General features: G+C 54.9%; 55 protein-coding genes (1 of these 55 running past the window's edge). 21 read left to right on the forward strand and 34 right to left on the reverse strand.

What is annotated here, in order from left to right; genetic code table 11:
• The 3 genes from hycC to hycA form a co-directional block, all read right to left on the reverse strand.
• On the reverse strand, positions 1-857 hold the 5' portion of the coding sequence (hycC, locus tag WFK85_RS09855) for a formate hydrogenlyase subunit 3 (protein ID WP_166994904.1). The gene continues 952 nt to the left of window position 1, outside the view; the window shows 857 of its 1,809 coding nt (coding positions 1-857); the start codon lies at positions 855-857; the stop codon falls past the left edge of the window.
• A complete protein-coding gene (locus WFK85_RS09860) occupies positions 854-1,459 on the reverse strand; it encodes a 4Fe-4S binding protein (RefSeq protein WP_166994905.1) in 606 nt (201 codons plus the stop codon). The genes hycC and WFK85_RS09860 overlap by 4 nt, the downstream gene beginning before the upstream one ends.
• 88 nt (positions 1,460-1,547) lie before the next feature.
• Positions 1,548-2,003 (reverse strand): formate hydrogenlyase regulator HycA, encoded by a 456-nt coding sequence (hycA, locus tag WFK85_RS09865; protein WP_336706682.1) that lies wholly within the window; start codon positions 2,001-2,003, stop codon positions 1,548-1,550.
• A gap of 310 nt (positions 2,004-2,313) precedes the next feature.
• Between hycA and hypA the strand changes: the two genes are divergently transcribed.
• From hypA to WFK85_RS09905, 8 genes are all read left to right on the forward strand, one after another.
• Positions 2,314-2,676: a hydrogenase maturation nickel metallochaperone HypA gene (hypA, locus tag WFK85_RS09870; RefSeq protein WP_336706683.1), complete on the forward strand. Its 363-nt coding sequence runs from the start codon at positions 2,314-2,316 to the stop codon at positions 2,674-2,676.
• A complete protein-coding gene (gene hypB, locus WFK85_RS09875; RefSeq protein WP_008457688.1) occupies positions 2,669-3,532 on the forward strand; it encodes a hydrogenase nickel incorporation protein HypB in 864 nt (287 codons plus the stop codon). The genes hypA and hypB overlap by 8 nt, the downstream gene beginning before the upstream one ends.
• Positions 3,523-3,783, forward strand: a complete 261-nt coding sequence (locus WFK85_RS09880; RefSeq protein ID WP_008457689.1) for a HypC/HybG/HupF family hydrogenase formation chaperone — start codon at positions 3,523-3,525, stop codon at positions 3,781-3,783. The genes hypB and WFK85_RS09880 overlap by 10 nt, the downstream gene beginning before the upstream one ends.
• A complete protein-coding gene (hypD, locus tag WFK85_RS09885) occupies positions 3,783-4,904 on the forward strand; it encodes a hydrogenase formation protein HypD (RefSeq protein ID WP_336706684.1) in 1,122 nt (373 codons plus the stop codon). The genes WFK85_RS09880 and hypD overlap by 1 nt, the downstream gene beginning before the upstream one ends.
• Complete coding sequence (hypE, locus tag WFK85_RS09890; protein ID WP_336706686.1) at positions 4,901-5,911, forward strand: hydrogenase expression/formation protein HypE; 1,011 nt, start codon at positions 4,901-4,903, stop codon at positions 5,909-5,911. Before hypD ends, hypE begins: the two co-directional genes overlap by 4 nt.
• 109 nt (positions 5,912-6,020) lie before the next feature.
• Entirely contained in the window at positions 6,021-8,105 is a 2,085-nt protein-coding gene (gene flhA, locus WFK85_RS09895) for a formate hydrogenlyase transcriptional activator FlhA (protein WP_166994919.1), read from the forward strand.
• 46 nt (positions 8,106-8,151) lie between these two features.
• The gene (yajD, locus tag WFK85_RS09900; RefSeq protein WP_008457693.1) at positions 8,152-8,499 is read left to right on the forward strand and encodes an HNH nuclease YajD; all 348 of its coding nucleotides are present in this window, start codon (positions 8,152-8,154) and stop codon (positions 8,497-8,499) included.
• A 148-nt stretch (positions 8,500-8,647) separates the two neighbouring features.
• Positions 8,648-9,616, forward strand: coding sequence for a chemotaxis protein (locus WFK85_RS09905; RefSeq protein ID WP_039298985.1), 969 nt, complete (start codon positions 8,648-8,650; stop codon positions 9,614-9,616).
• A gap of 35 nt (positions 9,617-9,651) precedes the next feature.
• Here the strand turns inward: WFK85_RS09905 and rhaM are convergent, their stop codons facing one another.
• The 5 genes from rhaM to rhaB all read right to left on the reverse strand — a co-directional run bounded on the left by rhaM (position 9,652) and on the right by rhaB (position 14,786).
• Complete coding sequence (rhaM, locus tag WFK85_RS09910) at positions 9,652-9,966, reverse strand: L-rhamnose mutarotase (RefSeq protein ID WP_166994921.1); 315 nt, start codon at positions 9,964-9,966, stop codon at positions 9,652-9,654.
• A complete protein-coding gene (fucO, locus tag WFK85_RS09915; protein ID WP_008457699.1) occupies positions 9,963-11,111 on the reverse strand; it encodes a lactaldehyde reductase in 1,149 nt (382 codons plus the stop codon). Before fucO ends, rhaM begins: the two co-directional genes overlap by 4 nt.
• 10 nt (positions 11,112-11,121) lie before the next feature.
• On the reverse strand, positions 11,122-11,946 hold the full coding sequence (gene rhaD / locus WFK85_RS09920) for a rhamnulose-1-phosphate aldolase (protein ID WP_336706689.1): 825 nt from the start codon (positions 11,944-11,946) through the stop codon (positions 11,122-11,124).
• Between the two features lie 108 nt (positions 11,947-12,054).
• Positions 12,055-13,317 carry an L-rhamnose isomerase gene (locus tag WFK85_RS09925; protein WP_336706691.1) on the reverse strand — a complete coding sequence of 421 codons (1,263 nt, stop codon included), beginning with the start codon at positions 13,315-13,317 and terminating at the stop codon, positions 12,055-12,057.
• Positions 13,314-14,786 (reverse strand): rhamnulokinase, encoded by a 1,473-nt coding sequence (gene rhaB / locus WFK85_RS09930; RefSeq protein ID WP_336706692.1) that lies wholly within the window; start codon positions 14,784-14,786, stop codon positions 13,314-13,316. The genes WFK85_RS09925 and rhaB overlap by 4 nt, the downstream gene beginning before the upstream one ends.
• A 310-nt stretch (positions 14,787-15,096) precedes the next feature.
• Between rhaB and rhaS the strand changes: the two genes are divergently transcribed.
• Positions 15,097-15,933 (forward strand): HTH-type transcriptional activator RhaS, encoded by an 837-nt coding sequence (gene rhaS, locus WFK85_RS09935; protein WP_336706693.1) that lies wholly within the window; start codon positions 15,097-15,099, stop codon positions 15,931-15,933.
• Positions 15,934-16,006: 73 nt separating this feature from the next.
• Positions 16,007-16,849 carry an HTH-type transcriptional activator RhaR gene (gene rhaR, locus WFK85_RS09940; RefSeq protein ID WP_166994931.1) on the forward strand — a complete coding sequence of 281 codons (843 nt, stop codon included), beginning with the start codon at positions 16,007-16,009 and terminating at the stop codon, positions 16,847-16,849.
• 2 nt (positions 16,850-16,851) lie between these two features.
• On the opposite strand, the gene rhaT is transcribed toward rhaR, so the two are convergent.
• Entirely contained in the window at positions 16,852-17,889 is a 1,038-nt protein-coding gene (gene rhaT, locus WFK85_RS09945; RefSeq protein WP_336706695.1) for an L-rhamnose/proton symporter RhaT, read from the reverse strand.
• Between the two features lie 406 nt (positions 17,890-18,295).
• Here rhaT and sodA point away from each other — a divergent pair, with 406 nt between their 5' ends.
• Complete coding sequence (gene sodA / locus WFK85_RS09950; RefSeq protein ID WP_008457716.1) at positions 18,296-18,916, forward strand: superoxide dismutase [Mn]; 621 nt, start codon at positions 18,296-18,298, stop codon at positions 18,914-18,916.
• A 73-nt stretch (positions 18,917-18,989) separates the two neighbouring features.
• On the forward strand, positions 18,990-19,667 hold the full coding sequence (gene yiiM, locus WFK85_RS09955; RefSeq protein WP_336706696.1) for a 6-hydroxyaminopurine reductase: 678 nt from the start codon (positions 18,990-18,992) through the stop codon (positions 19,665-19,667).
• 86 nt (positions 19,668-19,753) lie between these two features.
• On the opposite strand, the gene phoU is transcribed toward yiiM, so the two are convergent.
• The 5 genes from phoU to pstS all read right to left on the reverse strand — a co-directional run bounded on the left by phoU (position 19,754) and on the right by pstS (position 24,268).
• The gene (gene phoU / locus WFK85_RS09960; RefSeq protein WP_008457720.1) at positions 19,754-20,479 is read right to left on the reverse strand and encodes a phosphate signaling complex protein PhoU; all 726 of its coding nucleotides are present in this window, start codon (positions 20,477-20,479) and stop codon (positions 19,754-19,756) included.
• A gap of 13 nt (positions 20,480-20,492) precedes the next feature.
• Positions 20,493-21,266, reverse strand: coding sequence for a phosphate ABC transporter ATP-binding protein PstB (pstB, locus tag WFK85_RS09965; protein ID WP_008457722.1), 774 nt, complete (start codon positions 21,264-21,266; stop codon positions 20,493-20,495).
• 47 nt (positions 21,267-21,313) lie between these two features.
• A complete protein-coding gene (pstA, locus tag WFK85_RS09970) occupies positions 21,314-22,204 on the reverse strand; it encodes a phosphate ABC transporter permease PstA (RefSeq protein WP_008457724.1) in 891 nt (296 codons plus the stop codon).
• Positions 22,201-23,163, reverse strand: a complete 963-nt coding sequence (pstC, locus tag WFK85_RS09975) for a phosphate ABC transporter permease PstC (RefSeq protein WP_008457726.1) — start codon at positions 23,161-23,163, stop codon at positions 22,201-22,203. Before pstC ends, pstA begins: the two co-directional genes overlap by 4 nt.
• A 64-nt stretch (positions 23,164-23,227) precedes the next feature.
• Complete coding sequence (gene pstS / locus WFK85_RS09980; RefSeq protein ID WP_008457728.1) at positions 23,228-24,268, reverse strand: phosphate ABC transporter substrate-binding protein PstS; 1,041 nt, start codon at positions 24,266-24,268, stop codon at positions 23,228-23,230.
• 192 nt (positions 24,269-24,460) lie between these two features.
• On the opposite strand from pstS, the gene WFK85_RS09985 reads away from it, so the two are divergent.
• The gene (locus tag WFK85_RS09985) at positions 24,461-24,844 is read left to right on the forward strand and encodes a hypothetical protein (protein WP_157141406.1); all 384 of its coding nucleotides are present in this window, start codon (positions 24,461-24,463) and stop codon (positions 24,842-24,844) included.
• A gap of 63 nt (positions 24,845-24,907) precedes the next feature.
• Here WFK85_RS09985 and WFK85_RS09990 read toward each other — a convergent pair whose 3' ends face one another.
• The 16 genes from WFK85_RS09990 to asnC all read right to left on the reverse strand — a co-directional run bounded on the left by WFK85_RS09990 (position 24,908) and on the right by asnC (position 40,839).
• Positions 24,908-25,315: a cupin domain-containing protein gene (locus tag WFK85_RS09990; protein WP_166994937.1), complete on the reverse strand. Its 408-nt coding sequence runs from the start codon at positions 25,313-25,315 to the stop codon at positions 24,908-24,910.
• 169 nt (positions 25,316-25,484) lie between these two features.
• On the reverse strand, positions 25,485-27,314 hold the full coding sequence (gene glmS, locus WFK85_RS09995; protein WP_166994939.1) for a glutamine--fructose-6-phosphate transaminase (isomerizing): 1,830 nt from the start codon (positions 27,312-27,314) through the stop codon (positions 25,485-25,487).
• A gap of 279 nt (positions 27,315-27,593) precedes the next feature.
• A complete protein-coding gene (glmU, locus tag WFK85_RS10000; protein WP_166994941.1) occupies positions 27,594-28,964 on the reverse strand; it encodes a bifunctional UDP-N-acetylglucosamine diphosphorylase/glucosamine-1-phosphate N-acetyltransferase GlmU in 1,371 nt (456 codons plus the stop codon).
• A 295-nt stretch (positions 28,965-29,259) separates the two neighbouring features.
• Complete coding sequence (locus WFK85_RS10005) at positions 29,260-29,679, reverse strand: F0F1 ATP synthase subunit epsilon (RefSeq protein ID WP_008457739.1); 420 nt, start codon at positions 29,677-29,679, stop codon at positions 29,260-29,262.
• 19 nt (positions 29,680-29,698) lie between these two features.
• Positions 29,699-31,081: a F0F1 ATP synthase subunit beta gene (gene atpD / locus WFK85_RS10010; RefSeq protein ID WP_008457741.1), complete on the reverse strand. Its 1,383-nt coding sequence runs from the start codon at positions 31,079-31,081 to the stop codon at positions 29,699-29,701.
• A gap of 158 nt (positions 31,082-31,239) precedes the next feature.
• The gene (gene atpG, locus WFK85_RS10015; protein ID WP_008457744.1) at positions 31,240-32,103 is read right to left on the reverse strand and encodes a F0F1 ATP synthase subunit gamma; all 864 of its coding nucleotides are present in this window, start codon (positions 32,101-32,103) and stop codon (positions 31,240-31,242) included.
• 50 nt (positions 32,104-32,153) lie between these two features.
• Complete coding sequence (gene atpA / locus WFK85_RS10020; RefSeq protein ID WP_008457747.1) at positions 32,154-33,695, reverse strand: F0F1 ATP synthase subunit alpha; 1,542 nt, start codon at positions 33,693-33,695, stop codon at positions 32,154-32,156.
• Between the two features lie 12 nt (positions 33,696-33,707).
• A complete protein-coding gene (atpH, locus tag WFK85_RS10025; RefSeq protein WP_039299001.1) occupies positions 33,708-34,241 on the reverse strand; it encodes a F0F1 ATP synthase subunit delta in 534 nt (177 codons plus the stop codon).
• Between the two features lie 14 nt (positions 34,242-34,255).
• Positions 34,256-34,726: a F0F1 ATP synthase subunit B gene (gene atpF / locus WFK85_RS10030; RefSeq protein ID WP_008457751.1), complete on the reverse strand. Its 471-nt coding sequence runs from the start codon at positions 34,724-34,726 to the stop codon at positions 34,256-34,258.
• A 61-nt stretch (positions 34,727-34,787) separates the two neighbouring features.
• Positions 34,788-35,027 (reverse strand): F0F1 ATP synthase subunit C, encoded by a 240-nt coding sequence (atpE, locus tag WFK85_RS10035; RefSeq protein WP_000429386.1) that lies wholly within the window; start codon positions 35,025-35,027, stop codon positions 34,788-34,790.
• Positions 35,028-35,074: 47 nt separating this feature from the next.
• Positions 35,075-35,893 carry a F0F1 ATP synthase subunit A gene (gene atpB, locus WFK85_RS10040; RefSeq protein WP_008457754.1) on the reverse strand — a complete coding sequence of 273 codons (819 nt, stop codon included), beginning with the start codon at positions 35,891-35,893 and terminating at the stop codon, positions 35,075-35,077.
• 8 nt (positions 35,894-35,901) lie between these two features.
• Positions 35,902-36,282, reverse strand: a complete 381-nt coding sequence (gene atpI, locus WFK85_RS10045) for a F0F1 ATP synthase subunit I (RefSeq protein WP_008457755.1) — start codon at positions 36,280-36,282, stop codon at positions 35,902-35,904.
• A 619-nt stretch (positions 36,283-36,901) separates the two neighbouring features.
• Complete coding sequence (gene rsmG, locus WFK85_RS10050; RefSeq protein ID WP_008457757.1) at positions 36,902-37,525, reverse strand: 16S rRNA (guanine(527)-N(7))-methyltransferase RsmG; 624 nt, start codon at positions 37,523-37,525, stop codon at positions 36,902-36,904.
• Between the two features lie 56 nt (positions 37,526-37,581).
• Positions 37,582-39,471, reverse strand: coding sequence for a tRNA uridine-5-carboxymethylaminomethyl(34) synthesis enzyme MnmG (gene mnmG, locus WFK85_RS10055; RefSeq protein WP_008457760.1), 1,890 nt, complete (start codon positions 39,469-39,471; stop codon positions 37,582-37,584).
• Between the two features lie 370 nt (positions 39,472-39,841).
• On the reverse strand, positions 39,842-40,291 hold the full coding sequence (gene mioC, locus WFK85_RS10060; protein WP_008457762.1) for an FMN-binding protein MioC: 450 nt from the start codon (positions 40,289-40,291) through the stop codon (positions 39,842-39,844).
• 89 nt (positions 40,292-40,380) lie between these two features.
• Positions 40,381-40,839, reverse strand: a complete 459-nt coding sequence (asnC, locus tag WFK85_RS10065) for a transcriptional regulator AsnC (protein ID WP_008457765.1) — start codon at positions 40,837-40,839, stop codon at positions 40,381-40,383.
• A 155-nt stretch (positions 40,840-40,994) separates the two neighbouring features.
• On the opposite strand from asnC, the gene asnA reads away from it, so the two are divergent.
• Positions 40,995-41,987 (forward strand): aspartate--ammonia ligase, encoded by a 993-nt coding sequence (asnA, locus tag WFK85_RS10070; protein WP_336706702.1) that lies wholly within the window; start codon positions 40,995-40,997, stop codon positions 41,985-41,987.
• Positions 41,988-41,990: 3 nt separating this feature from the next.
• On the opposite strand, the gene viaA is transcribed toward asnA, so the two are convergent.
• Together viaA and ravA are read right to left on the reverse strand one after the other, a co-directional pair.
• On the reverse strand, positions 41,991-43,442 hold the full coding sequence (viaA, locus tag WFK85_RS10075; RefSeq protein ID WP_166994947.1) for an ATPase RavA stimulator ViaA: 1,452 nt from the start codon (positions 43,440-43,442) through the stop codon (positions 41,991-41,993).
• A complete protein-coding gene (gene ravA / locus WFK85_RS10080; RefSeq protein WP_166994949.1) occupies positions 43,439-44,932 on the reverse strand; it encodes an ATPase RavA in 1,494 nt (497 codons plus the stop codon). The genes viaA and ravA overlap by 4 nt, the downstream gene beginning before the upstream one ends.
• A gap of 224 nt (positions 44,933-45,156) precedes the next feature.
• Between ravA and kup the strand changes: the two genes are divergently transcribed.
• The 7 genes from kup (at position 45,157) to rbsR (ending at position 53,055) form a co-directional block, all read left to right on the forward strand.
• A complete protein-coding gene (gene kup, locus WFK85_RS10085; protein WP_008457772.1) occupies positions 45,157-47,025 on the forward strand; it encodes a low affinity potassium transporter Kup in 1,869 nt (622 codons plus the stop codon).
• 214 nt (positions 47,026-47,239) lie between these two features.
• Positions 47,240-47,659, forward strand: a complete 420-nt coding sequence (gene rbsD / locus WFK85_RS10090) for a D-ribose pyranase (RefSeq protein WP_336706704.1) — start codon at positions 47,240-47,242, stop codon at positions 47,657-47,659.
• A 10-nt stretch (positions 47,660-47,669) separates the two neighbouring features.
• Positions 47,670-49,184 (forward strand): ribose ABC transporter ATP-binding protein RbsA, encoded by a 1,515-nt coding sequence (rbsA, locus tag WFK85_RS10095; protein ID WP_336706706.1) that lies wholly within the window; start codon positions 47,670-47,672, stop codon positions 49,182-49,184.
• Positions 49,181-50,146, forward strand: coding sequence for a ribose ABC transporter permease (rbsC, locus tag WFK85_RS10100; protein ID WP_008457775.1), 966 nt, complete (start codon positions 49,181-49,183; stop codon positions 50,144-50,146). The genes rbsA and rbsC overlap by 4 nt, the downstream gene beginning before the upstream one ends.
• 27 nt (positions 50,147-50,173) lie before the next feature.
• Positions 50,174-51,061: a ribose ABC transporter substrate-binding protein RbsB gene (rbsB, locus tag WFK85_RS10105; RefSeq protein WP_008457776.1), complete on the forward strand. Its 888-nt coding sequence runs from the start codon at positions 50,174-50,176 to the stop codon at positions 51,059-51,061.
• 68 nt (positions 51,062-51,129) lie between these two features.
• Complete coding sequence (rbsK, locus tag WFK85_RS10110; RefSeq protein WP_336706709.1) at positions 51,130-52,059, forward strand: ribokinase; 930 nt, start codon at positions 51,130-51,132, stop codon at positions 52,057-52,059.
• Between the two features lie 3 nt (positions 52,060-52,062).
• Positions 52,063-53,055, forward strand: a complete 993-nt coding sequence (rbsR, locus tag WFK85_RS10115) for a ribose operon transcriptional repressor RbsR (RefSeq protein ID WP_039299040.1) — start codon at positions 52,063-52,065, stop codon at positions 53,053-53,055.
• Here rbsR and mdtD read toward each other — a convergent pair.
• Positions 53,052-54,446 carry a multidrug transporter subunit MdtD gene (gene mdtD, locus WFK85_RS10120; RefSeq protein WP_008457779.1) on the reverse strand — a complete coding sequence of 465 codons (1,395 nt, stop codon included), beginning with the start codon at positions 54,444-54,446 and terminating at the stop codon, positions 53,052-53,054. The genes rbsR and mdtD overlap by 4 nt on opposite strands.
• A 30-nt stretch (positions 54,447-54,476) precedes the next feature.
• Positions 54,477-55,175 (reverse strand): FadR/GntR family transcriptional regulator, encoded by a 699-nt coding sequence (locus WFK85_RS10125; RefSeq protein ID WP_008457780.1) that lies wholly within the window; start codon positions 55,173-55,175, stop codon positions 54,477-54,479.
• Positions 55,176-55,694 lie beyond the last annotated feature (519 nt).

Below are 55,694 nucleotides of genomic sequence, written 5' to 3' on the forward strand. Positions count from 1 at the left end.
GCCAGCAGGCGGTTGATGTTGTGCTCCATCAGCGCGTAAAGCCCGCCGATAAACGCGGTGATCATGCCGACCACCACGACCAGCACACCCCACCACAGCGGCAGCGTATTACCGATCAGCGAGAAGCTCATAATGCCGTAGAGGCCAATCTTCAACACCACGGCGGAGAACAGCGCGGCGGCAGGCGCGGAGGCATTCGCATGCACCTGCGGCACCCAGCCGTGCAGCGGAATAATCCCGGCAAGCAGCCCAAAGCCGAGTAGCGCGAGGATCAGTACCGGGGCCGGCAGCGGCGCGCCGTCAAGGAGATGACGCAGATCGCCATAACCCAGCGTGCCGTAGCGCTGCCACAGCAGCCAGCAGGCCATTGCCAGCAGCACGGTACCCAGACGACCAAGGGCAAACCACAGCTGCCCGGACTGCTGGCAGCCGGTGAGGAAATAACCCGCCAGGGAGATGATTTCCGCCATCGCTACCAGCGTGACAAAGTTGTCGGCTACCAGCGCCGCAACGCTTGCCGCCAGGATTAAGTTAATCAGCAGGCCGTCGGCTTTTATCGCCGGATGGCGATGCCAGGCGCAGTTATAGACGGAAATAAACAGGCCGCTTAAGGCCACCGTTACCAGCCAGACGCCGTTGAAAGCGTTGAGCTGCAGGTGCCAGTGCCAGATTTGCGCATCGCCGCTGAAGCCCAGCAGCGCCTGAACGCCCGCGATCAGCAAAAGCACGGCGCTGATTGCGCCGCCAACGCCGCCGATAAAGCCGCTAACGGGCTTTGAAAATGCCAGAGCGCCGGCTAACACAGCGCTGGTGACAAATCCCAAAAGCGCCCAGTGAATCAGTAAAAAAGCATTCATTTTCTCGCCTCTGGCTGGGTAAACAGGGTCAGGTCGCCAAGCGTCGCGCCAAGCGTCAGTTCACGTTTGCGCTTGCTGGCCTGGGCGATGTCTTGGTTGTCGATCAGCCGCAGCGCCTTGGTCGGACAGGTGCGAACGCAGGCCGGGCCGCTTTCGTCGAAGCTGCACAGGTCGCATTTGACCGCGATAGCGCGAACGCCGGGAACCCAGTCCAGCAGCGGGCTAACGCGAGCCGGGGCCGGAGGCGCAGGTGGCGCTTTCGGGCTGTTCACGTTGGCGGGAATATGCAGCGGGCGGCTGCCGGAAAATTCAATGGCGCCGAACGGGCAGGCGATGCCGCAAAGTTTGCAGCTTACGCACAGGCTTTCATTCAGCTGCACGGCGCCGTCCACGCGGGTTATCGCGTTGACCGGGCAAATCCCGGCGCAGGGGGCGTCTTCACAGTGGTGGCACATCTGCGGCGCAGATTCATTCAGGTTGCGCATGACTTTCAGGCGCGGCATGGACTGCAGGCCGTGCAGGCGGTGCGTCTCGGCGCAGGCCGCTTCACAGGTATGGCAGCCCATACACAATTTTGAGTCAGCGATTACAAAACGGTTCACCAGTTCTTCCTCAGGTGACAATCGTCATTTTTGACGAAAACATGCCGAAAAGCTGCCGGTTCGACAGTTCTCGACACCCCAGATATCTTCATGCCACGGCGGACTTTTGCAGCAGCGCCATGGATAACGGGGTGTTTTGCTGCACGGCCAGATAAAGGCTGTCGTACACCGGGCGGATCAGCTCGAGGTAGTGTTCCAGCACTTTCTCGCGATCGCGGTTGCTGACGGCGTTATCAATCAGTCCGTCATCGTCGATAGTCGCCTTGGCAATCAGCACGTTATCGCTGCCGTCGCGCAGTTCGATGCTGTACTCGATGGTGTGGCTGTTAAAGCCTTCGGCGAGATTGATTTGAATGACGAAGTGGTCAAATAAGAAGAAGCGCAGGCTTTCGTCAGGGTTGCAGCCCACGGCGTGATGCAGCTTCGCTTTGGATAAGGTGATCCCATGAATCAGGGTGTTGCCGTACAGATGCCACTGCGAAAGCAGCCGCTGGTGCTTGTCGGCGATGTACTCGGCTTTTTCGCTCAGTTCCCAAATGTTCATGTTTTGTTCGCTCTGTTAGTGCTTGTCCCTCCGTAAGGCACGTTTCGTGCCATGTTTTTAATTTATTGTTTTTAAATGGATTTAACCGATAAAAGTGTCTTTAGCGAGCAGAATGACATGTCATTTCGTCATCTTTGACTTTGGCTGACGGCACTTTTTTACCCTCTCCCTTCCAGGGAGAGGGGATAAACGTTCCCTTTTCTTAAAAGAATTCTCCCTCGCCCCTTCGGGGAAAGGGCCGGGGTGAGGGGCAAAGAAAAAGCCTGGCACCGTCCTTGCATTACCTGCCCCAGTTACCCCCGGAGGCCCCATGCACGAAATCACCCTTTGCCAGCGCGCAGTCGAACTTATCGAAAACCACGCCCGCCAGAACAATGCCCGTCGCGTGACCGGCGTCTGGCTGGAGGTCGGCGCCTTCTCATGCGTGGAAACCAGCGCCCTGGAGTTTTGCTTTGATCTGGTCTGCCGCGGCACCCTGGCAGAAGGCTGCAAGCTGCATATCCACCAGCAGGAAGCCGAATGCTGGTGCCATGACTGCCAGCAGTTCGTCACCTTACTGACCCAGCGCGTGAAGTGCTGCCCCAACTGTAACGGCAGCAACCTGCGCATCGTGGCGGATGACGGCATGCAGATTAAGCGTCTGGAAATCGATCAGGAGATAGCTCATGTGTAGCACTTGCGGTTGCGGTGAAGGCAACCTGTACATTGAAGGGGACGAACGTAATCCCCACTCTGGCTTTCGCAGTGCCCCGTTTGCCCCGGCGGCACGCCCGCTGCAGCAGATCACCGGCGTCAAGTTTGCCCCTACGGCTGACGAACAGGGCGACCTGCATTACGGTCACGGCGCGGCAGGCACCCACGCGCCGGGGATGACTCAGCGTAAGATGCTGGAGATCGAGCTGGACGTGCTCGACAAAAATAACCAGCTCGCCGCCCATAACCGCGACCGCTTTGCCAGCCACAATCAGCTGGTGCTGAACCTGGTCTCAAGCCCCGGCTCCGGTAAAACCACCCTGCTCACCGAGACGCTGAAGCGCCTGAATGCCAAAGTGCCGTGCGCGGTTATCGAAGGCGATCAGCAAACGGTGAACGACGCCGCGCGCATCCGCGAGACCGGCACGCCAGCCATTCAGGTGAATACCGGGAAAGGCTGCCATCTTGATGCCCAGATGATCCGAGATGCCATGCTGCGCCTGCCGCTTGAACGCGACGGCGTGCTGTTTATCGAAAACGTCGGCAACCTGGTTTGCCCGGCGAGCTTTGATTTAGGCGAGCGCCATAAGGTCGCGGTGCTGTCGGTGACGGAAGGCGAAGATAAGCCGCTGAAATACCCGCATATGTTCGCCGCGGCGTCACTGATGCTGCTGAACAAGATCGACCTGCTGCCCTACCTGCAGTTCGACGTCAGCAAGTGCCTGGCTTTTGCCCGCGAGGTCAACCCGGACATCAAAATTATTCTGGTTTCCGCGACCAGCGGCGAAGGGATGGACGAGTGGCTTAGCTGGCTGGAGGCGGAGCGATGTGCATAGGCATCCCGGGGCAAATTGTTGCGCGCCTGGCCGACGGCAGCGCGAAAGTGGACGTCTGCGGCGTGCAGCGCGACGTGAATTTAACGCTGGTGGGCGACGCCGCCGTGGGGCAATGGGTTTTGGTTCACGTCGGTTTCGCCATGAGCATGATTGATGAAGCCGAGGCGCGGGACACGCTGGATGCCCTGCAAAACATGTTCGAGGTTGAGCCGGACGTTGGCGCGCTGCTTTATGGCGAGGAGCGTCGCTGATGCGCTATGTCGATGAATACCGCGATCCAGATCGCGTGATGCAGCTGATTGAAACGCTGAAATCCCGCGCCACGCTGCTGAACTACACGGCGAGCCACCCGCTGCGCATCATGGAAGTTTGCGGCGGCCATACCCACGCTATTTTTAAATTCGGCCTCGATCAGCTGCTGCCGGAAAATATCGAGTTTATTCACGGCCCCGGCTGCCCGGTTTGCGTGCTGCCGATGGGGCGAATCGACACCTGCATTGAGATAGCCAGCCACCCGGAAGTGATTTTCTGTACCTTTGGGGATGCGATACGCGTGCCGGGTAAAAACGGCTCGCTCATGCAGGCGAAGGCGCGAGGCGCGGACGTCAGGGTGATTTACTCGCCCATGGACGCGCTGACGCAGGCTCGCCAGAACCCGGAGCGCAAAGTGGTGTTCTTTGGCCTCGGCTTTGAAACCACCATGCCCGCCACGGCAATCACGCTTCAACAGGCAAAGTCGCAGGGCATCGATAATTTCTATTTCTTCTGTCAGCACATCACGCTGATCCCGACGCTGCGCAGCCTGCTTTCCCAGCCCGACAACGGCATCGGCGCTTTCCTGGCGCCGGGGCATGTCAGCATGGTGATTGGCACCGAAGCCTATGACTTTATTGCCTCTGAGCACCAGCGCCCGCTGGTGGTGGCCGGCTTTGAGCCGCTCGATCTGCTGCAGGGCGTGCTGATGCTGGTCGAGCAAAAAATCAGGCAGCGCAGCCTGGTAGAAAACCAGTACCGCCGGGTCGTGCCGGAAGAAGGCAATTTGCTTGCGCAGAAGGCGATAAGCGACGTATTTACGATGCGCGGCGAAGCGGAATGGCGCGGCCTGGGCGTAATCGGTGATTCCGGCGTGCAGCTCACCGAAGCCTACCGTCAGTTTGATGCCGAAGACCATTTCCAGCCCAAACCGCAGCGGGTTTACGACGACCCGAAAGCCCGCTGCGGCGACGTGCTTATCGGGCGCTGCAAGCCGCAGCAATGCCCGCTGTTTGGCCGCGACTGTAATCCTCAAAACGCCTTCGGCGCCCTGATGGTCTCCTCCGAAGGAGCCTGCGCGGCGTGGTATCAGTACCGTTCTCAGGAGTGTGAAGTATGAAAACCGTTGAGCTGGCCCACGGCAGCGGCGGCCAGGCGATGCAGCAGTTGATCGCCGGCCTGTTTATGCGGGCTTTTGATAATCCGTGGCTGGCCGAGCAGGAAGATCAGGCGAGGCTTTCGCTGGCAGAGCTGACAGCTTGCGGCGACCGGCTGGCGTTTTCTACCGACAGCTACGTTATCGATCCGCTGTTTTTTCCCGGCGGGGATATCGGCAAGCTGGCCGTGTGCGGCACGGCCAACGACGTCGCGGTGAGCGGGGCTACACCGCGCTGGCTGTCGTGCGGTTTTATCCTTGAAGAAGGCCTGCCGTTTGAAACGCTGGAGCGCGTGGTCACCAGTATGGCGAATGCCGCGCACTCGGCAAATATCGCCATTGTCACCGGCGACACCAAAGTCGTACCGCGCGGCGCGGCGGACAAGCTGTTTATCAATACCGCCGGGATAGGCGCTATTCCTGCGGGCGTTAACTGGGGCGCGGCTCAGATCAAAGCAGGGGATCGGCTGATTGTGAGCGGCACGCTCGGCGACCACGGCGCAACCATCCTCAACCTGCGCGAGAAGCTGGGGCTGGACGGCGACCTACAAAGCGATTGCGCGGTGCTGGCGCCGATGATCGCCCCGCTGCTGCAGATTCCCGGCGTAAAAGCGCTGCGGGACGCCACGCGCGGCGGGGTAAATGCCGTTCTGCACGAGTTTGCCGACACCAGCGGCTGCGGAATGGAAATCAGCGAAAACAAGCTGCCGCTGAACCCGGCGGTGCGCGGCGTCTGTGAACTGCTGGGGCTGGATGCGTTAAATTTTGCTAATGAAGGCAAGCTGGTTATCGCCGCGTCTCCCGAGTCTGCCCCGGCCGTTATTCAGGCGTTACAGCAGCACTCCTGCGGCAAACAGGCGGCTGTCGTGGGTGAGGTTGTAGAGCGAAAAGGCGTGCGCGTCGCGGGGCTTTATGGCGTAAAACGCACGCTCGATCTGCCGCATTTTGAACCCTTACCGCGCATTTGTTGACCTGCACCAGTATGCATTCACGCAACGCTGACTAAACTTAAACAATATTTATATTAATTATATTTTTTAGCCCTGCACCCGCCGCAGGGCATTTCAATGGAAAGCAAAAATGTCATACACGCCGATGAGCGATCTCGGGCAGCAGGGGTTGTTTGATATCACCCGCATGCTGCTCCAGCAGCCCGATCTCAACGAACTCGCCAGCAGCCTGACGCAGCTGGTGAAACAGGGCGCGCTGGCCGATCGCGTTAACATTCTGCTTTACCATCCCCAGCATCAGCGGGTGAGTTTTTATGGCAAGGATAAACACGGCAAGGAACTGCACTACGAAGATGAAATGGCTCTGGCCAGCGGCCCGGTGCGCCGCATATTGTCGCGCCCGGAGGCGCTGATTTGCAGCCAGCAAGAGTTCGATGAAACCTGGCCGCAAATGGCAAGCCTGGATCTGTATGCTCCTTTTGGCCGCTACTGCCTTTTACCGCTGGCCTCCGAAGGCAAAATTTTCGGCGGCTGCGAATTTATCCGCAACCGGGCGGATGGCTGGACGGAAAAAGAGCTGAACCGGCTTTATACCCTGGCGCAAATTGTCGGCCTGGTGACCGAGCAAATTCAGACCCGGCTCAATTCGAGCCACGATCACCAGTTATTGTGCCGGGAGCGCGACGATTTTCGCATTCTGGTGGCCGTCACCAACGCGGTATTGTCGAAGCTGGACCTGGACGAACTGATCAGCGAGATTGCCCGGGAAATTCACTATCACTTCGCCATTGATTCCATCAGCATCGTGCTGAAAAGCAGCCGCAAGTCGCGGCTCACGCTCTACTCCACTCACTTTGTGGATGAAGCTTCGCCGATTCACGATCAAAGCGACGTGCTTGAGGAAGGCACGCTGTCAGAACGCGTCTTTAAAAGTGGCGAAATGCTGCTGCTCAATCTTTGCCCTGGCGACAAACTGGCGCCGTATGAGCGGATGCTGCTGGAGATGTGGGACAACAAACCTCAGACGCTTTGCCTGCTGCCGCTGAAGTTCGGTCCCAATATGCTGGGCGTCCTGAAGCTCGCCAAATGCAGCGAGCAGGGCTTTACGCCAGCCAACCTCAAGCTGCTGCGCCAGATTGCCGAACGTATTGCCATCGCGGTGGATAACGCACTCGCCTACCAGGAAATCAACCGCCTGAAAGAGAATCTGGTGGATGAAAACCTCTACCTCACCGAGCAGATTAATAACGTCGACAGCGATTTTGGCGAAATTATCGGGCGCGGCGAGGCGATGTCTATCGTGCTTAAGCAGGTGGAGATGGTGGCCAGCAGCGACAGCACCGTGCTGATCCTCGGCGAGACCGGTACCGGTAAAGAGCTGATTGCCCGGGCGATCCATAACCTGAGCGAGCGCAACAGCCGCCGGATGGTGAAGATCAACTGCGCTGCGATGCCCGCCGGGCTGCTGGAGAGCGACCTGTTCGGCCACGAGCGCGGGGCGTTTACCGGGGCGAACAATCAGCGCATTGGCCGCTTTGAGCTGGCGGATAAAAGCTCGCTGTTCCTCGACGAAGTGGGCGATATGCCGCTTGAGCTGCAGCCCAAGCTGCTGCGCGTGCTGCAGGAACAGGAGTTTGAGCGCCTCGGCAGCAATAAGGTTCAGGAAGTGGACGTGCGCCTGATCGCCGCCACTAACCGCAACCTGAAAGAGATGGTTGCCGACCGGGAGTTCCGCAGCGATCTTTATTACCGGCTGAATGTGTTTCCTATCACGCTGCCGCCGCTGCGCGAACGCCCGGAGGATATCCCGCTGCTGGTAAAATCCTTCACTTTCAAAATCGCCCGCCGCCTGAACCGCAACATCGACAGTATTCCGGCAGAAACGCTGCGCGCCCTGAGCCGCATGGAGTGGCCAGGCAACGTGCGGGAGCTGGAAAACGTGATTGAGCGGGCGGTGCTGTTAACCCGGGGCAGCGTGCTGCACCTTTCCCTGCCCGAAATGGATCACCGCCCTCCTCTGGAACGCCATCTTTCTCCGTGTGTGGAAGAAGAGAGGCGTGAAGATGAGGACGAGTGCGAGCGCATCCTGCGCGTGCTGAAAGAAGCTAACGGCGTGGTGGCCGGGCCTCGCGGCGCTGCCCAGCGATTAGGGCTGAAGCGCACCACGTTACTTTCCCGGATGAAGCGCCTGGGGATTGATAAAGACGTGCTTTAGCCGGAAACTGGGCATAACCCTACATTTTTTGTCTGGAACCTGAATCATGGCAATTATCCCCAAGAACTATACGCGGCTGGAAAGCGGCTACCGCGAAAAGGCGCTGAAGCTTTTCCCGTGGGTGTGCGGGCGCTGCTCCCGCGAGTTTGTCTATTCTAATCTGCGTGAACTGACCGTTCACCATATGGATCACGATCACACCAATAACCCAGAAGATGGCAGCAATTGGGAGCTTTTATGCCTGTATTGCCACGATCATGAACATTCTAAATACACCGAGGCCGACCAGTACGGCTCCACGGTGATTGCCGGAGAGGACGCGCAAAAGGATGTAGGCGAAGCAACCTATAATCCGTTTGCCGACCTCAAAGCGATGCTGAACAAGAAAAAGTAAGCGCCCCCCGCTTAGAGGGGTATCACGCCCCTCTAAGCGAAATCATTTCGCCTTTTCCCTTCATTTTTTCCAGACGCTGCCGATAACTTAGACAAGCATTCACTCCGTACGGTTGGGTTCTGAGGCCGGGTTATCACTTGAGGTTAAAATGGATAGTTTTCAGAAAGATATTGATGAAAGGGCCAACCTGGCGTTATCCAACAAGTTCGAGCTGCTGCTGTTCCGCTTAGGCACCAGCCAGCACGACAGCAAGTCCGAGCTGTACGGCATCAACGTTTTTAAGCTGCGTGAAATTGTGCCGATGCCGAAGATTAACCGTGCCGCAGGCATGGAATCACCGCTGCTGGGCATGGCTAATATTCGCGACCAGATTATCCCGGTTATCGATCTGCCTGCGGTCACCGGCTGCACGCCGACCACCGGCCTGAATTTATTACTGATCACCGAATATGCCCGCAGCACCCAGGCGTTTGCCGTGGAGTCCGTGGAGAACATTATTCGCCTCGACTGGAGCCAGGTGCACGCCGCCGAGGCCGGGGTCAGCAGCCGCAATATCACCAGCATCGCCAATATTGACGACCCGCTAACCGGCAAAGACCTGGCGCTGGTGCTGGACGTGGAGCAGATCCTCTATGACATTATCCCATCCGGGAGAGATGTGAATATTGCCGCGATAGAAGAGAAAACTTATACCCTGAAGCCCGGTGCGGTGGCTATTGTTGCCGAAGATTCCAAAGTCGCGCGTTCGATGCTGGAGCAGGGCCTGAAGGGGATGGGCATTCCGGCCATCATGCACGCGACCGGCCTGGAAGCCTGGGAAAAAATCAAACTTATTGCTGCCGATGCCAAAGCATCCGGCACGCCTATCACCGACAAAATCGGCCTGGTGCTGACCGATATCGAGATGCCGGAGATGGACGGTTTTACCCTGACCCGCAACATTAAGACCGAACCTTCTCTGAAGCACATTCCGGTGGTGATCCACTCCTCACTTTCCGGCAGCGCCAACGAAGATCACGTCCGTAAAGTCGGTGCCAACGGCTATGTCGCCAAGTTTGACGTCGCCGAGCTGTCTTCCGTCATCCACAAAGCGCTGGAAGACGCCGCCACTCGCTAAGAGAGAAGAAAAGGCCCGGAAACCGGGCCTTGTTTTTATTCGAGCCAGAACACTTCTTTTAGCGCCTGGCTGACCGGGCTGCCGTCCGGGTTGCTGGGCATGATGTCGCGCATATGCTGCCACCAGCGCTGACAAACGTCGGTGTCGGCCACCGCATTCCAGCGCGCCTCGGACTCAATTTCTACCGTGGCAAACAGCAGATGGCGCTGTTCATCCAGATAGATCGCATAGCGATGAGCGCCGTGCTGTTTAAGCACCTCTTCCAGCTCGGGCCAAATCGGCGAATGGCGGCGCTGATACTCTTCGTGGGCGTCAGGATTAACCTGCATCACAAAAGCTTTCCTGATCACAGCGCCTCCAGATAAAGCTGGCGGATCTCTTCGCGCGAGGCGGGTCTTGGGTTACACGGCGCGCACGGATCGGCCAGCGCTTTGTCCAGCCAGCCTTCAATATCGGCAGGCTGAACGCCAAGCTCACGAAAGCCGGACGGGATGCCAACCCTGGCGGATAACGCGCGAATCGCTTCGATGGCTTTATGGCTTGCCTGCTCGTCGGTCAGCCCCTGAGTATCGCTCCCCATCGCCTGCGCCAGACGAGCAAAGCGAGGCACCGCGTTTGGCCGGTTAAAGGCTTCAACCACCGGCAGCAAAATCGCATTACATACGCCGTGCGGCAGGTTGTGCGTCGCGCCCGGCTGGTGCGCCATCGCATGTACCAGCCCCAACCCGGCGCTGTTAAACGCCATCCCCGCGAGATATTGGCCGTAGGCCATCATTTCACGCGCTTCCAGGTTCTGCCCGTCGTCTACGGCTTTCGGCAACCAAGTGTTTATCAGGCGAATGGCCTCCAGCGCGTTGGCATCCGTTAACGGATGTGCGCTGACGGAAACATAGGCTTCAACGGCGTGGGTAAGCGCATCCATCCCAGTTGCAGCGGTAACGGAGGACGGAATATTCACCATGACTCTGGCATCATCCACGGCAATATCCGGGATGAGATTGGTGTCGATGATCACCTCTTTCACCTGACGTTCGCTGTCGGTGATCACCGCATTACTGGTCATCTCTGCCGCCGTGCCCGCCGTGGTGTTAATCGCCACCAGAGGAACTCCGCCATTTTTTACTTTCCCGACACCGGAATAATGCACGGAAAGCCCCGGGTTTGCGGTCAGGATTTTCACCGCTTTCGCCGTATCAATCGGGCTGCCGCCGCCGAAAGCAATGAGGTAGTCGCAGTCGGCCAGGTTAAATCTTGTGATACCTTTTTGCACCAGCGCTTCGGTCGGGTTGGGGAACACTTCATCGAACAGTTCGTAAGGCAGGTTATGCTCGTCCAGCGCCGCAAACAGGCTATCTAATAGCCCCATTTTCACCAGTTGTCCGTCGGTTACCACTAACGCTTTGCCCCAGCGTTTTTCGGCGATGAGCTCCACCATATCGCCAATGGCGCCCGCTCCGTGCAGGCTGATTTTGGGTAGTGCCAGCATAAAACTCATCTTTTGCTCCTCAATCCTTAAGTGCTTCTGCAAGTGGCGTGACGCCGAAACGCTCGCCAAGCGCCACCAGTTCCGTGCGAGTGATAGTCTGCTTCATGCCGCCCATCGAATAGATTTTCACCAGGATTTCAGCCGACTTCTCAGCGGTGTCTATCAGGCCAAAGGCTTCGTCGAGCGTAGGCCCGGTGCCAAAAATGCCATGATGTGGCCACAGCACCAGGCTGTGAGCGCGCATTTGCTCTGCGGTGGCGGTGCCAATGTCGTCAGTGCCCGGCACCTTCCACGGCACAATGCCGATACCCTCCGGGAAGACTACCAGGCATTCGGTACTGCCTTCCCAAAGCTGGCGCGTGAAGGCCGCGTTTTCCAACGGCAGGACGTAGCTTAGCGCAATCAGGTTGGTGGCGTGGCAATGCATGATCACCCGATCTTTCCCCCCGGATATGAGCTTGCGTACCCCGTGGGACTGGAAATGTGCTGCGAGTTCTGAAGTTGGCATCCCGCCGTTGGTCAGCCCCCAGTGGATGCTGTAGGACTGGCCATCGTTGCTGACCTGCAGCAGCGCCAGATTGTCCGCCGGATCGAGCTGAACGTTACGGAAAAACTTGCCTGAACCGGTCACCAAAAACCAGCATCCCGCAAGCATTTCTGCAGGCTGGCTTAGCGCGACGCTGTGCGGTGCATGGCTGAATTGGTCGCGGTAATATTCGACGTCTTCGGCATCCAGCCGCAGGCTAATATTGCCGCCGTTGCGCTCGTCCCAGCCCTTTAGCCACATATCGCCGGTGGCCTTCACCATGTCCTGAATAAACCATGAGTTGAGGATGTTCTGCATTGTTTCGTGTTCCTTAAGACGCTCCCTCTCCCCAAAGGGGAAAGGGAATTGTTCAGTAAGAATGTCGGTTTCACCCTCTCCCTTTTAGGGAGAAGGCCGGGGTGAGGGTCAATTCACGCGCTGCGCTAAAATTTGCTGTTCATACTGGCGAACAGTGCTCAGCCAGGAGGCATCCGCTGGAGTGTCGTGGCGCAGGCAGTACATCTCCCAGACGGCCTGCCACGGCAGACATTTCTGTTCTTCAAGCAGCGCCAGGCGGGCGGTGTAATCGCCTGCCAACTCCAGTTGGCGAAGCTGGGCTGTGGGCTCAAGCAGCGCCCGCAGCAGGGCTTTCTTCATGTTGCGCGTGCCGATAACCCAGGCCGCAACGCGGTTGATTGAGGCATCAAAGAAGTCGAGGCCAATGTGGACGCGGTCAAACAGGTTGTGACGGATGATTTCGCTGGCGATCGCCTGGGTTTCGTCGTCCAGCAGCACAACGTGGTCGCTGTCCCAACGCACCGGGCGGCTGACGTGCAGCAGCAGGCGCGGGATGTAGAGCATGGCGCTGGAGATTTTGTCGGATATCGCTTCGGTGGGATGGAAGTGGCCAGCATCGAGGCACAGGGCCGTCTGGCGGCTGGTGGCATAGCCGAAGTAAAACTCATTGGAACCGACGGTGTAGCTTTCCGCGCCGATACCGAACAGTTTGCTTTCCACCGCATCAATGTGGTGTGCCGGGTTAAGTTTTTCAGCCATGGCTTCATCCAGCGCCTCCACGAGACGCCTGCGCGGGCCCAGACGGTCGACGGTGATATCTTTCATGCCGTCCGGGATCCAGATATTCATCACCGATGGCGTTCCCAGCTGTTCGCCGAAGTAAGCCGATATTTTGCGGCAGGCTTTAACATGATCGATCCAGAACTGGCGGGTTTCATCCCTGGCGTGTGACAGCGTAAAACCGTCCGCACTTAGCGGATGAGAGAAGCAGGAAGGGTTAAAATCCAGCCCCATGCCATGGTTTTTAGCCCATTCAACCCAGTTTTTGAAATGCTCAGGCTTGATGCAGTCGCGAGAGACAGCCTCGTCGGACTCGAGATAAATCGCATGCAAATTCAATCGCTTTGGCCCGGGGATCAGGCTCAGAGCACAGTCCAGATCGGCGCGCAGTTCAGCCGGATTACGCGCTTTACCTGGGTAGTTGCCCGTGGCCTGGATGCCGCCGCTTAGCTCGCCTTCGGGGCTTTCAAACCCGGCGACGTCATCACCCTGCCAGCAGTGCATGGAGACTGGCAGGCGATCGAGCTGGCGTAAAACCTCCTCCGCATCAACGCCTGCTGCGGCAAAACGCTGTTTCGCCAGGGCCCAGGCTTCTTCGATTTGAGTGGTCATGCGTAAAGCTCCTTACGTGTCTGAATGTTTTGCCGTAGCTGCCCGACGTAGCGGCGAATGTCACTGTCCGGGTTCGGCATGAAGGAAATGAGATTGCTGTTTTGGCGCACGAGGTGGCGAAAGGCGTCTACGTCTGGAATCACGTCCAGCGCCATCAGCTGACAGCCAATGTTTCCCAGCGTTGAAGCCTCCACCGGCCCGGCAACAACAGGGATCCCACAGGCATCGGCACAAAGCTGGTTGAGGAAATGATTCTGGCTGCCGCCGCCGACAATATGCAGGCAGCCAAAAGGCTCGCCTCGCAACGCTTCCAGCTCGCGCAGTACCTCGGCATAGAGCAAGGCCAGGCTGTCAAAAATACAGCGCGCAAGCTCTGCATCGCTTTCCGGCACCGGCTGGTTCGCCTCACGGCAGGCGGCCTGAATTTCAAGGCTCATGTTGACCGGATTGATAAAGCGATCGTCGTTGGGGTTGATGGTGAAGCGGCAGCCGGGCAGACGCTGTGCCAGGGCAATAAGATCGGGGATATCCATTCCCGCGCTTTCGCGGAAAACGCGCTGCAGCAGCCACAGCCCCATGATGTTTTTCAGGACGCGATAACGCCCTTCTGCCCCACCTTCGTTAGTTATATTGGCCGCCAGCGCCGCCTCGCTGACGCAGGGCGTTTTGCTTTCAAAACCCATTAATGACCAGGTCCCGGAGGAGAGATAAGCGGCGTTTTCCCCGACCAGAGGAGCGGCAATTACCGCGCTGGCCGTATCGTGGGTAGCGACGCTGACTACCGGAATTTTGTTGCCTTCACGGCATTCCCACTCGCCGCTCATCACGCCGGGATGCGTGGGTGTGCCAAACCAACGCTCCGGCACCCCTGCCCAGGCCAGCAGCTGGCTGTCCCAGCTGTCCGTCTGGATGTTTATCATCTGAGTCGTGGTGGCGTTGGTGTATTCCCAGCTCATCACCCCGGTAAGCCGAAAACTGAAATAATCCGGGATCAGCAGCGCGCGAGCGGCTCGCTTTACCCAGTCCGGGTGCTGCTCTACCAGTGCACGAAGCTGATATAACGTGTTGAAAGGTAAAAATTGAATACCGCTGCGGCAGTAGATTTCTTCGCGCCCAAGCTCGCTGATAGCCCGAGCCATTACGCCGTCCGTCCGGTTATCGCGATAGGACACGGGCAGGCCCACTCGGCGGCCATTTTCATCAAGCAGAACGAAATCCACGCCCCAAGTGTCGATGCCAATGCTGTCGATTCGCACGCCTTCATCGCAGGCTTTTTGTAGCCCAAGGCGTATTTCAGCTTCGAGGCTGTCAAGATCCCAACAGTCATGGCCGTCAATGCGAATCAGGCTGTTGGTAAAGCGGTGAATTTCCCGCAGGGAGATCTGCCGGGCGGCTTGATCATAGCCCGCCAGCATCACGCGGCCGCTGGAGGCACCGAGATCGACGGCAACGCTGTGGCGAAAAGTCATGATGGGAGTCCTTATTGGCGTCATTGCCCATCAGTCTAAAAATGCCGCTCTGCCCCTGCCTTCATCCCAATGACAGCGTGCGTTCGCGCCTGGCAAAGAGGCAAAGATGAACGAGAGAGAGTTCACATATTTACTTTGCCCGCCTCGAAAGGCCGCGCTTCACGCCTGTGACCGCACACACATTTCCCGATAAAGCCCGTTTCATCTTCAAAAAAGAACGCTTTATGCACGATTTTGTGTCGAAAATTTAAGGTGATGCCGGGCGCGGTTCTCTACTATCGACCCATCGTTAGCACAGTGAGAAGCAATCATGACGGTATTACACAGCGTGGATTTTTTTCCAGACGCCGGGATATCGGTGGCCATTGAGCCCCGCCAGCCTCAGCCGGACTTCCCTGAGCACATCCATGATTTCAATGAAATCATTATTGTTGAACACGGCACCGGCTCCCATATTTTCAACGCGCAACCTTATACGCTGAGCGGCGGCTCCATCTGCTTTGTTCGCGATCACGATCATCATCAGTTTGAGCACACCGAAAACCTCTGCCTGACCAATATTCTGTACCGTGAGCCGGAAGCCTTTTGCTTTCTATCCGGGCTGCACAAACTCCTGCCGCAGGAACAAGACGGCTATTATCCGGCACACTGGCGGGTCAATCAGGGCGTATTGCGTCAGGTGAAAGGGTTTATCGAGCAGTTTGAGGCGCTGAGTTCGGAAAACACGGCGCCTGCCCTCGCCAGGCGAGAACTTCTCTTTATGCAGCTGCTGGTGTTGCTGAGCCAGGCGAATCAGGCAGACAATCGGGGCGGGGCCGACGAGCGCTTAAACCAGCTTCTTCTCTGGCTGGAAGATCACTCTTCGGAAGAGGTTTGCTGGGAGCAGCTGGCAGCCTCTTTTACGCTCTCGCTGAGAACCCTGCATCGCCTGTTAAATCAGAAAACCGGGCTCACGCCTCAGCGCTACCTCAACCGACTCCGTTTGATGAAAGCGCGTTATTTACTGCGACATAGCGAGGAAAGCGTGACGAATATCGCCTTTCAGTGCGGCTTTGGCGACAGTAACCATTTCTCCACGCTTTTTAAGCGAGAGTTTTCTTACTCTCCCAGGGTGGTACGCCAGGGCCGGGATACTCCGTTGGTATAACGTGGCTGACGTCACCGTATTTTAGGCGAAAAAAAGCAATGATTTCAGCCCATTCAGTCACGGAGCGACGTCTGTGCCAGGCCAGTTAGTGCTTAAAAAAGCGGATTTTTTTGCCTCCGATACGCAGCCGGTCGCGGTGGCCGATCGCTATCCTCAAAACGTTTTTGCCGAGCATACCCATGAATTTTGTGAACTGGTGGTGGTCTGGCGCGGCAACGGGCTGCACATTCTTAACGGCAGGCCCTGGCGCATCACCTGTGGCGATTTGTTCTACATTCGTGCGGAAGATAAGCACAGCTACGAATCAGTGCACGATCTGGTCCTGCATAACATTATTTACTGCCCGGAAAGGCTGGCGTTAAACGTTAACTGGGGGGATCTGCTGTCTAACCCTCCCCACGGCAGCGACAGCGATCCTCGCTGGCGGCTGGGTAGCCAGGGCATGGCGCAGGTACGTCAGATCATCGGGCAGCTCGAGCATGAAAGTCCGAAAACGGACCTCCTGTCACGCTGCCTGTCGGAAAGCTTGTTTTTACAACTGCTGATAACCCTGCGCCGCCATCGCTATCGGGTGGCCGATGCCGCCAGCCTGAGTGAGGGTGAAACGCTGGATCTGCTGATGGCCGCACTGGGAAACAGCCTTGAAGAGCCGTTTGATTTCGGGCTGTTTTGCCACCACCATCAGGTGACAGAGCGGCAGATGCGCTCCCTGTTTCGCCAGCAAACGGGCATGACGCTAAACCAGTATCTGCGCCAGCTCGGTATTTGCCAGGCGCAGTATCTGCTGCGCCACAGCGAGCTGTTAATCAGCGAGATTGCCGCCCAGTGCGGCTTCGAGGACAGTAACTATTTTTCCGTGGTGTTCACCAAAGAGACGGGCGTGACGCCAAGGTTATGGCGCCAGCGTTTTCGTTAGCCTCATCCGTTCGCCATGCCCAGGCCGACGATATTGGCAGCAAGAATGATCGTCAGGCAGCCCATCGCCAGTACGCCAACCGGCCTGCGCCCCGCGGACTTCCACTCCTTCATGATTAACCCTACCAGCCCGCCGCAGAGCACGTAGAAGCTCATATGCAGCATCCAGCTCATGTAGTCATACTGTGCCGGAATTTTAGCGTGCCCCCAGGCGTAGAAGAAGAATTGCAGGTACCACATCAGGCCGCCAAGTGCCGATAAAATCAGGTTGGTAACAATCAGCGATTTTGCCAGCGAGAAATCGGCTTTTACCGACAAGTTTTTTACTTTTACCAGTCGGATGAAGCAAAAGCCCAGATTAATAACGGCGCCGCCCCCCATGATCACCACATAGCTTGGCAGGGCAATATAAAGCGGATCGACGCCCAGATTCGACGCCGCCTGATGCATGGGCTTCGCTGCATCCATCGCAAATGACATACCGGCGGAGAAAATGCCGCACATCATTGCCAGCAGCAGCCCTTTTTTCAGGTTAAATTCTTCCGCTTTAATCCCCATCTGACGCTCTTTTAGCAGCCCAGCCCAGGTCACAATAGCCACGCCGATAAGCGCCACCAGCACGCCAAGGAGCGTCATGCGTCCGCCTGGCGTACCCGTCAGCATGGCAAATTTGCCATTGATGATCGGGGTCAGTAATGTGCCGACAATCAGCGTGATGCCGATAGCGACGCCAATCCCCATCGACATCCCCAGATAGCGCATCGTCAGGCCATAATTGATATTACCGATGCCCCACATGGCACCAAACAAAAACACCGGCAGCAGCGTGGCCACGCTGAACGACCCGTAATACCCCCAGAAATCGGGTAGCAGTACGGCACTCACCGCCCACGGCAGGATAAGCCAGGAGAAAATCCCGCCGACGGACCACATGGTTTCCCAGGACCAGTGCCGCACTTTTTTAAACGGGGCATAAAAACAGGCGGCGCTGGCGGCGCCGATCAGATGCCACAGGATCCCCATCGTGATTGCATTGCTCATGATTAACCCTCGCTGTTTTTGGGCCGTCGCCTCTGCGACAGCCTGCAATGTCAACGAGTCTAAAGAGTGAGCTGCGGGCCAACCTTCAGGGCAATGCCGCGCGCCCGATGAAGCTGGCAAAATTCAGCGAGTGCCGCCGATGGCGATCACAATTTGTACTCCTCTCGGGTTCTTCTCATGCCGTTACGTCACGACCGGGTAACAATTCGCCGTTACTCTGGGAAAATGGCTTTTTACCCGCTGCGTTATAGCCGTAAGCCGTGGTTTCATGAAGAAAAGTTATAACCACACGCTAAGTACGGCATTGATAAACATTTTCAATATCATTTAATTAACTATAATGAACCGACTGATTACGCGGCGTTAACAGCATTACAGCCGCTCTACGTTAATGGAGACGATGAATATGAGCTATACACTGCCATCCCTGCCTTACGCTTACGACGCGCTGGAACCGCATTTCGACAAAGAAACCATGGAAATCCACCACAGCAAACACCACCAGGCTTATGTCAACAACGCGAACGCCGCGCTGGAATCCCTGCCTGAGTTTGCCAGCCTGTCTGCTGAAGAACTGATCGCTAAACTGGATCAGCTGCCTGCGGATAAGAAAACCGTACTGCGTAACAACGCCGGTGGCCACGCTAACCACAGCTTCTTCTGGAAAGGCCTGAAAAAAGGTACCGAGCTGAAAGGTGACCTGAAAGCCGCTATCGAGCGCGATTTCGGCAGCGTTGACGCGTTCAAAGCTGAGTTCGAAAAAGCAGCCGCTACCCGTTTCGGCTCCGGCTGGGCGTGGCTGGTACTGAAAGGCGACAAACTGGCTGTAGTTTCTACTGCAAACCAGGACAGCCCGCTGATGGGCGAAGCTATCTCCGGCGCTTCCGGCTTCCCGATTGTGGGCCTGGACGTTTGGGAACACGCTTACTACCTGAAATTCCAGAACCGTCGCCCGGACTACGCGAAAGAGTTCTGGAACGTGGTTAACTGGGACGAAGCAGCAGCACGTTTCGCCGCTAAAAAATAAGGTTGCAATCCGACCTTAGAGAAGCGAGCCTGATGGCTCGCTTTTTTTATGTCTATTTCGCAGGGAGTCGCTTATGCATCGCTATCCGCTTCAGGTTTACGTTGGCCAGATCCGTGCTTACGAAGGGAGTCGGCCCAGCGCCATCGCCAAGGTGCAGGTGGACGGCGAACTTCGCCTGACCGAGCTTGGGCTGGAGGGCGACGAGCAGGCGGAGAAAGTGATTCACGGCGGGCCAGACAGGGCGCTGTGCCACTATCCGCGCGAGCATTATCAGCACTGGGCGCATCTCTTCCCGGATAAAAGCGATTTGTTTAACGCCCCGGCCTTCGGCGAAAACCTGTCCACGGAAGGGATGACGGAAAAGAACGTCTGTATGGGGGATATTTACCGCTGGGGTGAAGCGCTGATTCAGGTGACTCAGCCTCGTTCGCCCTGCTTTAAGCTGAACTACCATTTTGGCGTAGAGGATATGGCAACGCGGATGCAGGAAGCGGGCTACTGCGGCTGGCTTTATCGCGTGATTCTGGCGGGGAATGTTTCCGCCGATGCACCGCTGGAACTGGCCTCTCGCGTTAGCGACGTGACGGTGGCAGAAGCTATCGCCATTGCCTGGCATATGCCGTTTGATGATTCACAGTATCATCGGCTTTTGTCAGCGGCTGGGTTGTCGGTAAGCTGGAGCAGAACGATGCAGAAGCGCAGAATTTCAGGGAAGATCGAGGATAATTCTCGGCGTTTGTTCGGGAAGTAACGGCCCCTCACCCCAGCCCTCTCCCAAAGGGGAGAGGGGGGAAGAAGCGTCGACCCCTCTCCTTTTAGGAGAGGGAACGGAAATGCTTACTCTTTCGGATCTTTACCCGCCAGCAGCTTGTCCAGCTCATCCCCGCCCACGTGACGGAAATCCTGCCCCTTCACGAAGTAGAAGATGTATTCGCAGATGTTCTGGCAGCGGTCACCGATACGCTCGATGGAGCGGGCGCAGAACAGCGCGGTCAGCACGCTTGGAATGGTACGGGAGTCTTCCATCATGTAGGTCATCAGCTGACGCACGATGCCTTCATATTCCTGGTCAACTTTCTTGTCTTCGCGGTAAATACGCACCGCTTCGTCCAGATCCATACGCGCAAAAGCGTCCAGCACGTCGTGCAGCATCTGCACGGTGTGGCGCCCCAGCGATTCCAGGCTGACCAACAGCGGCTGGTGCTGCTGGGAGAACTTCTCCAGCGCGGTGCGGCAAATTTTGTCCGCTACGTCGCCAATACGTTCCAGCTCGGCGATGGTTTTGATGATCGCCATCACCAGGCGCAGGTCGCTGGCGGTAGGCTGGCGCTTGGCGATGATACGCACGCAGGCTTCATCGATCGCCACTTCCATCATGTTGACCTTCTGGTCACCGGCGATAACGCGCTTCGCCAGCTCGCTGTCCTGGTTGTGCATCGCGGTGATCGCGTCAGAGAGCTGTTGTTCCACCAGCCCGCCCATCGTCATCACCTGAGTACGGATGTACTCCAGCTCGGCGTTGAACTGGCCAGAAATGTGTTTGTTTAAGTTGAGGTTATCCATCGCGCTCTCCAAATCAACCGTAGCGGCCAGTAATGTAATCTTCGGTTTGTTTCTTCGCTGGCGTAGTAAACAGCGTATCGGTTTCGCTGAATTCGATCAGCTCGCCGAGGTACATAAACGCCGTGTGGTCAGAACAACGCGCCGCCTGCTGCATGTTGTGGGTCACGATCACTACGGTATAGTCTTCTTTCAGCTCGGTGATCAGCTCTTCAATACGCCCGGTGGAGATCGGGTCAAGCGCGGAACACGGCTCATCCAGCAGCAGAACTTCCGGGCGAATCGCGATGCCGCGAGCGATGCACAGACGCTGCTGCTGACCACCGGAGAGGCTATAGCCGCTCTGGTGCAGTTTATCTTTAGTTTCGTTCCACAGCGCGGCTTTGGTCAATGCCCACTGCACGCGTTCATCCATGTCGCTGCGGGACAGCTTTTCAAACAGACGCACGCCAAAAGCGATGTTGTCGTAGATGGACATCGGGAACGGCGTCGGCTTCTGGAAGACCATGCCGACTTTGGCACGCAGCAGGGCGATGTCCTGGCTCTGGGTGAGAATATTTTCTCCATCCAGCAGGATTTCACCTTCTGCACGCTGCTCAGGGTAGAGCGAGTACATTTTGTTAAAGGTGCGCAGCAGGGTGGATTTACCACAGCCTGACGGCCCAATGAAGGCGGTAACCTGGTTCTTCGCGATATCCAGATTGATGTTCTTCAGGGCGTGGAACTTACCGTAATAGAAGTTCAGATCGCGAACCTGGATTTTGCCTGGGGCTAAATCAACCTTACTCATCTGTGTCTTAATCTCCGTCCGGCGCCGCGAGGGCCGCGCCGTAAAATTTAACCGTGTTTACTCTTCGAGAAAATCACGCGCGCCAGAATGTTCAGCAGCAGCACGCAGAGGGTAATGATCAGCACCCCTGCCCAGGCCAGCTGTTGCCACTCGGCAAACGGGCTCATCGCAAATTTGAAAATGGTCACCGGCAGGTTGGCGATAGGCTGCATCATGTCCGTGCTCCAGAACTGGTTGGAGAGGGAGGTGAAGAGCAGCGGAGCGGTTTCGCCAGCGATACGGGCAATCGCCAGCAGCACGCCGGTGATAATCCCGGAGACGGACGCCTTAAGCGTAATCGCGGAGATCATCTTCCATTTTGGTGTTCCCAGTGCGTAAGCGGCTTCGCGCAGGCTGTCCGGCACCAGTTTCAGCATGTTTTCAGTGGTACGAATGACGATAGGCACCTGCAGCAGCGCCAGCGCAATCACGCCCGCCCAGCCGGAGAAGTGTTCCATTTTCGCCACCACAATGGTGTAAACGAACAGACCGACCACAATCGATGGGGCGGACAGAAGAATGTCGTTAATAAAACGAATCACTTCGGCCAGGGCGGATTTACGGCCATATTCGGCCAGATAAATCCCGGCCATGATGCCCAGCGGCGTACCGATAACGGTCGCCCACAGGATCAGCAGGCCGCTGCCCGCCAGGGCGTTAGCCAGGCCACCGCCCGCGGTATTAGGCGGAGGCGTCATTTCGGTAAACAGCGCCAGCGACATGCCGTCGATGCCGCGGGTTACCGTGGAAAACAGGATCCACACCAGCCAAAACAGACCGAACACCATGGTCGCCATAGAGAGCGTCAGGGCGATACGGTTCTTCATGCGGCGACGCGCCTGCATTTTGCGGCGCGACTCAGCCAGTGCCGCGCTGCTTTGCATTTCCATCGTGGTCATGAGCGAGCCCCTTCGTTTTTCGCCAGGCGCATAATCATGAACTTAGAGATAGCCAGTACGATAAAGGTAATCACAAACAGAATTAGGCCAAGCTCCATCAGCGCGGCGGTATGCAGGCCGGATTCTGCTTCGGCAAATTCGTTCGCCAGCGCAGAGGTAATACTGTTGCCCGGCATATACAGTGAGGCGCTGTCGAGCTGGTAGGTGTTGCCGATGATAAAGGTCACCGCCATGGTTTCACCCAGCGCACGGCCAAGGCCAAGCATCACGCCGCCGATAACGCCGTTTTTGGTGAACGGCAAAACAATGCGCCAGATAACTTCCCAGGTGGTACAGCCGATGCCGTAGGCCGATTCTTTCATCATCACTGGCGTTTGTTCGAAGACATCGCGCATCACGGAGGCAATGTAAGGGATGATCATAATGGCGAGGATCACGCCGGCGGCAAGAATGCCGATACCAAACGCAGGGCCAGAGAACAGCGCGCCAACGATAGGCACGGCAGAGAGCACGTTGCCTACGGGTTCCTGGAAGTAAGTCGCGAACAGGGGAGCAAAGATAAACAGGCCCCACATGCCGTACACGATACTTGGAATGGCCGCCAGCAGTTCAATGGCGATACCCAGCGGGCGCTTCAGCCAGCCAGGCGCAAGTTCTGTCAGGAACAGCGCGATACCAAAGCTCACCGGAACCGCAATCAGCAGTGCGATAAACGAGGTTACGAGGGTTCCGTAGATCGGCACCAGTGCGCCGAAGACTTCATTAGGGGCATCCCACTCTTTGGACCAGAGGAAAGAGAAGCCAAACTTCTCAATGCTCGGCAGCGAGGAGATAAACAGCGAGATGATAATCCCACCCAGCAGAAATAGCACAATCAGCGCAGCCAGTCTTACCAGCGCACTGAAAATTACATCGCCTTGTTTGCCAGGGGCTTTAAACGTCGGCTTAGTCACAGCCATAGCGTACTCTTCGTAGTTGCTGAATAAACCGGGGTAACATACCTGTTACCCCAGATTTTTGCACTTAGTACAGCGCCTTACCGGAACTGTCTTTTACATTGGTCTTCCATGCAGCGCGAACTTGCTCAACCACAGAGGCTGGCAGCGTTGCGTAATCCAGGGCGTTAGCTTCTTTCGCGCCAGATTTGTATGCCCAGTCAAAGAACTTCAGCACTTCTGCGCCCTGCTCAGGGTTTTTCTGCTCTTTGTGGACCAGGATGAAGGTGGTGGAGGTGATTGGCCACGCTTCGTCACCTTTCTGGTTGGTCAGATCCTGTGCGAAGGATTTGCTCCAGTCAGCGCCTTTAGCCGCGTTAGCAAAGTTTGCTTCGGTCGGGCTAACTGGCTTACCGTCAGCGGACAGCAGCTTGGTGTAAGTCAGGTTGTTCTGCTTAGCATAAGCGTATTCAACGTAGCCAATGGAGCCTGGCAGACGCTGTACGAAGGCTGCGATGCCGTCGTTGCCTTTGCCGCCCAGACCGGTTGGCCAGTTAACGGTAGAGCCTGCGCCAATTTTAGATTTCCACTCTTCGTTCACTTTAGACAGGTAGCTGGTGAACACGAAGGAAGTACCGGAGCCGTCAGCACGACGAACAACCGCGATGTTCTGATCCGGCAGTTTGTGGCCTGGGTTCAGCTTAGCAATCGCCGGGTCGTTCCATTTTTTGATGGTACCCAGGTAGATGTCACCCAGGGTTTTGCCGTCCAGAACCAGCTCGCCAGACTTGAAGCCAGGCAGGTTAACCGCCAGCACTACGCCACCGATTACGGTAGGGAACTGGAACAGGCCTTCTTGCTGTAATTTGTCATCCGCCAGAGGGGCGTCAGAAGCGCCGAAGTCAACGGTGTTAGCAATGATTTGCTTCACGCCGCCGGAGGAACCGATACCCTGGTAGTTCACCTTGTTACCAGTTTCTTTCTGGTAGGTATCTGCCCACTTGGCATACACCGGCGCAGGGAAGGTTGCACCAGCGCCAGTCAGGCTTGCAGCTGCAAACGCAGTAGAAGCGCTCAGAGATAAGGTCGCGGCGACAACAGTTGCGACAGTGGTACGCATAACGTTCATAATGTCTCCTGCCAGATGTTCGTAAATTGTTGTTTAATTGAATACAGGGTAGAAAATAGGACAGTTTGGTGACAGTTAAATGTACGAATTATGACAGTTTTATGACAATCCGCTCAGCGCCATAAAAAAACACACAACCCCATGTTTTTTAAAGCATCATTAAATTCAGTTTATTTAAAAAGGTGTTTAAAAATGAAAGCCTATCTGTCTGTATTATGTACGATATCACTCATTATGACAGCCTCTACCGTTTACGCTGATGCCGTTGAAGCACGTAATACGGATAGTTTCAGCTCAACGCTCGCCACCTTTTCAGGAAGTAATACCCTCGTCCCTACATCGATTAAGGAAAGCACAATTGTCGAGATGAAGGATCGCCTGGAAAAGTTGCAGTCAAATTACGACGGTAGCGTCAGGAAAATAGATGAGCAGGAAACCAGGCTGGATGAGATGAAAAACAAACTGTCTCAAATGGAAAGTAAAGCCAATGAGCAGCAATCCAAAATGGACAGCCTGAAGCGGGATAACGAGCAGCTTTCCCGCAAGATTGATGAACTCGCCCAGAAAATTAAATAACAAAAAAGCCCTCAACTGCGTAGAGGGCTTCTCTATGACTCCGCGACAATTTATCCGGCGACGCTAGAGCACGTCTCTGTCCAGCTCGGGCATCATCACCACGCTCTCCTGCTCGTTAGGATCGGTCCGCGAAATAATCACCACCGCAGGCTCATCGGTATTGTTGTAAGGCAGGTGCGGGGTATCCATTGGGATATAAAGAAAACTGCCGGCGGGAAGCTCAAGAAAATGCTCCAGCCCATCGCCATAAAGCACCGACGAAGTTCCGCTCAGGGCATAAATTGCGGTTTCATGGTGTTCGTGCTTGTGGGCTTTAGCCTGCGAACGAGGAGGTATGGTCGCCAGCTGCATATGGATATGCTGTGAATCGACGGCCTCCTTTGAAACACCTACCTGATAAGAAAGCCCCTGCTTGCCTATAAATACTGGCTGCGGCTTGACCAGCCGACAGTGAGGTTTGTTTGCCGACATTTGTTGTTTCCCGCTCAGAAATAAAAACACCCTGCAAACTCGCCGTTCGCAGGGTGGATGCGAAAGCTAACCCGGTATTTCTCCCGAGGTTAGCTTCGTTTATAGCATTATTGATCTGGTGAGAAACGGCTTTTCCATCCGCTAATCGCGACTGATTAGTGACAAAAAATTACTCAACCGTTACTGATTTCGCCAGGTTACGCGGCTGATCCACGTCGGTGCCTTTGATCAGCGCCACGTGGTAGGACAGCAGTTGCAGCGGCACGGTGTAGAAGATAGGCGCAATAACCTCTTCCACATGCGGCATCTCGATGATGTGCATGTTGTCGCTGCTGGTAAAGCCGGCGTCACGGTCGGCGAACACATACAGCTGGCCACCGCGGGCGCGAACCTCTTCGATGTTGGATTTCAGTTTTTCCAACAGCTCGTTGTTCGGAGCCACAACGATAACCGGCATATCAGCATCGATCAGCGCCAGCGGGCCGTGCTTCAGCTCGCCTGCCGCATAGGCTTCAGCGTGAATATAGGAGATCTCTTTCAGCTTCAGCGCACCTTCCATGGCGATCGGGTACTGATCGCCACGACCAAGGAACAGCGCATGATGTTTGTCAGAGAAATCTTCCGCCAGCTGCTCAATGCGTTTGTCCTGGGACAGCATTTGCTCGATACGGCTTGGCAGCGCCTGCAGGCCATGTACGATATCTTGCTCAACCTGTGCATCAGCGCCTTTCAGGCGGCTCAGCTTAGCCACCAGCATCAACAATACGGTCAGTTGAGTGGTAAACGCTTTGGTTGAGGCCACGCCGATTTCCGTTCCGGCATTGGTCATCAGCGCCAGGTCGGATTCACGCACCAGAGAAGAGCCTGCCACGTTACAAATCGCCAGCGAACCGAGATAGCCCAGCTCTTTGGAAAGGCGCAGCGCCGCGAGGGTGTCCGCCGTTTCGCCAGACTGGGAAAGGGTGATCATCAGGCTGTTGCGGCGCACCGCAGATTTGCGGTAGCGGAATTCAGAGGCGATTTCGACATCGCAAGGCACGCCGGCCAGCGCTTCAAACCAGTAGCGGGAAACCATGCCTGAGTTATAGGACGTACCGCAGGCTACGATTTGAATATGCTCAACTTGAGAGAGCATTTCATTGGCTTTTGGCCCCAGCTCCGTCAAATCCACTTCACCGTGGCTGATGCGCCCGGCCAGGGTGTTTTTGATGGCGTTCGGCTGCTCGTAGATCTCTTTCTGCATGTAATGACGGTAAATGCCTTTGTCGCCCGCGTCATACTGCAGATTGGATTCGATGTCCGGGCGCTGAACCTGCTCGCCTTTGGTATCAAAAACGGTCACTGCGCGGCGCGTCACTTCGGCGATATCGCCCTCTTCAAGGAAGATGAAGCGGCGGGTCACCGGCAGCAGCGCCAGCTGATCGGAGGCGATAAAGTTTTCACCCATGCCCAGGCCGATGACCATCGGGCTACCGGAACGCGCGGCCAGCAGCACATCCGGGTTACGGGTATCCATGATTACGGTGCCATAAGCGCCGCGAAGCTGAGGAATAGTGCGAAGGACAGCGTCGCGCAGCGTGCCACCCTGCTCCAGTTCCCAATGCACCAGATGAGCAATAACTTCGGTATCCGTCTGGGAGACAAACGTGTAGCCGCGAGACTGCAGCGCTTCACGCAGCGGCTCGTGGTTTTCGATAATACCGTTGTGTACGACCACAATGTGGTCGGAAACATGTGGGTGAGCATTAATTTCTGAAGGTTCGCCGTGCGTTGCCCAACGGGTATGGGCAATCCCGGTGCCGCCATGCAGAGCCGTTTCTTCCGCTGCTTCCGCCAGTTTCTGTACTTTACCCAGACGACGCAGACGGGTCATGTGACCTTTGTCGTCAACAACCGCCAGGCCCGCAGAGTCGTACCCGCGGTATTCCAGACGACGAAGCCCTTCGAGAAGGATTTCAGCGATATCACGTTGCGCCACTGCGCCAACAATTCCACACATAATTTTTAAGTCCTGATAATGGCGTTAGCCATGTGTTGTCGCTGACCTGTTTATTCCGGTTTTCCGGAGCCCCGAGCCTTGTAGAGAGTGGGGTTATTTTTATGGTTACTGCCTTTGGGAGGGGCGTTTTCAAGAACGCCCCTCACCCCAGCCCTCTCCCTGGAAGGGAGAGGGAGGAAATCTGTGTTTTGTTCAGCTCCCTGGCCCTTAGAGAGGAAGGGAAAGCCATCTCAGTCCAGTTCCCTCTCCCTTTGGGGAGAGGGTTAGGGTGAGGGGAAATTACTTTTTCTTAACCGGACGCTGCCAGCCCTGAATGTGTTTCTGTTTTACGCGGCTGATCACCAGTTCATTTTCAGCAATGTCGCGCGTCACTGTCGTCCCGGCGCCAATGGTGACACCGCTGGCCACGGTAACCGGGGCCACCAGTTGAGTATCAGAGCCAACAAACACGTCATCGCCAATGATCGTTTTATGTTTGTTCGCGCCGTCGTAATTGCAGGTAATTGTGCCTGCACCGATGTTCACGTTGTCGCCAATTTCGGCATCACCGAGGTAGCTCAAATGGCCCGCTTTAGAACCTTTCCCCAGACGAGCTTTCTTCATTTCAACGAAGTTGCCCACGTGAGCGCCTTCCGCTAGTTCCGCGCCAGGGCGCAGGCGGGCAAATGGCCCGATGGTGCAAGCGGCTTCAAGCGTCGCATCTTCAATAACCGTATACGGACTGATTTCGCAGTCATCACCGATAACGGCATTTTTAATCACGCAGCCGGTCCCAATCTTCACGCGGTTACCCAGCGTAACGCGGCCTTCCACAATGACATTAGTATCTATTTCAACATCGCGCCCGTGCGTGAATTCACCGCGTAGATCGAACCGAGCCGGATCGCGGAGCATAACGCCCGCCAGCAGCAGCTTATCGGCCTGCTCCGTCTGGTAAACGCGTTCCAGGCGAGAAAGCTGCAGGCGGTTATTCACGCCTTCAACTTCACTCAGGCGATCCGGATGAACGGCGGCAATCTCACGCCCTTCACCATGAGCCAGAGCAATAATGTCCGTGATGTAAAACTCGCCCTGGGCGTTGTTGTTATCCAGCTTGCCGAGCCAGCGTTTCAGATCTGCGCCGTTAGCCACCAGAATCCCGGTGTTGATTTCATTGATTTTGCGCTGTTCTTCACTGGCGTCTTTATGCTCAACGATGCCAACGACCTTGCCATTTTCCCGCGCAATGCGGCCATAGCCGGTCGGATCATCAAGCTTAACGGTCAGCAAACCAATGCCGCCCTGCGGTTTAGCTTCACGCAGGCGCTGTAAAGTTTCGACGGAGATCAGCGGCACATCGCCGTACAGCATCAGAATGTCTTCGTCATCGGCAAAGAACGGTGCCGCCATCTGCATCGCGTGGCCGGTTCCCAGCTGCTCCGCCTGCAGTACCCAGTTAAGCGAGCCGTCGTTCAGGGTTTGCTTTAGCAGATCCCCGCCGTGGCCATACACTAGGTTCACCCGCTGAGCACCTAATTTATTAGCGGCGTCAATGACATGCTGAACCATTGGCTTCCCAGCCAGCGTGTGCAGCACCTTTGGAAGATCTGAGTACATGCGGGTTCCTTTGCCGGCGGCAAGAATAACCACGCTCATTGCGCTGTTTGACATACGTGTCCTGAATCTGTTTAGTGTGTGAAGTAAAGCGATTTAGCCTTGAAAATTCTACATATTTTGCACCAAAAAATACGTTGCTGCTAATTTCACCGCCTTGAGATTATCTGCGTCTTTTATAGCAGTAATCGCGGCAGAATCCATAAGAATTAAGGCCGAAACAGGGGCTAAACACCCCGAAAAAACCGCTATCTAGCTGGTTTTATGGTTATTTTGAGCATGGAATAAAGCTGAGAAATAAAAAATGCCAGTCAGGTTTCCCGGACTGGCATTTGTCTTTTCAAGCAGGTAGTTACATCGCTTTTTTGGTTAACTCGATAACGCGCAGTTTGGCGATCGCTTTAGCCAGTTCAGCAGAAGCCTGAGCGTAATCCACGTCACCGTGGGAGCTGTGCATGTGCTCTTCAGCTTTGCGTTTCGCTTCCAGGGCACGCGCTTCGTCGAGATCCTGACCGCGAATTGCGGTGTCAGCCAGGACGGTTACGTTACCCGGCTGAACTTCCAGAACACCGCCGGACAGGTAGATAAACTCTTCATGTCCGTGCTGTTTAACGATGCGAATCATACCAGGCTTAATGGCGGTGAGCAGCGGGGCGTGACCTGGGTAGATACCCAGCTCACCTTCGCTACCCGTTACCTGGATCTTTTCGACCAGACCGGAGAACATTTGCTGCTCCGCGCTGACGACGTCCAGGTGGTAAGTCATAGCCATGTCACCCTCCGATTAGGCGTTAAAGTTTTTTCGCTTTCTCAACGGCTTCGTCGATGGAGCCAACCATGTAGAACGCCTGCTCTGGCAGATGGTCGTATTCGCCGTCCATGATGCCTTTAAAGCCACGGATGGTATCTTTCAGCGAAACGTATTTGCCTGGAGAACCGGTAAAGACTTCTGCTACGAAGAATGGCTGAGACAGGAAGCGCTGGATCTTACGCGCACGTGCTACAACCAGTTTGTCTTCTTCGGACAGTTCGTCCATACCCAGAATCGCGATGATGTCTTTCAGTTCCTGGTAACGCTGCAGGATAGACTGAACGCCACGAGCGGTATCGTAGTGCTCCTGACCAACAACCAGTGGATCCAGCTGGCGGCTGGTGGAGTCCAGCGGGTCAACTGCCGGGTAAATACCCAGAGATGCGATCTGACGGCTCAGCGTAACGGTTGAGTCCAGGTGCGCAAAGGTGGTCGCCGGAGACGGGTCAGTCAAGTCATCCGCAGGAACGTAAACGGCCTGTACGGAGGTGATAGAACCGGTCTTGGTGGAGGTAATACGCTCCTGAAGAACACCCATCTCTTCTGCCAGAGTTGGCTGATAACCTACCGCAGAAGGCATACGACCCAGCAGTGCAGATACTTCTGTACCGGCCAGGGTATAACGGTAGATGTTATCAACGAACAGCAGAACGTCGCGGCCTTCGTCACGGAATTTTTCCGCGATGGTCAGACCGGTCAGCGCTACGCGCAGACGGTTACCTGGTGGCTCGTTCATCTGGCCGTAAACCAGTGCTACTTTATCCAGAACGTTGGAATCGGTCATTTCGTGGTAGAAGTCGTTACCCTCACGAGTACGTTCACCCACGCCCGCAAACACGGAATAACCGGAGTGCTCGATCGCGATGTTACGGATCAGCTCCATCATGTTTACGGTTTTACCTACGCCCGCACCACCGAACAGACCAACTTTACCGCCCTTAGCGAACGGACAAATCAGGTCGATAACTTTGATGCCGGTTTCCAGCAGTTCCTGAGAGCTGGACAGCTCTTCGTAGGAAGGTGCTGCACGGTGAATAGCCCAACGGTCTTCTTCGCCGATGTCGCCTTTCATGTCGATTGGCTGACCCAGCACGTTCATGATACGGCCCAGGGTCGCTTTACCTACCGGGACTTCGATCGGGTGCTCGAGGTCATTGACTTGCAGACCGCGACGCAGACCGTCGGAGGAACCCATTGCGATGGTACGCACGATACCGCCGCCGAGCTGCTGCTGAACTTCCAGCACCAGCTTCTCATTGTTGTTCTGTACCTCAAGCGCGTCATAAACGCGCGGTACGCCGTCCTGAGGGAACTCGACGTCCACCACGGCGCCGATTACCTGGACAATCTTTCCAGTAGCCATCTTGAATCCTCTACGTAATTCGTTTACCCGTCATATTTCAATTTGCAGATGCGTTGACTGCCTTCCCTCACCTCCGTCACTTACTGAAGTAAGCTCTTGAGGATTTGCTCAGTTGGCGTCTTTCTGCAAACCGAACTATTTAGGGTAATAAACCTGGTTTAAACCGCGGACGCACCACCGACGATTTCGGTAAGTTCCTGAGTAATGCTGGCCTGACGAGCTTTGTTGTATACCAACCGCAGCTCTTTAATCAGGCTGCCGCCGTTATCGGTTGCGGCTTTCATCGCCACCATACGTGCGGCCTGCTCGCTGGCCAGGTTTTCTACGACGCCCTGATAAACCTGAGACTCAACATAACGACGCAGCAGGGTGTCCAGCAGCGCTTTCGGGTCCGGTTCGTACAGGTAGTCCCAGGATTTACGCTTCAGATCCTCATCTTCTGATGCCGGTAACGGCAGCAGCTGAGTGATGGTCGGAACCTGAGACATGGTGTTAACAAATTTGTTGCTGACAACGTACAGCTTGTCCAGACGACCTTCGTCGTAGGCTTGCAGCATCACTTTCACCGGGCCGATCAGTTCAGACAGGGAAGGGGTATCTCCCATGCCGGTAACCTGAGCAACCACGTTGCCGCCAACGGAGTTGAAGAAAGAAACGCCTTTAGAGCCGATCATCGCGAGTTCGCTCTGAACGCCCTTATCGGACCACTCTTTCATATCCGCCAGCACTTTTTTGAACAAGTTAATGTTCAAACCGCCGCACAAACCACGATCGGTCGACACCACCAAGTAGCCCACGCGCTTAACGTCGCGTTCTTCCAGGTATGGGTGCTTATATTCCAGATTACCGTTCGCAAGGTGACCAATCACTTTGCGCATGGTATCTGCATAAGGACGGCTGGCCGCCATGCGATCCTGCGATTTACGCATTTTGGAAGCGGCGACCATCTCCATCGCTTTGGTGATCTTCTGCGTGTTCTGGACGCTTGCGATCTTACTACGTATCTCTTTTGCGCCGGCCATGAGCTTCTCCTCAATGCCTTGCGGCTTGCCCTAGAGCAAGCCGCCAGACGTTACCAGGACTGGGTTGCTTTAAAGGAGTCGAGGATGCCTTTCAGCTTGCCTTCGATCTCGTCGTTATAGCCACCGGTCTGGTTAATTTCTTGCATCAGCGGAGCGTGATCACGGTCAGCGTAAGCCAGCAGAGCGGCTTCGAAGCTACCGATTTTCGCCAGTTCCACGTCTTCGAGGTAACCGCGTTCAGCCGCGAACAGCACCAGACCCTGTTGTGCAACAGACATTGGGGCATACTGTTTCTGTTTCAGCAGCTCGGTCACTTTCTGACCGTGGCTCAGCTGTTTACGGGTGGCTTCATCCAGATCGGATGCGAACTGAGAGAACGCAGCCAGTTCACGATACTGTGCCAGCGCGGTACGAATACCACCGGACAGTTTCTTGATGATCTTGGTCTGAGCAGCACCACCAACACGAGATACCGAAATACCTGGGTTAACTGCCGGACGAATACCGGAGTTAAACAGATTGGTTTCCAGGAAGATCTGACCATCGGTAATCGAAATTACGTTGGTTGGAACGAACGCAGAAACGTCACCCGCCTGGGTTTCGATGATCGGCAGAGCGGTCAGGGAGCCGGTTTTACCTTTAACTTCACCTTTGGTGAAAGCTTCCACGTATTCCGCGTTAACGCGGGATGCGCGCTCCAGCAGACGGGAGTGGAGGTAGAACACGTCGCCCGGGAAGGCTTCACGACCTGGTGGACGACGAAGCAGCAGGGAAACCTGACGATAAGCAACAGCCTGTTTAGACAGGTCATCGTATACGATCAGCGCATCTTCACCGCGGTCACGGAAGTATTCGCCCATTGCGCAACCAGCATATGGTGCCAGGTATTGCAGTGCAGCGGATTCAGAAGCAGTTGCCACAACAACGATGGTGTTGGACAGTGCGCCGTGCTCTTCCAGTTTACGAACCACGTTAGAAATGGTGGACGCTTTCTGGCCGATAGCCACGTACACACATTTAATACCGGAGTCACGCTGGTTGATGATGGCATCGATTGCCATCGCGGTTTTACCGGTCTGACGGTCACCGATGATCAGCTCACGCTGGCCACGGCCGATTGGAATCATCGCATCGACGGATTTATAACCGGTCTGCACCGGCTGGTCGACGGACTGACGTTCGATTACGCCTGGCGCGATAACTTCGATTGGCGAGAAGCCATCGTTATCAACCGGACCTTTACCGTCGATTGGTGCACCCAGGGTGTTCACCACGCGGCCCAACAGGCCACGGCCAACCGGAACTTCCAGAATACGGCCAGTACACTTAACCTTCATGCCTTCGGCGAGGTCAGCGTATGGACCCATCACTACCGCACCTACGGAGTCGCGCTCCAGGTTCAGTGCGATAGCGTAACGGTTACCCGGCAGGGAAATCATCTCACCCTGCATACAATCGGCCAGGCCGTGAACGCGGATAATACCGTCACTTACAGAAACAATTGTACCTTCGTTATGAGCTTCGCTCACAACATTGAACTGAGCAATGCGCTGCTTGATCAGTTCGCTGATTTCGGTGGAATTCAGTTGCATGCTCCAGTCCCCTTAAGACTGCAAGACGTCTGCAAGGCGTTCAAGACGGCCGCGTACGCTACCGTCAATGACCATATCACCCGACTGGATGATAACGCCCGCCATAACAGACTTATCGATTTTGCAATTCAGCTTAACTTTGCGTGACAGACGTTTTTCCATTGCGGACGTAATGTTTGCAAGCTGTTCATGGCTAAGTTCAGCCGCAGAGGTTACCTGAACCTCTGCAATCGCTTCACTCAGCGCGCGTAAATGCGCGAACTGCTCAAGAACATCCGGGAGCGCTTTTAAACGACCGTTATCAGCCATCACCTTAATCAGGTTCTGGCCATTGGCGTCCAGCTGCTCGCCGCAAATGGCGATGAACGAATCTGCGAGCGTTTCTGGTGCCAGGGCACCGGAAAGAAGCTCTTCCATTTGTTCGTTTTTCGTTACCTCGGCAGCAAACGCCAGCATATTCTGCCAGCGGTCTACGCTCTGGTGTTCGACGGCAAAGTCAAAAGCTGCTTTGGCGTAGGGGCGAGCTACAGTAACAAATTCAGACATCAGCCCCTCCCTCCTTACAGTTCAGCGACCAGTTTATCGACGATGTCGCTGTTAGCAGCTTCATCTACGGAACGTTCGATTATCTTCTCGGCACCGGCAATTGCCAGCAGAGCGACCTGCTTACGCAGCTCTTCACGAGCGCGTTTACGCTCAGCGTCGATTTCTGCCTGAGCCTGCCCAACGATTTTATTACGTTCCTGCTCTGCCTCAGTTTTCGCTTCATCAAGGATCTGGGCACGGCGTTTGTTCGCCTGCTCAATGATCACCTGAGCTTCCGCTTTGGCTTTTTTCAGCTGGTCGGTCGCGTTGGCCTGTGCAAGGTCAAGGTCCTTTTGAGCACGTTCTGCAGAAGCAAGACCGTCAGCAATTTCTTTCTGACGCTTCTCGATGGCTGCCATTAATGGCGGCCATACGTACTTCATGCAGAACAGAACAAACAGGACAAACGCGATGGCCTGGCCGAGGATTGTTGCGTTAATGTTCACAGCACAATGCCTCTTTGTTAGTTAACGTTCTGATATTACTAGATGACTCAAACATCGCTCACTAGGCGACGGCGAACATCACGTACAGACCCAGACCAACAGCGATCATTGGGATTGCATCCACCAGACCCATAACGATAAAGAACTGAGTACGCAGCAGTGGAATCAGATCTGGTTGGCGTGCAGCGCCTTCCAGGAATTTGCCCCCGAGGATGCCGATACCGATCGCAGCACCGATTGCCGCCAGACCCATCATCACAGCGGCAGCCATGTACAGCAGATCCATATTCAGGTTTTCCATGACAGTCTCCAAGTTTGTTTCAGTTAAACGCAGTAGTGGTAAGTAAATTAATGTTCTTCAGACGCCATCGACAGATAGACGATCGTCAGAACCATGAAGATGAAGGCTTGCAGCGTAATAATCAGGATGTGGAAAATGGCCCACGGCACATTCAGAATCCACTGTGACCACCACGGCAACAGACCTGCAATCAGAATGAAAATCAGCTCACCGGCATACATGTTGCCGAACAGTCGCAGACCCAGTGATACAGGTTTGGACAGCAGGCTTACCCCTTCAAGGATTAAGTTGACAGGAATAAATGCCCAGTGATTGAACGGCTGCAGCGTCAGCTCTTTCGTGAAGCCGCCAATGCCTTTCATTTTGATGCTGTAGAACAGAATGAGGATAAACACGCCTAGCGCCATAGACAGGGTGATATTCACGTCCGCAGACGGCACCACGCGCAGGGCTGGTAGGCCTAAGAAGTGCTCGCCGATAAGCGGCAGCAGATCGATAGGCAACAGATCCATCAAGTTCATCAGGAAGACCCAGACGAAAATCGTCAGAGCGAGTGGAGCGATAACCTTGCTTTTGCCATGGTACATGTCTTTCACGCTGCCATGCACAAAGCCAATAATCAGCTCGATAAAAGTCTGAAATTTACCCGGGACGCCGCTGGTTGCGGTTTTCGCCACTTTACGGAACAACACCAAGAACACCAGCCCCAGAAATACTGAGAAGAACATGGAGTCGATGTTGAGCGTCCAGAAGGTAGCCGGGGGGTTATGCGGATCCACCAGCGAGAAAGTACGCAGGTCCAACTGAAGGTTATTCAGGTGGTGACCTATATACTCCTGCGGTGTAGAGATTTCTCCTGCAGACATGATGCCTCTTACCCTTTGTTGTTAATTACAGCTGGTGCGAGTATCTGCACAACCAGCACCGAAACCCACGTCACTATTAGCGGCAATACCACCGCCTTAAAGTACGCCAGCGCCACCACTAAAATGATGAAGGTCGCAATCACCTTTAGCACTTCGCCGAAAGCGAATGTCCAGGCCACGCGGCCTTTTGCGGGTGTATGCGCCTGATGACGCCAGGCAAAAATCATAAACAGCGCGTTTGGCAACCAAACCGCCAGGCCTCCACCGAGAGCGGAAGCGCCCCAAGAAGGAGCTTTAAGGCAAAACAGCAGTCCAATTGCTACCACAGCCAGAAGTTGGATGAACAGAAGCTTGCGGGCTACGTTCTTACTCAAGAGCGACACAGACATGACGTTTCCTAACTCCTGCTACCTATGAGGTATGTCGCGTGTCGTATAAAACTGTCTTTGCGACGCTGAGTCAAGCCTCAAAAAGCGAGCAAATTATACGGTGCGGCCCAGTGATTTCAAACAATAAGTAGCGAAAAGGTGAACAAATGTTTAATTAATTTTCCGCAGAGCCGTTTTCTGACTTTTGGTGAATCGCATCGGCTTCCTCAAAAAGTGCAAATAAGCCGAAATCCCTGACAGCAAAGCGTGCACACGATCACAAATTAAACATCTTATCGGCAGACATTATTTTGCCGCTTAAGAAAGCACTAATTACAGATGACTGATAATTAAGCTGATTAATGTGCACTCTGTTTAAAACAAGCTGAAACATCATAAAAACCTTTCATTGACATTCCAGTTAAACTTTTAACATCCGACAAAGGCCGTTTTTCGGCATAATTTTAGCCGGATGATATTTTCGAATAAAATTATTACCCTGGTAATTAATCACTTTTAAGTTAAAAGCAGGATAAATCCGAGTTAAAGATTGGTTAAATGTAACCAACCATTACATCGATCGCCCCGCCGTTTTTTAACCTCAGTGAAACATCTCTATCGCGTCGTTTTTTGATAAATATTAAGTTTTGTTTGCCTTAATCAGCACCAAATGCCTCTCCCCTTCCAGGCTCGGCACGTTGAGTTTGACGATATTTTCAACGGTGAATCCGGCAGGCAGTTGGGTAATTTCTTCATCCGGACGCACCCCTTTCAGCGCATAGAACTTCCCGTGCGCAGCAGGCAGATGGTGACACCAGTTCACCATGTCGCTTAGCGAGGCAAAAGCCCGGCTGATAACGCCGTCAAACGGAGGTTCCGCCGGAAAATCCTCCACGCGACTTTGTACCGGAGTAATGTTTTCCAGCTTCAGCTCGTGCTGGACCTGACGCAGGAATCGCACACGCTTGCCGAGGCTGTCCAGCAGGGTGAAATGCGAATCAGGGCGCACGATTGCCAGCGGGATCCCAGGCAGACCAGGGCCCGTGCCAACGTCGATAAACCGGCTGCCCTGCAAATGCGGTTCGACCACGATGCTATCCAGAATATGCCGCACCAGCATTTCATCAGGATTACGCACCGAAGTGAGGTTATAGGCCTTGTTCCATTTGTCGAGCAGCGAGACATAGCCCACCAGTTGCTGCTGCTGATTTTCAGGGAGAGTGATGCCCGCTTCTTTCAGCAGGCGAGATAATTTAGTCAGCACGTCATAAACCCATCAAAAAAAGAGGCCAGGATTGCCTGGCCTGTTGTCGTCTGTTTTTAAGCGCTGCGTCGCAGCAGCCCTTGTTTTTTAAGCCAGACAAGCAAAATAGAGATTGCCGCAGGGGTAATACCCGAGATGCGCGATGCCTGGCCAATGGAAACCGGTTTGTGATCGTTAAGTTTGGCGATCACTTCGTTAGACAGCCCGCTCACCTGACTATAGTCGAGCGTGGCTGGTAACACAGTATTCTCATTGCGTTGCTGTTTTTCAATCTCATCCTGCTGGCGTGCAATATAGCCTTCGTATTTAACCTGGATCTCGACCTGTTCGGCAGCCTGAGGATCTTGAAGTCCTGGCGCAAAGGTCGACAGCTGCGTCATCGCCGCGTAGGTCATTTCTGGGCGACGCAGCAGATCTTCGCCGTTAGCTTCTTTGGAAAGCGGGGCACTGAGCTGCGCGTTCACCTCTGCTACCTGCTCAGAGTTCGGGTGCAGCCAGATATCTTTCAGGCGCTGACGCTCACGTTCGATCATTTCCAGTTTGTCGTTGAAGCGAGCCCAGCGAGCATCATCCACCAGACCCAGCTCACGACCGGCTTCGGTGAGACGCAGGTCGGCGTTGTCTTCACGCAGCATCAGGCGATATTCAGCCCTGGAAGTAAACATACGGTACGGTTCTTTGGTCCCCAGAGTGCACAGGTCATCAACCAGCACGCCAAGGTAAGCCTGATCGCGACGCGGTGCCCAACCCTCTTTCTCGGCAGAGAACCGAGCGGCATTGAGACCGGCAAGCAGACCCTGAGCAGCGGCTTCTTCGTAACCAGTGGTGCCGTTGATTTGACCAGCAAAGAACAGCCCCTGGATAAATTTGCTTTCCAGCGTTGGTTTCAGATCGCGCGGATCGAAAAAGTCATACTCAATCGCGTAGCCTGGGCGAACGATCTTCGCATTCTCCATTCCTTTCATCGAACGAACGATTTGCATCTGAACGTCAAAGGGCAGGCTGGTGGAGATCCCGTTCGGGTAAATCTCGTTGCTGGTCAGCCCTTCAGGCTCCAGGAAGATTTGGTGCGCGTTGCGATCGGCAAAACGCATCACTTTGTCTTCGATAGACGGACAGTAACGAGGACCAATGCCTTCGATAATCCCTGCATACATTGGACTGCGGTCGAGGTTATTACGAATGACCTCGTGAGTTTGCTCATTGGTATGCGTGATGTAGCAAGGTACCTGCTCCGGGTGCTGGTTCACGTTCCCCATGAAGGAGAAGACCGGCATCGGGTTATCTCCGTGCTGCGGAGCAAGTACGCTGAAATCAATGGTGCGGGCGTCAATGCGCGGAGGTGTCCCGGTTTTCAGGCGACTGACGCGCAAAGGCAGTTCACGTAAGCGACGTGAGAGCGGGATCGACGGAGGATCGCCCGCACGGCCGCCGCTGTAGTTATCCAGCCCGATGTGGATCTTACCATCCAGGAAGGTGCCTACCGTCAGCACAACCGCTTTCGCGCGGAATTTAAGCCCCATCTGGGTGACCGCACCGACGACACGATCGTTCTCAACGATAAGATCTTCAACCGCCTGCTGGAAAATCATCAGGTTTGGCTGGTTCTCCAGCGCGGTGCGCACGGCCTGACGGTAAAGCACGCGGTCTGCCTGAGCACGAGTGGCGCGGACTGCCGGGCCTTTGCTGGCGTTTAGTATTCTAAACTGAATGCCTGCATGATCGATCGCGGTAGCCATCAGGCCACCGAGAGCATCCACTTCCTTAACCAAATGTCCCTTGCCAATACCGCCAATAGCCGGGTTACAGGACATCTGTCCCAGCGTGTCGATATTGTGTGTCAGAAGCAGGGTCTGCTGACCCATACGAGCTGCGGCCATTGCCGCCTCTGTGCCTGCATGACCCCCGCCGATGATAATGACGTCAAAAGGATCTGGATAAAACATGGTAACTGCCTCGGTTTCGCGAATGAGGGTTTGTGACTTCCCGGGCTGGGGATTCTACTCAACTTTAGTCTTTCGAGAAAGCATCGGGATCTTCGGTTATTAAAAGAAGATCTTTTTTATTTAAAGATCTCTTTATTGTGATCTCTTATTAGGATCGACCACCTCTGTGGATAAGCCATTTATCCATTTTAGGATCAACAACCTGGAAAGGATCGTTTGCTGTGTACTACCGGTGATCCCAGACCGTATAAGCTGGGATCAGAATTGAGGTTTATGCACAACTCAAAAAGTGAACAGCGGTTGTTATTGGGATAACTACGGGTTAATCCAAGCTTTTAACCAGAGTTATCCACATCTGATCGCGCAATCTTTACACTTCAGGGAGTAAATTAATCCAGGAACCAACCCAAATTTCGGCTGGATCCTCAGGAATGTCGTGATCGAGGATGTTAATTTTGAGCAAGGATCCTATGCGGGTTGCACCGCATTCGGTCAGAAGCAGATCGATCTTCTCTATAGCACCGCAAAACGTGTCGTATTCACGGCTGCCGATCCCGATCGCGCCATAGCTTACGTCGCTCAGATCCGGGCGCTGTTCATTTATAGCGTCATAGAAAGGCTGCAGGTTGTCCGGCAGATCGCCAGCACCATGTGTGGAAGAGACCACCAGCCAGATACCGCTGGCTTTAAGATCTTCTAAAAGAGGGCCATGCAGCATTTCAGTGCCGTGTCCCGCTTCTTCAAGCTTCTCTGCCAGATGTTCTGCTACATATTCGGCACTACCCAGAGTACTGCCGCTAATCAGAGTGATATCAGCCATTGTGTCCCGCCTTTTCAAATCGTCGCGTATTGTACGCTGTGAAAGAGCGGGGATCTACCTGTGGATAATATGGGTATTAAAATTAACGATCAGGGCCGGATAGTGCGCATGATCGGGTTCTGCAGCGAGATCAGCGTTTCAGTGGACTGAATTTCATCGATTGTTTGGATCTTGTTGATAAGTACCTGCTGGAGGGCATCAATGGATCGGCACATCACCTTAATAAAGATGCTGTAGTGGCCGGTGGTGTAGTAAGCCTCAGTCACCTCATCCAGGTTTTCCAGCTTGGTCAGAGCGGAGGGATAATCTTTGGCGCTTTTCAGAATGATGCCAATAAAGCAGCAGACATCGTAGCCGAGCTGCTTCGGGCTGATGTCGATACGCGCCCCGGTAATGATCCCCGCCTGCTTCATCTTTTCGACGCGGACGTGAATGGTGCCCGGGCTGACGCCAAACTGTTTGGCCAGTTCTGCATATGCGGTGCGGGCATTGGCCATTAATGCTTCGAGTATGCCGCGATCGAGATTGTCGATCTGATAATTATCCATCACTTTTTCCTATGATAAATGCCGATTTTCCATTTTTTATAGCCTTAAATTCGTCGATTAAAAAGAGGCTGGCCTTTTTTATTGTTGATTATTGAATACGATGACGTTTCTCTTGCTTAATCGATGGAAGAAACACCACAACAAAGAGAAAAGCCATGAAAACCGCCTGGATTGCTAAACAACGTCAGATCAGTTTTGTGAAAACCCATTTTTCCCGTCAACTGGAAGAGAAGCTGGGCCTGATAGAAGTACAGGCGCCGATCCTCAGCCGCGTAGGGGATGGCACACAGGACAACCTTTCTGGCAGCGAGAAAGCAGTGCAGGTGAAGGTGAAAACCTTGCCGCAGGCGCAGTTTGAAGTGGTGCATTCGCTGGCCAAATGGAAAAGAAAAACGCTCGGCCAGCACGACTTCAGCGCGGGCGAAGGGCTTTACACGCACATGAAAGCTCTTCGCCCCGATGAAGACCGTTTATCCCCGATTCACTCGGTCTATGTCGATCAGTGGGACTGGGAACGCGTGATGAGTGACGGCGAACGCCACACCGGCACGCTAAAACAAACCGTAGAGAGCATCTGGGCGGCAATTAAGGCTACCGAGGCTGAAGTGAGTGAACGGTTTGGCCTGGCCGCCTTGCTGCCGGAGAAAATCCATTTTGTTCACAGCGAAACGTTATTGCAGCGCTTCCCTGGTCTGGACGCAAAAGGCCGCGAGCGGGCTATCGCTAAAGAACTTGGCGCGGTCTTCTTAATCGGTATCGGGGGCAAGCTGTCGGACGGGAAACGTCACGACGTCCGCGCCCCGGATTATGATGACTGGTCAACCGGCGGGGAAGCAGGTTTACCGGGGCTGAACGGCGATATCCTGGTCTGGAACCCGGTGCTGGAAGATGCGCTGGAGCTTTCTTCTATGGGGATCCGCGTGGATGCGGACACCCTGAAGCGCCAGCTGGCGATCACCGGAGATGAAGACAGGCTCCAGCTCGAATGGCACCAGTCGTTGGTGAAAGGTGAAATGCCGCAAACCATCGGCGGCGGCATTGGCCAGTCTCGTCTGACGATGCTGCTGCTTCAGCTGCCGCATATTGGCCAGGTTCAGTGCGGCGTCTGGTCGCCAGAAGTGCAGGCTAAGGTTAGCGACCTGCTGTGAGTCTTAGCGCCGCCAGCGACGCAGCAGGCGGCTTCTCATCCCGGTGTCAAAGCGCCAGATATGGTCAAAGATGCGCATGATGCCGGGTTTTCCATGCCCCGACATGGCGACCGCGTGAAAGCGGTTCTGATACTGCCGCTGCAGCGCCTTCACGCTGCTGACGACATCGTCCGGTAGCCGCTGGGCGATAAAATCTGAGATCACCACCGCATCGGCATCGTGCCAGTCTCCGGTTTGCATTTTTTCCAGGATCGAGCGGAAACAGCTGGCAAGATCCGTCCCGCCGCTGAAGTGCTGGCTTAAAAAACGGATCGCCTGATCGATGCCGTCCCGCCCGCTGACCTCATAGCGCACCACTTCGCTGGAAAACAGCATAATAAAGCAGCGCCGGTTGTCGGCGAGGGCAATGCGCATCAGCGCCAGGCAAAAAGCCTTTGCGCATTGCTCGTTGAACCCGCCCATGGAGCCGGAAGTGTCCACGCAGACAATAAATGGCCCGCGAGGTTGTTCGTCAAAATCCTGATGGGCGACCGGGCGTTCGATGATTTTTTCACGCCATGCGTCACCGTGCAGACGGTAAGTGAGCAGTTGCTTCTCCACCAGGCGGCGGTAGAACTCAAATTCCAGTTCGGTAATCCCAAGGGTTGCCAGTTCGGGCGGCAGCAGGCGCAGGATATCGTCGCTGCGCTGTAGGCCGTCAACCTGTTCGGGCACGGTGGCAGGTTCCCGAACCAGCATACGCCAGGGCTCCGTGGGGGAATCTTTCCGCGGGACCGATTTTGCCTCGCGGGAGCGGCCCAGCTGTTCGGCAAGCTGCATCAGCTCGGGCTGGCCGGTGAGAAACTCGCCGTATTGCACAATCAGCTGATAGTCCCCGCGCTTGAGCGTGCCGCCGCTCATGTCCCACAGCTTGCCCGCTGCTTTATCGTTTTCGGCAAGTGCGGGGTCCAGTTGCCCGCTAAGTGCCAGCCGCTCCTGAATCTCCGCCAGCAGCTTGTCGCGCTCGTCTTCTAACAGCTGCTGGTTAAGCGACGTGGCCTGTACAACCAGGCTCAACCGCCAGCGCTGCAGAAACAGCGTATGCTGCGCCGGGGTGAAGTGCGGGTTATCAGCCACCAGCGTTTTGGCCTGTTCATAGAACGGCGAGCCGAGCTTATGCAGCAGCTGAATAATTTCCGGCAGCCGCATGATGAGCTGCCCGGTGGTGAGTAACTGACTCTGCTGGTAGCAAAGGACTTCCTGCGCCAGCTCATCCGGGACGTGTCCGTCCTTCAGTCGGCCTTTAAGCTGGTCTCGCCAGCGAGGTAAGTCTTCACTAACTGCTTTTTTCAAACGCGGGAATTTTTCGAAAAACACCGCCAGCTGCGGGGCAGCCAGCAGGGTAATAATGATCTCTTCTATCAGTTCGCCTTCACCAATAGTCAGGATCATATCCAGCGTTTCAACGCTTATCATTGCCGGGCCTGTTTCAGCTGTGCCGCAACGTCCTGCAGGCTGGCTTCAATTTTTCCCAGCCAGTCGCTTTCAATAAACAGGCATTTTTGCTGATCGTTAAAGCGCTCGTGCTGCTGGTGTAACGCGGCGTCGAGATCGTCAAACTGCTTTTTGATCTCATCCGGTACGCCCTGTTGCTGGTGGCCCGGCAGCGCCAGCCGTGTGGCCTGGAGGCTAACATCGCGAATGGTCAGGTGCAGGCTGTTGTCCACTTCAAGGTTAAGCAACTGCGCAAAACCAATGCCGTTCAACTTGCCGCGGATCTCGCCTCCTTTATTAAGCCACTGCGCCAGCGCCTCACGCGCCAGGGTGATATGAATCACTTCGATATCGTGCAGTTTCAGCGGCTTTTGCAGTAAAAGCGTTAGCGTTTCGCCGGTTATCTCATCCGGGAGCTGATACTGCGGCTTGCGGCTGAACATGCCTGTCTGCTTGAGCACGGTGAAAGCGTCCCGATCGCTGCTTTGCTGCTGAAGCTGGAGGCGGCGCTGGACGATGCCGCTGAGCTTGCTCAGAATGGCCTGCTGCTGCCACGCGTGGCCGGTCATCAAAACTTCAATCTGCTGCTGCATCAAATTCATGGTTGCCGTGTCGTGCCACAGACAGTCTTTGAGCAGGATAAGATCGATAGGCGCCACGGCATCGCGGCCGTTAAAGAAGGCGCAGGCCTGCAGCAGACGAATGGCTTTTTTCCAGCGGCGATCGGATACATAAGGAGCCCCCGGCGTGGCCTCAAGCAGCTGCCTCAGGGTGAAGATCAGTTCAAAAACGTCGTCCGGCAGCTCGACGCCGCCAATTTGCTGCTGCCAGGTGAAATATTCTTCATCGGTAACCTGCAGGTTTTCGGTGACCGGATTAAAGTTTTCGTCGTGCTGGCTGATGAGCATTGAGCGGAAATTCGCTTTGTCCTGTACTTTGTCGAGCCACAGGCGGATTAGCATGCGGTCATACAGCGCTTCCAGGCTGCTGTCCGCTTCGGGCAGCTCGTTAGAGGCGGCCACCAGCAGGCGCATGGGGATTTTTTCTTCGCTGGCGCCGTTGCGGAAGCGGCGTTCGTTAATGGCGGTCAGCAGGGTGTTTAAAATTGCCGGGCCCGCTTTCCAGATCTCATCCAGAAACACGATTTCGGCTTCCGGCAGGTAGCCGGCGGTCAGGCGCTCATAGCGGCCTTCATCTTTCAGCGCCTGAATAGAAAGCGGGCCAAAAACTTCTTCTGGCGTTGAGAAGCGAGTCATTAGATATTCAAAGGCGCGCGCTTCGCGAAAGGCGAATTTCAGGCGGCGGGCGATCAGGCTTTTTGCAATGCCTGGCGGACCAAGTAAAAAGACGCTTTCGCCGCTCAGCGCCGCCAGCAAACAGAGACGAACGGCGTGCTGACGTTCAAAAAGTCCCTTTTCCAGCGCCTGGCTGAGACGAGAAATTCTTTCAGCCAGCAAATGTGATTGAGCCATAATTAGCTTTGCATCCTTACGCGGTTAACCCTGTGGAGAAACGCGAGTATAGCGTTTATTTTTAGCCAGTTAATGTGCTGATTATGCCGCATGCAACGTTTGAGCTGAGATAAGTCAAATGCATTTAGGAGTACGATTTACACAATTATCGTGCATACTGTGCGCCGTTTTGTGGGCCAAGGGACTAAGCACACGTTTTCGGGATTCCAACAAAAGATTAGTCTATGAGCGCTGATAATAAACAATCGTTGCCGGCCGTTACGCTGGCTGCTATCGGGGTTGTGTACGGTGATATTGGTACCAGCCCGCTTTATACCCTTCGTGAATGTCTGTCCGGGCAGTTTGGGTTTGGCGTTGAACGCGACGCCGTGTTTGGCTTTTTGTCGTTAATTTTTTGGCTGTTGGTACTGGTCGTCTCCATCAAATATCTCACCTTCGTGATGCGGGCGGATAACGCCGGGGAAGGCGGGATCTTAACGCTAATGTCGCTTGCCGGGCGTAATACGACGGCGCGAATGACCTCTGTACTGGTGATCATGGGGTTGATTGGCGGCAGCTTCTTCTACGGCGAGGTGGTTATCACACCGGCGATATCGGTGATGTCGGCCATAGAGGGTCTTGAGATAGCCGCGCCGCAGCTCGATCAGTACATTGTTCCCCTTTCTATTATTGTTCTGACGCTGCTGTTTATGATTCAGAAGCACGGCACCGGGATGGTGGGCAAGCTGTTTGCTCCGGTGATGCTGCTGTGGTTCCTGACGCTCGCTGTTCTGGGCGCGCGCAGTATCATCGGCAACCCGGAAGTTCTGCAGGCGCTTAACCCGGCCTGGGCGGTGAATTTCTTCGTGCAGTACAAAGCCGTGTCGTTCGTTGCTCTCGGCGCTGTTGTGCTGGCTATAACCGGGGTTGAAGCGCTATATGCCGATATGGGGCACTTTGGTAAGCTCCCGATTCGCATCGCATGGTTTATCGCGGTTCTGCCTTCATTAGTTCTGAACTATTTTGGCCAGGGCGCGCTGCTGTTAAAGAACCCGGAAGCGATTAAAAACCCGTTCTTCCTACTGGCACCTGACTGGGCGCTGATCCCTTTATTGGTCCTGGCGACGCTGGCAACGGTTATTGCCTCTCAGGCCGTGATTTCCGGCGTATTCTCGCTGACTCGTCAGGCGGTTCGCCTGGGTTACCTCTCGCCAATGCGTATCATCCATACCTCGGAAATGGAGTCCGGGCAGATTTACATTCCAGCGATTAACTGGATTCTGTATATCGCCGTGGTGATTGTCATCGTTAGCTTCGAACATTCAAGTAACCTGGCGGCGGCATACGGGATCGCAGTAACCGGCACGATGGTGCTGACCTCGATTCTCTGCTGCACCGTCGCGCGCAAAAACTGGCACTGGAATAAAATTGCCGTGCTCCTGATGTGCGTGGGCTTCCTGTTTATCGACGTGCCGCTGTTCTCTGCTAACCTCGAGAAAATCGTCTCTGGCGGTTGGCTGCCGCTCACGCTGGGGCTTGTCATGTTTACCATCATGACGACGTGGAAGAGCGAGCGTTTCCGCCTGCTGCGCCGTATGCACGAGCACGGTAACTCGCTGGAAGCGATGATTGCGTCCCTTGAGAAATCTCCGCCGGTTCGCGTGCCGGGCACCGCGGTTTATATGTCCCGTGCGTTGAACGTGATCCCGTTTGCCATGCTGCACAACCTGAAGCACAACAAAGTGCTGCATGAGCGAGTCGTATTGCTGACGCTGCGCACCGAAGACGCCCCATACGTTCACAACGTTAAGCGCGTTTCTATTGAGCAGCTGTCGCCCACCTTCTGGCGCGTGGTGGCCAGTTACGGCTGGCGTGAAACGCCGAACGTGGAAGAGATTTTCCACCGCTGTGGTTTGGAAGGCTTAAGCTGTCGGATGATGGAAACCTCGTTCTTCATGTCGCATGAGTCGCTGATTATCGGTAAGCGTCCGTGGTATCTCCGCCTGCGTGGCAAGCTGTTCCTCGCCCTGCAGCGAAATGCCCTGCGCGCGCCTGACCAGTTTGAGATCCCGCCGAACAGGGTTATCGAGCTGGGCACCCAGGTCGAGATTTAAGTCAGCCAGTCTTTACTGGCCTGATGCCCTCACCCCGACGCTCTTCCACAAGGAGAGGGCGCAAAGAGTAAAAAACGGTACTCAGGTACCGTTTTGCATTTATTAGCGAAACGTTTCGATGTTGATCACACTTCTTTAACCTGGTGGTTGTTTAACCGCCACCTCTTTTCCTACACTCATTATCAGCGAAACGTTTCGCTAGTGGAGCAGGAAAATGAAGAAAGGTACCGTTCTTAACGCTGATATTTCGTCCGTTATCTCCCGTCTGGGGCATACCGATACGCTGGTAATTGCCGATGCCGGGCTGCCAATTCCGCGCCATACCCAGCGCATTGATTTGGCATTAACTCACGGCGTTCCGGGCTTTATGCAGGTCGTGGATGTGGTAACGCAGGAAATGCAGGTTGAGGCGGCAATCATTGCTTCTGAAATCAAACAACATAATCCCGTGCTTCACGAAACGTTGCTCAGCCATATTGAGCAACTGCAAAAACACCAGGGAAACACCATAACTATTCGTTACATCAGCCATGAGCAGTTCAAGCAGCACACCGCGGATGCACATGCGGTTATTCGCAGCGGGGAGTGTTCCCCGTATGCGAATATCATTCTCTGTGCCGGCGTAACCTTCTGAGGAGGTCAGCATGGAACCCTTACTGCAACTTAAAGGGATCGATAAATCGTTCCCAGGGGTGAAAGCCCTGTCTGGTGCGGCGTTGAACGTTTACCCGGGCCGCGCAATGGCGCTGGTGGGTGAGAACGGCGCCGGCAAATCCACGATGATGAAAGTCCTGACCGGGATCTACACCAAAGATGCCGGTTCGCTGCTGTGGCTGGGAAAAGAAACTGCCTTTAGCGGGCCAAAAGCGTCTCAGGAAGCCGGTATCGGGATTATCCACCAGGAACTCAACCTGATCCCGCAGCTCAGCATTGCGGAGAACATCTTCCTTGGCCGCGAGTTTGTCGGGCATTTTGGCAACATTGACTGGAAGAAGATGTACCGTGAAGCCGACAAGCTGCTGGCGAAGCTGAATTTACGCTACACCAGCGAGCGTCTGGTGGGCGAGCTGTCGATTGGCGATCAGCAAATGGTTGAGATTGCCAAGGTGCTGAGCTTTGAGTCCAAAGTCATCATCATGGATGAACCGACCGATGCGCTGACCGACACGGAAACCGAGTCGCTGTTCCGCGTTATCCGTGAGCTGAAGGCTCAGGGCTGCGGCATCGTTTATATCTCCCACCGCATGAAAGAGATTTTTGAGGTGTGCGACGACGTGACAGTGCTGCGTGACGGGCAGTTTATTGCCGAGCGCGAAGTCTCCACGCTTACCGAAGATACCCTGATCGAAATGATGGTTGGCCGCAAGCTGGAAGACCAGTATCCGCATCTGGACAAACAGCCCGGCGATATTCGCCTGCGGGTCGATAACGTATCTGGCCCCGGCGTGAAGGCGGTTTCTTTCACGCTGCGTAAAGGTGAAATCCTCGGCGTTGCCGGGCTGATGGGTGCCGGGCGTACCGAATTGATGAAAGTGCTTTATGGCGCGCTGCCGAGAAGCGGTGGCTATGTGGCGCTGGATGGCCGTGAAGTAGTGACTCGTTCTCCGCAGGATGGGTTGGCTAATGGCATCGTTTATATCTCTGAAGACCGCAAGCGCGATGGGCTGGTTCTGGGGATGTCGGTGAAGGAGAACATGTCGTTGAACGCGCTGCGTTATTTCAGTCGCGGGGCTGGCAGCCTGAAGCATAAAGATGAGCAGCAGGCGGTGCAGGACTTTATTCGCCTGTTCAACGTCAAAACGCCTTCCATGGAACAGCCAATTGGCCTGCTGTCCGGCGGTAACCAACAGAAAGTTGCCATCGCGCGTGGCCTGATGACCCGTCCGAAAGTGCTGATCCTCGACGAGCCAACTCGTGGCGTCGACGTTGGAGCGAAAAAAGAAATTTATCAGTTAATTAACCAGTTTAAAGCCGAAGGGTTGAGCATCATCCTTGTGTCGTCCGAGATGCCGGAAGTGCTGGGCATGAGCGACCGCATTATGGTTATTCACGAAGGGCGACTGAGCGGGGAGTTCTCCCGTGAAGAAGCCACCCAGGAGGCGCTGATGGCCGCGGCCGTTGGCAAGCTTAATCGAGTGAATCAGGAGTTAGATAAATGAGTACCCAGACCGTGTCCACCCGTCGCTGGTTCACCAAAGCGTGGCTGATGGAGCAAAAATCGCTGATCGCTCTGCTGGTGCTGATTGCGATTGTCTCGGCCCTGAGCCCGAACTTCTTTACCGTGAATAACCTGTTCAACATCCTGCAGCAAACGTCGGTGAACGCCATTATGGCGGTGGGGATGACGCTGGTCATTCTGACCTCCGGGATCGACCTGTCCGTCGGTTCTCTTCTGGCGTTGACCGGGGCGGTGGCGGCCTCGATTGTGGGCTTTGAGGTCAATGCGCTGGTGGCCGTTGCGGCTGCGCTGGCTCTTGGGGCTGCCATTGGTGCCGTAACGGGTGTGATTGTAGCGAAAGGGCGGGTTCAGGCCTTTATTGCCACCCTGGTGATGATGCTGCTGCTGCGCGGGGTGACGCTGGTTTACACCAACGGCAGCCCGATGAATACCGGCTTCTCGGACAATGCTGATCTGTTTGGCTGGTTCGGTATTGGCCGCCCGCTGGGGATCCCAACGCCGGTCTGGATCATGGCGATTGTCTTCCTGGCCGCGTGGTACATGTTGCACCATACTCGCCTGGGGCGTTACATCTATGCGCTCGGCGGCAACGAAGCGGCAACGCGCCTGTCAGGCATTAGCGTCAACAAAGTGAAAATCATCGTCTACTCTCTGTGTGGTCTGCTGGCGTCGCTGGCCGGGATCATCGAAGTAGCACGTCTTTCCTCTGCGCAGCCAACGGCGGGTGCGGGATATGAACTGGATGCTATTGCGGCGGTTGTGCTGGGCGGTACCAGCCTGGCGGGCGGCAAAGGCCGGATTGTCGGCACGCTGATCGGGGCATTGATCCTCGGCTTCCTGAACAACGGTCTGAATTTATTAGGTGTTTCTTCTTATTACCAGATGATCGTCAAAGCAGTGGTAATTTTGCTGGCGGTGCTGGTGGACAATAAAAAGCAGTAAAACCATAACCCTACAGGACATCTGACTATGAACATGAAAAAACTGGCTACCCTGGTTTCCGCTGTCGCCCTGAGCGCCACCGTAAGCGCAAACGCCATGGCAAAAGACACCATCGCGCTGGTGGTGTCTACCCTGAATAACCCGTTCTTCGTGTCGCTGAAAGATGGCGCGCAGAAAGAAGCCGACAAGCTGGGCTACAACCTGGTGGTGCTGGATTCACAAAACAACCCGGCAAAAGAGCTGGCCAACGTGCAGGACTTAACGGTTCGCGGCACCAAATTAATGCTGATTAACCCAACGGATTCCGACGCGGTGGGCAATGCCGTTAAGATGGCAAACCAGGCTAAAATCCCGGTGATCACTCTCGACCGTATGGCAAACCAGGGGACCGTGGTGAGCCACATTGCTTCTGATAACGTTGCTGGCGGCAAAATGGCCGGTGATTACATCGCTAAGAAACTGGGCGACGGCGCGAAAGTCATTGAACTGCAGGGGATTGCTGGTGCTTCCGCAGCCCGTGAACGTGGTGAAGGTTTCAAACAGGCTGTTGCGGCACATAAATTTGACGTGCTGGCCAGCCAGCCCGCTGACTTCGACCGTACTAAAGGTCTGAACGTTATGCAGAACCTGCTGACTGCACACCCTAACGTTCAGGCTGTGTTTGCTCAGAACGACGAAATGGCACTGGGTGCCCTGCGTGCGCTGCAAACCGCGGGTAAATCTGATGTGCTGGTCGTCGGTTTCGATGGTACGGCTGACGGCGTGAAAGCGGTTGAAGGCGGCAAACTGGGCGCGACAGTGGCTCAGATGGCTGACCAGATCGGCGTTATCGGTGTGGAAACCGCTGATAAAGTGCTGAAAGGCGAGAAAGTGGATGCGAAAATCCCGGTTGATTTGAAACTGATCACCAAATAAGAATTAAAGAAAAGCAGGGCAACGCGCCGCTCAGGCATGAGCGGCGCACTCAAACTGGATATTAAGATATGAAAAGCACAGGCAAACTCGTCGTTCTTGGCAGCATCAATGCTGACCATATCCTCAACCTCGAACATTTCCCAACGCCGGGTGAAACCGTCACCGGGCAGGGGTATCAGGTGGCGTTCGGCGGTAAAGGTGCGAACCAGGCCGTTGCGGCAGGGCGCAGTGGAGCAGACATTGCGTTTATTGCCTGTGTGGGCGATGACGATACCGGTGGCCGCGTTTGTAAGCAGCTTGCCAGCGATAATATTGATACTTCGCCAATCAGTACCATTAAAGATGAAGCGACCGGCGTGGCGCTGATTTTTGTCAACGGCGCAGGTGAAAACGTGATCGGCATTCACGCCGGCGCGAATGCCGCTTTGACTCCCGAACCGGTGGCAGCGCAACAGCAGAAAATTGCTGATGCTTCGGCGTTATTAATGCAGCTGGAATCCCCGCTTGAGAGCGTTCTGGCTGCAGCGAAAATTGCCCATCAGCACCAGACCAAAGTGATTCTGAATCCGGCCCCGGCCTGTGAGCTCTCTGATGAGCTTCTGTCTCTGTTAGATATGATCACTCCGAACGAAACGGAAGCAGAAAAGTTGACTGGCGTGCGGGTTGAGAATGATGCAGATGCTGCCAAAGCTGCTGAAGTGCTGCACGGTAAAGGTATCGACACAGTGATTATCACGCTCGGCAGCCGTGGTGTATGGCTAAGCGAAAAAGGTCACGGCAAACGAGTGCCGGGCTTTAAGGTAAAAGCTGTCGATACTATTGCCGCTGGCGACACTTTTAACGGTGCGCTGGTGACTGCATTGCTCGAAGATAAGCCGATGGAAGATGCCGTGCGATTTGCTCACGCTGCCGCCGCAATTGCCGTGACGCGAAAAGGCGCTCAGCCTTCCGTGCCGTGGCGCAAGGAAATAGATGAGTTCCTGCAGCAGCAGAGGTAAGTCATGGCTACCATGAAAGACGTCGCCCGCCTGGCGGGCGTTTCTACTTCTACCGTTTCCCACGTCATTAATAACGATCGCTTTGTTAGCGATGCCATTCGTCAGAAGGTTGAGGCCGCGGTAAAAACGCTGAACTATGCGCCTTCTGCGTTGGCTCGCAGCCTCAAGCTGAATCAAACGCATACCATCGGTATGCTGATCACCGCGAGTAGCAACCCCTTCTATTCCGAGCTGGTTCGAGGCGTGGAGCGCAGCTGCTTTGAGCGCGGCTACAGCCTGGTGCTGTGTAACACCGAAGGCGATGAGCACCGCATGAACCGAAATCTGGAAACGCTGCTGCAAAAGCGCGTCGATGGATTACTGTTGTTGTGCACCGAAACGCATCAGCCTTCGCCTGAAATCATCAACCGCTACCCGACTATCCCGACAGTAATGATGGACTGGGCTCCGTTTGAGGGGCAGAGCGATGTGATTCAGGATAACTCGCTGCTCGGCGGAGAAATGGCGACACAGCACCTGATCGACAATGGCTATACCCGTATTGCCTGCATCGCCGGGCCGCAGGACAAAACGCCTGCCAGACTGCGCCTTGAAGGCTACCGCAAAGCTATGGCCCAGGCCGGGCTGACGATTTACCCCGGTTATGAAATTATCGGCGACTTCGAGTTTCAGGGCGGGTTTAGCGCCATGAGCGAACTGCTTACCCTGGCGGACAGGCCGGACGCTGTATTCATGGGGAATGACGCTATGGCCGTTGGGGCCTACCATGCTTTATATCAGGCTGGTCTTAGCATTCCGCAGGATATGGCGGTGATTGGCTACGATGATATCGAGCTTGCACGCTACATGACGCCGCCGCTGACGACGATTCACCAGCCCAAAGATGAGCTCGGCGAATTGGCCGTGGATGTGCTGATCCACCGAATGGGGCAACCAGACCTGGCGCAGCAACGGCTACTGCTGACGCCAGAGCTGGTGGAGCGAAGCTCCGTTTAAGGTTTGTGACGTTCTTTTATTAAGTTGCGCCCGTCTTTGGAGCGCAGTAGCAAAAATACCGCCGATGAGACCAGCGTTATCGCGCCCATCGTCAACAGGGTGTAGTGGAATTGCTCGATGGTATTGACGCTGTCTATGCCTTCCCATGCTCTAAGCACCGCGGCACTAACGGCAACCCCAAGGCTAATTGAAAGCTGCTGAGTTACGGCCAGCACGCTGTTGCCGCTGCTGGCGTTTTCATCCGTCAGGTCCGCAAGGGTGATGGTGTTCATGGCCGTAAACTGCGTCGACATTGCCATCCCTAATATAAAGAGGGGCAGGATCAGCAGCCAGACTTCCATGCCCGGTGACTGCAGCGAGAACTGGGCAATCAGCAGGCCGATGACCAAAGTGATCCCGACCAGCGTTTTACGATAGCCCAGCCAGCGCAGCACCTGCGTGACGGTCGATTTAGCCAGTAGCGAACCGACCGCCGTAGGTGCCATCATGCAGCCAGCCAATAATGCTGAATAGCCAAATCCCACCTGCAGCATAAGTGGCATTAAAAAAGGCACGCAACCGGTGCCGAGGCGTGAGGCTATATTGCCGACTATGCCAACGGAGAAGGTACGCGTCTTAAAGAGAGGCAGGGGAATAAGCGGCGTTGGAACGCGGCGGGCATGCCAGACATAAGTCAGCAGCAGTAAAATCCCGCCCAGAATCACTAACATGCCTATATAGCTGGCGACAATCCGCTCGCCAAACAGCTCAACCCCGCTGGATATCAGCACCAGGCCCGCGCCAAATAGCAAGAAGCCGCTCATATCAAACCCGCGCTTCGGCGTGGTGAAGTTGGGCATGTACTTGCGGGCATACAGCAGGCCCAGAATGCCAATCGGAATATTGATTAAAAATATCCAGTGCCAGCTTGCCCAGGTGACCAGAACGCCGCCGAGCAGTGGGCCGATAATGGGGCCGACCAGACCGGGCATGGTGACAAAGTTGAGTACAGGCAACAGCTCGCTGCGTGGGTAAGCCCGAAGTAATGCCAGACGGGCAACCGGCATCATCATCGCGCCGCCAATTCCCTGAATCACGCGAAAGATGACCAGCTCGGTTAAAGATCCAGACATGGCGCAGGCAAAAGAGCCGAGAGTGAACAGGCTAACGGCCAGCATAAATACGCGGCGTGTGCCGAAGCGGTCCGCTAACCAACCGCTTACCGGGATAAGCATGGCGACGGTTAAGGTGTAGCTAATAATGGCAGCCTGCATGGCCAGCGGGGAGCGATTCAGGCTATGGGCTATTGCCGGTAGCGCGGTGTTAAGGATGGTGGCATCCAAAGCCTGCATAAAGAAAGCCATTGCGGCTATCCAAGGCAGGCCGGCCATGCTGCGTGCTGTTTTCGTCATTATTATCCTGAAGGTTATGTGCGCTTTAGACTACCGATGAGTGACGGGTTCCTTTAATAGCGCCAGGCAGGCGTTAAAAGCGGCCTGTCCCTCTCCCTTAGCAATGGCATCCACAATCGCCTGATGCAAATCGAGCTTAATGACTTCGTTATCGGTAATCGCGGTGAAGTAATTGTAATAAATCGATCTGAATAAGTTCGCGAAAGATGTCATGAAAGGGTTACCACTCATTTCATAGATAAGTTCGTGGTAGGCCATATCCACTTCAATCCACCGCTGACGGTCAAAGGCCGTCTGCAGTTCTGTCATTTGCGCCATAAGTTGAGTAAGCCTGGTTCGCTGCTGCTCATTACTATTAATAGCGGCTAATGCGCAGGCCTGTGGCTCCAGGCTATTACGCATAATCAAAAACTCTTCTACTACATGGCTGAAGTTATCTTTGGTCATCCACCAGGCTATCAGTTCTTTATCAAGGAAGTTCCAGTGGCTGCGGGGCATGACGCGAGTGCCAATCCTTGGGCGAGGCAACAGCATGCCTTTAGCGGCTAGCGTCTTGACGGCTTCACGAACGGCAGTCCGGCTGACGCCAAAGAGATCACCCAGTTCCATCTCGCCCGGAAGAATGCTGCCTGCCGCATATTCACCCTTGAGAATTCGCTGGGCAATTTTCTCTGCCAGCACATAAGAAAGGTTTTTTTGGGCGGCGAGTTGTTGAGTGGATAAAGACATGACGCAATTCCTTTAGCTGTATTTCTTACCCTAGTATGCCACCGGCGGTGATTTTGCGGTGATTTATGCAGCAAATATCCCTGATTTGCTGGCTTTCTGCGCGCCATTGGTGAAAAAGAATGCGGTCAGAAAGTTTTTTCAAATTAGGGGTTGTCAGGCTCTGAGAACTCCCTATAATGCGCCTCCACTGACACGGCGAAGCGGCTTCGAAAGCGGCTTCACAACCCGGTAGTCAGTCAGACGAAAGCAAAAATAAACGCTTGACTCTGAAAGAGGAAAGCGTAATATACGCCACCTCGAGTTAGCAAGCGAAAGCGACTGACTTACTGCTCTTTAACAATTTATCAGACAATCTGTGTGGGCACTCGCAGGATTGATATCTCAGCATCTTAGGATGCAAACAAATATCAAGTCTTGAAGAGTGACTACTGATTTTATAAACAGTTTTAATTCTTTGAGCATCAAACACTTTTAAATTGAAGAGTTTGATCATGGCTCAGATTGAACGCTGGCGGCAGG

The organism is Cedecea sp. VD22 (genome assembly GCF_037150195.1).
GTDB lineage: Bacteria > Pseudomonadota > Gammaproteobacteria > Enterobacterales > Enterobacteriaceae > Cedecea.

Coding starts and splice junctions, on each gene's coding strand:
- mioC (WP_008457762.1), bottom strand. CDS start 40,291: ATGGCTGATATCACTCTGATTAGCGGCAGTACTCTGGGTAGTGCCGAA.
- atpG (WP_008457744.1), bottom strand. CDS start 32,103: ATGGCCGGCGCAAAAGAGATACGTAGTAAGATCGCAAGCGTCCAGAAC.
- rbsR (WP_039299040.1), top strand. CDS start 52,063: ATGGCTACCATGAAAGACGTCGCCCGCCTGGCGGGCGTTTCTACTTCT.
- rhaT (WP_336706695.1), bottom strand. CDS start 17,889: ATGAGCAATGCAATCACGATGGGGATCCTGTGGCATCTGATCGGCGCC.
- rhaD (WP_336706689.1), bottom strand. CDS start 11,946: ATGCAGAACATCCTCAACTCATGGTTTATTCAGGACATGGTGAAGGCC.
- pstA (WP_008457724.1), bottom strand. CDS start 22,204: ATGACCACGATGGAAATGCAAAGCAGCGCGGCACTGGCTGAGTCGCGC.
- rbsA (WP_336706706.1), top strand. CDS start 47,670: ATGGAACCCTTACTGCAACTTAAAGGGATCGATAAATCGTTCCCAGGG.
- rbsD (WP_336706704.1), top strand. CDS start 47,240: ATGAAGAAAGGTACCGTTCTTAACGCTGATATTTCGTCCGTTATCTCC.
- rhaB (WP_336706692.1), bottom strand. CDS start 14,786: ATGACTTTTCGCCACAGCGTTGCCGTCGATCTCGGTGCCTCCAGCGGC.
- WFK85_RS09990 (WP_166994937.1), bottom strand. CDS start 25,315: ATGTCGGCAAACAAACCTCACTGTCGGCTGGTCAAGCCGCAGCCAGTA.
- pstC (WP_008457726.1), bottom strand. CDS start 23,163: ATGGCTGTGACTAAGCCGACGTTTAAAGCCCCTGGCAAACAAGGCGAT.
- mnmG (WP_008457760.1), bottom strand. CDS start 39,471: ATGTTTTATCCAGATCCTTTTGACGTCATTATCATCGGCGGGGGTCAT.
- rhaS (WP_336706693.1), top strand. CDS start 15,097: ATGACGGTATTACACAGCGTGGATTTTTTTCCAGACGCCGGGATATCG.
- ravA (WP_166994949.1), bottom strand. CDS start 44,932: ATGGCTCAATCACATTTGCTGGCTGAAAGAATTTCTCGTCTCAGCCAG.
- hycA (WP_336706682.1), bottom strand. CDS start 2,003: ATGAACATTTGGGAACTGAGCGAAAAAGCCGAGTACATCGCCGACAAG.
- WFK85_RS09985 (WP_157141406.1), top strand. CDS start 24,461: ATGAAAGCCTATCTGTCTGTATTATGTACGATATCACTCATTATGACA.
- yiiM (WP_336706696.1), top strand. CDS start 18,990: ATGCATCGCTATCCGCTTCAGGTTTACGTTGGCCAGATCCGTGCTTAC.
- phoU (WP_008457720.1), bottom strand. CDS start 20,479: ATGGATAACCTCAACTTAAACAAACACATTTCTGGCCAGTTCAACGCC.
- WFK85_RS10005 (WP_008457739.1), bottom strand. CDS start 29,679: ATGGCTATGACTTACCACCTGGACGTCGTCAGCGCGGAGCAGCAAATG.
- kup (WP_008457772.1), top strand. CDS start 45,157: ATGAGCGCTGATAATAAACAATCGTTGCCGGCCGTTACGCTGGCTGCT.
- asnC (WP_008457765.1), bottom strand. CDS start 40,839: ATGGATAATTATCAGATCGACAATCTCGATCGCGGCATACTCGAAGCA.
- glmU (WP_166994941.1), bottom strand. CDS start 28,964: ATGTCAAACAGCGCAATGAGCGTGGTTATTCTTGCCGCCGGCAAAGGA.
- atpB (WP_008457754.1), bottom strand. CDS start 35,893: ATGTCTGCAGGAGAAATCTCTACACCGCAGGAGTATATAGGTCACCAC.
- yajD (WP_008457693.1), top strand. CDS start 8,152: ATGGCAATTATCCCCAAGAACTATACGCGGCTGGAAAGCGGCTACCGC.
- WFK85_RS09880 (WP_008457689.1), top strand. CDS start 3,523: ATGTGCATAGGCATCCCGGGGCAAATTGTTGCGCGCCTGGCCGACGGC.
- rbsK (WP_336706709.1), top strand. CDS start 51,130: ATGAAAAGCACAGGCAAACTCGTCGTTCTTGGCAGCATCAATGCTGAC.
- WFK85_RS10125 (WP_008457780.1), bottom strand. CDS start 55,175: ATGTCTTTATCCACTCAACAACTCGCCGCCCAAAAAAACCTTTCTTAT.
- hypA (WP_336706683.1), top strand. CDS start 2,314: ATGCACGAAATCACCCTTTGCCAGCGCGCAGTCGAACTTATCGAAAAC.
- hypE (WP_336706686.1), top strand. CDS start 4,901: ATGAAAACCGTTGAGCTGGCCCACGGCAGCGGCGGCCAGGCGATGCAG.
- rbsB (WP_008457776.1), top strand. CDS start 50,174: ATGAACATGAAAAAACTGGCTACCCTGGTTTCCGCTGTCGCCCTGAGC.
- hypB (WP_008457688.1), top strand. CDS start 2,669: ATGTGTAGCACTTGCGGTTGCGGTGAAGGCAACCTGTACATTGAAGGG.
- hypD (WP_336706684.1), top strand. CDS start 3,783: ATGCGCTATGTCGATGAATACCGCGATCCAGATCGCGTGATGCAGCTG.
- WFK85_RS09905 (WP_039298985.1), top strand. CDS start 8,648: ATGGATAGTTTTCAGAAAGATATTGATGAAAGGGCCAACCTGGCGTTA.
- fucO (WP_008457699.1), bottom strand. CDS start 11,111: ATGAGTTTTATGCTGGCACTACCCAAAATCAGCCTGCACGGAGCGGGC.
- atpA (WP_008457747.1), bottom strand. CDS start 33,695: ATGCAACTGAATTCCACCGAAATCAGCGAACTGATCAAGCAGCGCATT.
- atpD (WP_008457741.1), bottom strand. CDS start 31,081: ATGGCTACTGGAAAGATTGTCCAGGTAATCGGCGCCGTGGTGGACGTC.
- WFK85_RS09925 (WP_336706691.1), bottom strand. CDS start 13,317: ATGACCACTCAAATCGAAGAAGCCTGGGCCCTGGCGAAACAGCGTTTT.
- mdtD (WP_008457779.1), bottom strand. CDS start 54,446: ATGACGAAAACAGCACGCAGCATGGCCGGCCTGCCTTGGATAGCCGCA.
- atpH (WP_039299001.1), bottom strand. CDS start 34,241: ATGTCTGAATTTGTTACTGTAGCTCGCCCCTACGCCAAAGCAGCTTTT.
- flhA (WP_166994919.1), top strand. CDS start 6,021: ATGTCATACACGCCGATGAGCGATCTCGGGCAGCAGGGGTTGTTTGAT.
- atpI (WP_008457755.1), bottom strand. CDS start 36,282: ATGTCTGTGTCGCTCTTGAGTAAGAACGTAGCCCGCAAGCTTCTGTTC.
- sodA (WP_008457716.1), top strand. CDS start 18,296: ATGAGCTATACACTGCCATCCCTGCCTTACGCTTACGACGCGCTGGAA.
- rbsC (WP_008457775.1), top strand. CDS start 49,181: ATGAGTACCCAGACCGTGTCCACCCGTCGCTGGTTCACCAAAGCGTGG.
- atpE (WP_000429386.1), bottom strand. CDS start 35,027: ATGGAAAACCTGAATATGGATCTGCTGTACATGGCTGCCGCTGTGATG.
- pstB (WP_008457722.1), bottom strand. CDS start 21,266: ATGAGTAAGGTTGATTTAGCCCCAGGCAAAATCCAGGTTCGCGATCTG.
- viaA (WP_166994947.1), bottom strand. CDS start 43,442: ATGATAAGCGTTGAAACGCTGGATATGATCCTGACTATTGGTGAAGGC.
- pstS (WP_008457728.1), bottom strand. CDS start 24,268: ATGAACGTTATGCGTACCACTGTCGCAACTGTTGTCGCCGCGACCTTA.
- glmS (WP_166994939.1), bottom strand. CDS start 27,314: ATGTGTGGAATTGTTGGCGCAGTGGCGCAACGTGATATCGCTGAAATC.
- asnA (WP_336706702.1), top strand. CDS start 40,995: ATGAAAACCGCCTGGATTGCTAAACAACGTCAGATCAGTTTTGTGAAA.